This window comes from Streptomyces sp. NPDC005706 (assembly GCF_040631045.1).
Taxonomy (GTDB): Bacteria; Actinomycetota; Actinomycetes; order Streptomycetales; family Streptomycetaceae; genus Streptomyces.
Map to the genome: position 1 here is coordinate 1 of NZ_JBEXYS010000014.1, position 55,322 is coordinate 55,322.

A 55,322-nucleotide genomic window follows, 5' to 3' on the forward strand; every position below is an offset into this window, starting at 1 on the left:
GCCACTCAAACGGGCCGAGCACCGCAACTGGCTACCACCCGCACCGGACGCGGTGACCATCACGCGGCAAGGCACAAGCTAAGTCACCGGCATTGGGACTAGGCCGCCTCTTTCGGATCGTCGACCGGCATACTGGGCGCCATCTCAGATACGGCCGGAAGCGGATAGCGTGAAATCCGACATATTTCGCATCAGTGCAAGCCTTGCGGCCGTCACCGTGACGGCACTGCCTCGTCCTCTTGCGGGGCAGGCGAGCCCGTCGCCACTCCGGGGCCGTAACGCATTCCGAATTGGTCGGCCGATGGAACGGGGAGGGGAAATGCGGATCGCCGGTAGTTCGGCTACGTGACGATTACACTTTTTCCAGCAAAGACTTTCCGGTCGAGTGGGACGGCCCCGTGCCGGACGCGCAGGTGAAGCGCCGTTCATCCGGCGGTAGGTGGCATGGGGTAAACAAAGACCCTGGCCTGTCACCCTATCTGGTACTCAGTTTCAAGAATCACGATGACGCCCAGATTCTGCGGTTCTTTTTGGAGCATGGAGAGCTGCAGATGGATGGGACGGTTTACGCGAACGGAGGGGACCCCTATCCCTATCCATGTCACTACAAACGCACTTCTTTCGACCCCGAGGCCTAGGGGCACTTAGAGCGCCCGGCAGTAGGCGTGCTGGGCGGTCTTAATCGAGTGCGAGAGTCCCGGTCCGGGTGATACAAGGTCTGCGTGCCTGAGAATCTCTACTTCCCCACCCTGCTGCGGATGATTGACGAGCGGTCCGCCGCGTTCCGCGCCACCGTCGCCGCGGCCCCCAGCCTCGACGCCGATGTCCCGTCCTGCCCGGGCTGGACGCTGTACGACCTGGCGAACCACCTCAGTGAGGGGGACCGCTTCTGGGCCTGCATCGTGCTGAACACCGCGCCGGGCGACGAGCGGCCGAGCAAGGACGGGCTGGCGGCGCCCAGGGAGCGCGAGGCCCTCATAACCTGGCTGGCAGACTCGACGGAGCAGCTGCTTACTGCTCTGCGCGAGGCCGGCCCGGACCGGGGCTGCTGGGCCTGGTGGGAGCCGCTGGCCTCGCCGCACACGGTGGCCGCCGTGGCCCGCCGCCGCGTCCCGGAGTCGCTGATCCACACCTACGACGCCCAGCTGGCCTCCGGTACCCCGCAGGAGCTGCCGACGACCGAGGCGGGCGACGCCATCGAGGAGTTCCTCGCCACCGTCTGCACCGGCACGGTCCCGTGGCCGGGCGAACCCGCCACCATGGACTACCACGCAGCCCAGGCCGGCTCCTGGCGCCAGACGGTGGACGCCGCCGGTTCCCGCTTCACCCGCCTCACCGCGGCGGAGGCCGCTGAGAGCAAGCCCACCGCCGCCATCTACGGCACGGCGAGCGAGATGGCCCTGCTCATGTACATGCGTATCCCGGCTGGCTCGCTGCGGATGGAGGGCGACGCCGACCTGCTCCAGCAGCTGCAGGACTGGGGCTGAGACCGACCGGCAAATGGATCACTTGAGGCGTCGGGTGGTGGGGCGGCCGTCCCAGCGGTAGCGCGGGGTCGCGCGGCGGATGATCATACGCAGCGTGACGATCGCTGCGGACAGGTAGAGGTAGAAGTCCACGACGCGGCTGCGTTTCTCGGTACAGCGCCGCAACTTCCGAAGCCGTTCATCCATGCGTGGCTCCGCTCCACCACCCACCTCTTGTCGGCCTGGATCAGGGCGGGGACGCCTTTGCGGGAGATCTCGCCAGTGAAGCCCAACTCCCCACGCGCAGAACGGGCCTTGTCGCTGTCGTAGCCGCGGTCCAGGTTCACGTTGACCCGGTCGGGCAGCTCGCCGACCTGTTCCTTGGCGACCTTCAGGCGGATGGGCGAGAGAGGGAGACGGTGAACGAGCCGTAGCAGGCAGCCGCCAAGGCACTCACCGGGAGCGGGGTCGAGGCTTCGCGTCTGCCGTCGGCCGAAGGCGGTGAACTCAGCCATCGGCGGCCGGCCTGTCGCCCTGGTCGTCGAAGACCGTGTTGCGTGGCCTGCTACCTGTCTCCCTCGGAGGACCAGTCCAGGCTCAATTGTCGTCACCCAGAGCGTCGGCGCCGCCTAGGGTGACTGGGATGAGCGACGATCCCGTGATACTCCGTCCAGTAGCCGAGGACGATCTTCCGGTGCTTGAGAGGTTCCTGACCGATCCCGAGGCCACCGGGCCGTTCCAGTGGCTGGGTTGGTCAGATCCGGGGCGCTGGCGGCGACGCTGGGCTCAGGACGGCCTACTGGGCGATGAGGGCGGCCAGTTGATGGTGGTAACCGGCGCGGACCGGATCGGCTTCGTGGCGTGGCGGAAGGTCGTGACATCACGGACCTCTTACTGCTGGAGCATCGGAGCCCAGTTGCTGCCGCAAGGCCGGGGCCGCGGCGTCGGTACCCGAGCCCAGCGGCTGCTGGCACGTTACCTCTTCGCGCACACACCGGTCGTCAGGCTCGAGGCGGACACCGAGACGGACAACATCGCCGAACAGCGCGCACTCGAGAAGTCAGGGTTCACCCGCGAAGGCGTGCTGCGCAGCACTGTGTTCAGGGACGGGCAGTGGCGGGACACCGTGCGCTACAGCATGCTCCGCGGAGATATCGCCGCTTAATAGCGGCTAACAAAATGGGCGTCGGGGCCTGCGGTTACAGGTAACTCGTCTCGCCGTCGGCGACGAACCGTGTTGAGGAACGCTTCATGGACGTCGGCCCTGCGTTCCCAGCGGATGTGCAGACGTCGGAAGCCGTGCAGCCACGCGAAACTCCTTTCCGCGACCCAGCGGTAGGTGCCCAGTCCGGTGCCGTGCAGGGTGCCGCGGCGGGCGATGGCCGACACGATCCACGGCGACGTCCCCACACCGGATCGAACGCTCAACTCCCGCCCTGAACACAGTAACCAGGAGCGATCCACCTCATTGTGTTAGCCGTTGTCATCGATGACGGTGGAGCCGACCGCAACGACCCGGTCGAGATCGCCGTCGGTGTCGGCCTGGACGAGCAGAGCGACCACTGATCGGATGATCTGAAGGAGGCGGCCTACTAGACCCGCCCCACCGGTGCCGGCCAGCCGCGGCCGAAGGCGGCCTCCACGAAGCACTGGTCGTACGCCGCCTCCGCGCCCTGACGCAGGGCGTCCCGCAGGGCTTCCGGGGCCGGTGGAACACGCCGGGACCATCCGTCGCGCAGCAGTGCCACGGCGAACCCGGTGAGGAAGGCGTCTCCGCAGCCCATCGTGTCGGAAACGGACCCGGGATCCGCGGCGCGGGCCGGCGCGACGGCCGTGGTCCGGCCGTCGTACACGATCGCCCCGTGCAGGCCGCGGGTGGCCAGCGCCATCCCGGCCCCCCGCCGCACCGCCTCGGAGAGCAGCGCACGGGTGGCGGTCTCGTCCAGGTCCGAGCACGACAGCAGCGCCAGATCCACGTGCGGGCACACGAGATCGAGATAGGCGGGTGTGCGGAACTCCTCCTCGTCGGAGAAGTCGAAGCTGATCAGCGGGCCGGCCCCGGCGAGCGAAGGGAGTTCGGCCTCGGTGCCGGAGTAGACGCTGGAGTGCACCAGGCTGAAGGACGCGGCGTAGGCGAGCAGGGCGGGGGTCAGGGGAAGCGGTTCCGCCACAGCGCCGCCGCCGGGTTCATAGCCGAGGAAGACCCGGTCGCCGTCCTTCACCCGCAGGGTGGACACCGAGGTCTCGCCGTGGCGTACGACGCTGTGGTCCGCGGTGACGCCTTGCGCCGCCACGGCCGCGCGCAGCCGGGTGCCGAGGTCGTCGTCGCCGAACACCCCCAGGTAGGCGGCGTCCAGGCCGAGCCGTTGGGCGTACACGGCGACGTTGACACAGTTGCCGCCGGGGTAGTCGGTGCCGCGGTCCACGAAGCGGTCGACGGTGTTGTCGCCGAAGCCGAGGACGTTCATCAGGGTCTCCCGAGGCGCGGGCGCGTGCGTGGTGCACGGCGCCCGCCATGGGCGCGCCGGTGCCGGGGCACCGGCGCGCGGGGCGGACGGACGAGGGTGAACTCGGAGGGCTCAGTAGTCCATGACGCGGTAGTAGCGGCGCAGGTCGAGCGAGTGGTCGCGCACCCGCTCGAGGTGCTTGCTGACCCGGTCCATCACGGTGTCGAGCACCAGCGGGGCGAGCAGTCCGCGGAACTCCGGGCTGATGCCCTCCAGCGGGTAGTCCCGGGTGTCGAAGACGGTGACGTCCTTGGAGACGCGCTTGGCGAAGGACTCGGCCCGGTCGGTCAGCGCCCGGGTCTCGTCCTCACCCTGGAACACGATGACGCTGGTGTTCTCCTCCAGGAGTTCCAGCGAGCCGTGGAAGAACTCCGCGCTGTGCACCCGGGTGGTGCGCAGCCACTGCATCTCCTCGAGGATGCACATGGAGTACAGGTAGGTGAATCCCCACAGGTTCCCGCCGCCGATGAGGAAGTGGTAGTCGGTGTCCTTGTGGGCCTCGGCGAAGTCCGAGGCCACCGGCTCGGCCTGCCGGGCGACGTCCACCAGGATGCGGGGCAGGCCCGCGAGTTCGTCGGCGAGGCGCTCGTAGCCCTCGAACTCGCCCCGGCGGGAGAGCAGTCGGCCCATGAACAGCAGCAGTTGGACGTCGAACGGCCAGGCCTTGGGCTCGGAGATCAGTGCGGTGTCGACGTTCTGGGCGACGGGGGAGTCGGGGTAGCCGGTGAAGCCGATCGTGTGGGCGCCCCGGGACTTGCAGTGGTCGATGGCACGGAGGCTGTCGTCGGTGGTGCCGGACACGGAGGTGAAGACGGCGATGGTGCGCTCGCCGAGGCGGGCGTCGCCGGAGACGACGAGTTCGGCGGCGACGGCGGCCCGGACGGGCAGCAGCGAGTCGCGCCGGGCGAGGTGCTCGTAGGGCCACATCTGCGCGTACGTGCCGCCGGCGCCCACGAGGAGGACGTTGTCGTAGCCCTCGTCGGTCAGACGGTCGACGACCTTCTCGATCTGGGGGCGCAGCGCCAGCAGGCTCTCCGTCTGGGAGACGAACTCGGCTTCGTTGAACTTGAGCACGGTGATGACTTCCTCAAGGGTTGTTCCGCACCGGCCGGCGTGTGCCGGTGAGCCGGTGTTTGGAGGGGCGCGTGGACCGGATCCGGTCAGGTCGCGCGACGCCGGGAGAACAGCACGTTCGCCCCGGCGATGATCAGGCCGCCGGCGAAGATCAGCGTTCCCATGACGTTGACCTGCGGGGGCACGCCGGTACGGCTGGCGCTGTAGACCCACAGCGGGAACGTGACCGTACGGCCGGCGTTGAAGCTGGTGATGACGTAGTCGTCGACGGACAGGGCGAAGCAGAGCAGGGCGCCGGAGGCCACACCGGGCAGCAGCATCGGCAGGGTGACCAGCCGGAACGCCGTCCACGGGCCCGCGCCCAGGTCTCGGGCGGCCTCCTCCAGCGTCGGGTCGTGTCCCGCCATGCGGGCCCGAACGGTGATGGCGACGTAGGGGATGCAGAAGGCCACGTGCGCGATGACGACCGTCCAGTAGCCGCGGGGCACGCCCAGCACGATGAACAGCGACAGCAGCGCGGCGCCGAGGGCGATCTCGGGGGCCGCGATGGCGGCGAACATCAGCAGGTCCACCGAGCCCCGGCCGCGGAAGCGGTGGCGGCCGAGCGCCAGCCCGATCGGGGTGCCCAGGAGGGTGGCGACCACGGCGACGACCAGGGCGATGGTGAGGCTGTTGACCAGCGCGGAGGTCAGGTTGGGGATGGCGAACAGGTGCCGGTACCAGTTGAGGGTGAAGCCCTGCCAGGTGAAGTTCACCTTGCTGCCGGTGTCGTTGAACCCGAACAGGATCATGACGGCGATGGGCAGCAGCAGCCAGGCCAGCACCAGCCCGGTGTACAGGGTCAGGGTGGGGCGGCGCCGTGGGCGCCCGGTGCGCCGGGTGCGCGGTGCGGCGGGCGCGTCGGCCGCGGGGGCGGCGGTCGTGGTGGTCATCGCGCGGCCGCCTCCAGGACCTCGTCGGTGCCCAGGGCCCGGGCGTAGGTGAACACGGCCAGCAGCAGCGCGCCCATGAGGACGAAGGACAGGGCGGAGGCGCCGGGGTAGTCGAGGTTGGTGAAGTACTCGGTCTGGATGATGTTGCCGATCATCGTCGTCGAGGGGCCGCCGAGGATGCCGGCGTTGACGTAGTCGGCGCAGGCGGGCACGAACGTCAGCAGTACGCCGGCGAAGACGCCGGGCAGCGACAGCGGCAGCACCACACGCAGGAACGTCTGCGCCCGGGATGCGTAGAGGTCGGTGGACGCCTCGATCACCTTGGGGTCCACCCGTTCCAGGGCCACGTACACGGGCAGCACCATGAACGGCAGGAAGTTGTAGGTCAGGCCGCCGATCACCGCGTAGGGCGTGGCCAGCAGGTGGAAGTCGGCCGGGAGCAGACCGATGTCCTTCAGCGGTCCGAGCAGGACGCCGTGGTCGGCGAGCACCACGTTCCAGGACTGGGTGCGGATGACGAAGGACACGAAGAACGGCAGCAGGAGCAGGAAGAGGAACACCGACTTGTGCCGGCCGGCCCGGAAGGCGATCCAGTAGGCCACCGGGTAGCCGACGACGGCGCAGGCCGCGGTCGCCACGGCGCCGTAGACCAGGGACCGGACCAGTTGCACGTGGTAGGTGCGGACCACGTCGGCGTAGGTGCCGAAGTGGAACGTCTGGCGGAAGCCGTCGATGAAGTTGCCGGTCTGCAGCGACAGCGACACCATCACGATCACGGGGGTGACGAAGAAGGCGGCCAGCCACAGCCAGCCCGGCAGGATCATCAGATAGGGGGCCGGCGCCGCCCCGGGGCGGCGGCGCCGCCGGGTCAGGCCTGGTAGATCGGTTCGAACAGCGCGTTCCACTGCTTCTCCTCCTCTTCGTCGAGCACCCGCAGACGGCGCAGCTTCGACTGGTCGGCCTTGGTCGGGAAGACCAGGGGGCTGGTGCTCAGGGCGTCCAGCACGGTGTGCCGCTTGCCGGAGGCGGCGGCCGCGTCGCGTGCGACGACCCGCTGTGCGGCGGGGACGGGGCAGACGAACTGCACGGTCTCGCTGATCTTCGCGGCGACCTCGGGCCGGTAGGCGTAGTCCATGTAGGTCAGCGCGTCGACGGGGTGGGCGGCCGTCGACGGGATGCAGAGGTTGTCGGTCCACAGCAGACCGCCCTCGTCGGGGATGACGAACTCCAGTCGCGAGCCGCTCTGGTTGGCCTGGAAGACATCGCCCGAGTACACGAGGGAGGCCGCCAGGTCGCCGCGCTGGAGGGAGGACTGGTAGGTCGAGGTGGAGTAGGAGCGGACCATGCCGGCGTCGCGCTGCCTCCGCAGCCAGGCCGCCGCCTTGTGCCAGTCGGCGTGGGTGGAGGTCTCCGGGTCCACTCCGACGGCCAACAGCGCGATGTTGCCCATCTGCACCGCGTCGTTCCACATGCCGACCCTGCCGCGCAGTTTGGGGTCGAGCAGGTCCTGCCAGCTGGTGATCTTCCGGCCGACCCGGGCCGGGTCGTAGCCGATGCCGGTCATGCCGGACTGCCAGGGGACGGTGTAGACGTTGCCGTGGTCGAAGGAGGTGTTCTTGAACGCGGCTCCGCCGTACCGCGCGAAGTTGGGCAGGCGGCTGTGGTCGAGCGGGGCGAGGTAGCCGAGTTCGATGTACTTGCCGAGGTAGCTGTCGCCGCCGACGACCATCAGGTCGTAGCCGATGCCCTGCCCGGAGGCGAACTCGGGCTGGATCCTGCCGAACCAGGAGGCGCTGTCGTCGATCAGTTCGTCGTAGGCGACCTCGATGCCGCTCTCGTGGGTGAAGGCGTCGAGGGTGGGGTGCTTGCCCTGGTCGGCGGGGTCGACGTCGATGTACTGCGTGTAGTTGACGAAGTTCAGCTTTCCGGACCGCTTCTTCCCGGTCCAGAAGTCGGTGACGGCGGCGGCGATCTCGGCCTTGCCGGTGGGGACGTGCACGCGCGCCCCGGGGACGCTGCACGCGGCGAGCGGCGCCAGCGCGGCGGCGCCGGCCGCGGCGCGCAGCAGGCCGCGCCGCGTGCAGCCGCGTGGGCTCAGTCCGCGCGGCCGGGGCGCGAAGGGTGTGGAGTGCTCGGGCATGGTGGTCCGCCTGTCGTCAGCGCGAGGTGAGGGAAACCGGGTCCGCGGCGGTCGCCGCGGCGGCGGGGGCGGTGGAGAGCAGGTAGGAGTGGTCGGTGGCCCAGGAGAGCCAGACGGTGTCGCCGCGGGACGGGGACGCGCAGGCGGTGCCGTCGTTGGGCTGGAAGACCGTCATCTCCGCACCGGTACCGGTGTCCACCGTGTAACTGGTGGAGGTGCCGAGGTAGACCACCTCCCGTACGGTGCCCCGGACCCGGGTGGCGGAGTCGGCCGGCTCGGTGGTCAGCGTGATCTTCTCCGGCCGCACGGTGAGTTCGACGGCCTCGCCGGCGGCGTGGGAGCCGCGCAGCGGGACCGTGACGCGCTGGCCGTCGCCGAGGTCGAGCACCCCGGTCCCCGCCGCCACGGAGGCCAGGCGGCCGCCGATGAGGTTGGAGGTGCCGATGAACCCGGCGACGAACGCGGTGGCGGGCCGTTCGTACACCTCCTGCGGCGCGCCGACCTGCTCGACCAGGCCCTGGTTCATCACCGCGATCCGGTCCGACATGGTCAGGGCCTCGGCCTGGTCGTGCGTGACGTAGATGAAGGTGATGCCCACCTCGCGCTGGATGCGCTTGAGTTCCAGCTGCATCGTCTGGCGGAGCTTGAGGTCGAGGGCGCCTAGAGGTTCGTCGAGGAGCAGCGCGCGGGGGCGGTTGACCAGGGCGCGGGCGAGGGCGACGCGTTGCTGCTGGCCGCCGGAGAGCTGACGGGGGCGGCGGTCGGCCTTGTCGGCGAGTTCGACGGTGCGCAGCATCTTCTCGACCCGGTCGCGGATCTCGTCCTTGGGTACGCCCTTGCGGCGCAGTCCGAACGCCACGTTGTCGGCGACGCTCAGGTGCGGGAAGAGGGCGTAGGACTGGAACACCATGTTGATGTCACGCCGGTTGGCGGGCACACCGACCATGTCGCGGCCGTGCAGCAGGATCTGCCCGGAGGTCGGTTCCTCGAAGCCCGCGATCATCCGCAGGGTGGTGGTCTTGCCGCAGCCGGAGGGGCCGAGGAGCGAGAAGAACTCGCCCTCGCCGATGGCGAGGCTGACGCCGCGCACGACCGCGGCGTCCCGGGCGCCGGCGCCGCCGAAGTCCTTGATCACGTCGACGAGGGTGATGGCAGGGCCAGCGGCCTTCGGCGGCGAGAGGGTGTCGGTTGCCATCCGTGATACCTCCGGTGTTCGGGGCGTGGGACCGGGGCGGGCCCGGGCAGGGGAGTGCCGTGGCCGGCCGGGGAAAAGGCAGGCGGGGTGGGCGTCGGTGAGAATTGATAACGTTACCAACGGCCCGACCTTACCCACGGACAGCCGTCGTCCGTCAATGGTTGAATGGCCTCGAATTTCATCGGCCGGTTCCTCGGCCTACGCCGAGCCGTCACCCACGAGAGACCACCCATGCCCAACACCCCACGGCCGCCACGTCGCGTCACCATCCCCGACGTCGCCCGGCACGCCGGCGTGGGACAGGCCACGGCCGCCCGGGTCCTGGGCGGATACGGCTCGTCCAGCGCGGCCACCCGGGAACGGGTGCTGGCCGCCGCCGCCGAACTGGGCTACAGCACCAACGCGGTGGCCCGGAGCATGATCAGCGGACGCACCCACACTCTGGGCGTGGTCGTCGCCGACGTGGAGAACGCCTACTTCGCCCGCGCGGTGCGCGGCGTCACGGACGTCGCGGCCAAGGCCGGACTGCAGGTCGTCCTCGCCAACAGCGACGAGAAGGGCGAGACGGAGAAGTCCGCGGTGCAGATGTTCATCGAGCGGCGGGTGGACGGCCTGGTCGTGGCACCTGCCGCGGCCGGCCACGAACACCTCGACAAGGCCGTCGCGGCGGGCATCCCCGTGGTCCTCCTGGACCGCGCGCTCGGTGGCGCCACGCTGGACACGGTCGTGGTCGACAACCGCGGTGCCGCCAAGGCGGCGGTGTCCAGGTTCACCGAAGCCGGACACACCCGCATCGCCGTGGTCACCTCCGCCTCACCCGACGAGAACGCCACACGGCTCGCACCCGGCGCGGACATCTGGACCACGACCGAGCGGCTCACCGGATACCGGCAGGCCCTGCGCGCCGCCGGCATCCCGCGCGGGGCGGAGCTGATCCGGCACACCGGATACGACCGGACCTGGGCGCGGTCGGCGGTACTGGAGCTGATGAGCTCGCCCGACCGGCCCACCGCGCTGTTCACCACCGACAACGTGGCCACGCTCGGCACCCTCGACGCGCTGTTCGACCTGGAGGCGCACATTCCCGCCGACGTCTCGGTCATCGGCTTCGACGACGCCGAGTGGGCCACCCTCGTCCGGCCGAGGCTGAGCGTGGTCAGCCAGCCGGTGCAGGAACTGGGCGGGCTCGCGGCCGACATCCTGGTCCGCCGGATCAACGGCTCCACGGCCCGGCCCCGCAGGCACACCCTGTGCGCCACCTATATTGCGCGCGAGTCCACCGGTCCCGTGCCCGCGCGGGTCCGGCGGCTGGGGCCGGCGGGGGAGTGACGGGCCCGCCGGCCCCGCCCCGACGCGACCGGACCCGCGGTGCCGCCACGCCATGAGCCGCGGCAGGGCGACGGTGGTCGTCCACAGGCCTTCCGGAAGCTGATCAGCAGGGCGTCCTCTCCTTGCCGCGCACAAGATCTTCACGCCACGTCAGGAGAATGCCGTCGGCCGGTCCGGTCACCGTGGGGCGGCCGCCCGGACGAGGGCCGTTGCCGCTGTCTCGACGTCGCCCGGGCTGGTCCAGCGGCCGAGGGACAGCCGCACCGCGCCGAGCGCGCGGGCCGGGGCGAGGCCCATGGCGGTCAGCACGGGGGAGGGGGTGCGGGTGCCGCTGTGGCAGGCGGAGCCGGTGGAGGCCGCGATCCGGTCGGCGGCCGCGAGGAGTTCGTGGCCGAGGACGCCGTCGACGCTCACGTTGAGGGTGTTCGGCAGACGCTGCTCCTCGGGACCGTTGAGGTGCACGCGGCCGGGCAGCCCGTCGGCCAGCCGCCGGTGGAGGTCGTCGCGCAGGGCGGTGATACGGGCAGGGGCTCCGTCGGTGAGTTCGGCGGCCGCGAGCCGGGCGGCGGTGCCGAGCGCGACGGCCAGGGCGACGTTCTCGGTGCCGGCGCGCAGGCCGTGCTCCTGGCCGCCGCCGTAGACGACCGGCTCCAGCCGCACCCCGTCGCGCACGTACAGCGCGGCCACGCCCTTCGGCGCGTACATCTTGTGCCCCACGACCGTGAGCAGGTCGACCCCGGCGGCCCGCACGTCCAGGGGGATCTTCCCCGCGGCCTGGGCCGCGTCGCAGTGGAAGAGCGCTCCGGACCGGTGGGTGAGGCCGGCGAGCTCGGCGACGGGCTGCAGGGCGCCCGTCTCGTTGTTGGCGGCCATCACCGACACGAGCACCGTGTCCGCGGTGAGGGCCGCGGACAGGTCGCCCGGCTCGACGAGCCCGTCCCGGCCGACGGGCAGGACCGTCACCCGCGCCCCGTGCAGCCGCGCCAGCGCGTGGGCGGTCTCCAGCACCGCCGGGTGCTCCGTGGCCTGGGTGATCACGTGGGGGTGCGGACGGCCGGAGGCAAGGGCCGCCCCGCGCAGCGCGAGGAGGTCAGCCTCGGAGCCGGAAGCGGTGAACACGATCTCGCCGGGCCCGGCGCCGATCAGGGCGGCCACCTCGGCGCGGGCCTCGGCCAGTGCCCGGCGGGGTGTGTCGGCGTAGGGGTGGCCGCTGGAGGGGTTGCCGAAGAAGTCGGTGAGGTACGGGGCCATCGCCCGCGCGACACGCGGGTCGACCGGGGTGGTCGCGTTGTGGTCGAGGTAGACGGGGCCGCCGGCCAGTCCCGGATGCGGCGCGAGGCCGCCGGGGCCGGTCATGCCGGATCCGAGGCGTCGACGGGCAGCTCCGACAGGCGCCACTCCAGCATGCCGTCGTCGAGACGGATCGCCCGGCGTCCGCGGCCGGTCAGCAGCCGCACCGCGTCGTAGGCCAGGACGCAGTACTCGCCTCGGCAGTACACGACGATCTCCATGTCCTCGGGCAGTTCGCCGATCCGCTCGGCCAGTTCCTGGACGGGGATGGAGACTGCGCCGGGAATGTGCCCGGCCCGGTACTCCTCGACCGGCCGCACGTCGAGCACGACGACATCCCCGGCGTCGATCCGGGCCCGGAGTTGCTCACGGCTGAGCTCGATGGCGGCGTCCTCGCCGAGATAGGCGTCACGGGCGGCGGGCACCGCTGCCTGGTGGGCCTCGGCGACCTTGCGCAGCAGCGCGAAGAGCTGCGCCACGTCCGCACCGGCGAGCCGGTAGTGGATGCGTACGCCCTCACGGCGGGTGGCCACGAAACCCGCCTGCTTCAGGGTCTGCAGATGCGCCGACGCGGTGGTCAGGTTCAGCCCGGCCGCCTTCGCGAGCGCGTCGACGGTGCGCTCGCCCTGGGCCAGCAGATCCAGCAGCTCCAGACGCTTTCCGCTGGCCAGCGCCTTGCCGCTGGTCGCGAACGCGTCGTACAGCCGCGCCTTCGTCCCGCTGGTCGTCGCGCTCGTCGTCGTGTGCTCCGGCAACGCATCCTCCATAAATCCATGGATTATTGTAAGTCCGCGTGGGGGAGATGACCATGCGCCCCCGCTCCCAAGATCCCGGAGGACACCGTGGGCTTCGCCGACGACCCCCTGATGCCGCTCGTCTTCGACGAGGGGCTCGTGGACAGCGCCCACGGCCCGGCCGCCGCAGCCACCGACGTTCCGGTGGAGCATTCCGTCCATGGCACGGAGGGTTCCCGCTCATGAGCGCCGTGCCCAGCACCACACCGACCGACTCCTCCGGACGGCCCGTACGCCTCGGCCTGCGGGAGAACTGGCCGCAGTTCACCCTGCTCGTCATCGTGAACGTCTGCGTCGGCGGCCTGGTCGGCCTGGAACGCACCACCGTCCCGCTCATCGGCGCCGACACCTTCCACCTGACCAGTGACCTGGCCGTCTTCTCCTTCATCATCGCCTTCGGCCTGACCAAGGCGGTCACGAACCTGGCGGCCGGCGCGCTCACGGCCCGCTTCCGCCGCAAGCAGCTCCTGACGGCCGGCTGGCTGATCGGTGTCCCCGTGCCGTTCGCCCTCGCCTGGGCACCCTCCTGGGGCTGGATCGTCGCCGCCAACGTGCTGCTCGGCCTGAACCAGGGCCTGGCCTGGTCCATGACCGTCAACATGAAGATCGACCTCGTGGGCCCCGCCCGGCGCGGACTGGCCACCGGTCTGAACGAGGCCGCCGGCTACACCGCCGTCGGCGTCACCGCCCTGCTCACCGGCTACCTCGCCACCAGCTACGGCCTGCGTCCCGTCCCCGAACTCATCGGTGTCGTCTTCGTCGCCGCGGGCCTCGCCCTCACCCTGGTCGTACGCGACACCGCCGCCCACGTGGTGCTGGAGCTCGCCCAGCACGCGGCGCCCCTGCCCACCGGCGAGGACACCGGCCTGAAGGCCACCTTCGCCCGCACCTCCTGGCGCGACCGCTCCCTGCGCGGCGCCAGCCAGGCAGGCCTGGTCAACAACCTGAACGACGGCCTCACCTGGGGCGTCTTCCCCCTGCTCTTCACCGACCACGGCATCGGCCTCGCCGCCGTCGGCCTCATCAAGGGCCTCTACCCGATCCTGTGGGGCCTCGGCCAGATTCTCACCGGCCACCTCGCCGACCGCGTCGGCCGCAAACCCCTGATCGTCACCGGCATGCTCGTGCAGGCCGCCGGCTTCGTCCTGGCCCTCGTACTCCTGGACCGGCCGCTGCTCGCCGGCATCGCGTCCGCCATCGCACTGGGCCTGGGCACCGCCATGGTCTACCCCACCCTCATCGCCTCCATCTCCGATCACGCCCACCCCGCGTGGCGCGCCAACGCCCTCGGCACCTACCGCTTCTGGCGGGACGCCGGCTATGCCGCCGGGGCGCTGGTCGCCGGCATCCTGGCCGACGCCGTCGGCCTCGAGGCCACCGTCATCGCGGCCGCCGCCCTCACCGCCGTCTCCGGGCTCCTCGCGGCCCGGTGGATCACCGAGCGCCGCACCGGCACCCGCTGACCCCATTGGCCGCCGTGGGCCGGGGCGACGCCGTCACGATCCCGCTGTTCAGCGGCACCGCTGCTCGGCTCGCAGTTCGAAGTCGCAGTAGCGGTTGTCGTAGCAGGCCGCAGGGCGTATCGAACCCGGCCGGGTCTGGCGACCGCACCGTCGGCCTCGACGCCGTCCCCGACGGCCACCGGGTCATGGACAGGCGCGAGGCGCTGAAGGTGTTGGTGCGGCCGTGAACCGGCGGTCCCGGGTCAGGGGAGCGGCCGTCGCGCCGCGCTGCGGTAGACGGAGATGCCCAAAGCGAGCAGCCAGTAGCTGAGGATCGCGCCCATCAGGGCGGTGGTGCCCCAGCCGTTCGCCGCGTAGAAGTGCGCCGGGGTGTTGCCGAAGAAGAGGGACGGCACGAAGGCCAGGTTGAGCCCCGCGAGTACGAAAGCGGAACGGCCGGTCCACCGAGGGAGCAGGTCCGTACGGGAGATTCCGTAACCCACGGCGGTCAGGAAGAGCGCGAGCATGAGGCGCCCGATCGACCCGTAGAGGATGTAGGTGCCTTCGACCGCGATGGTCGGGTCGATCGGGTGGTCGGTGGCGATGACCGCGCCGGCTTCCAGCCCGCTGGAGACCAAGGTGATCGTCGAATAGACCAGTCCGGCGGCGAAGACCATCGTGCCGACCCATTCGTAGGCGGGGTTCGCCCTCTTGACGAGCTCACGGAACGCGGTGACGAACACGGTCAGAAACGCCAGCGCAAGGATGCCGATCAGCAGCCTGGCCAGGACGTTCGAGTCCGGTGGCGGGCCGGAGTAGACGAAGTACAGGGGTACTTCGACGATGAGAGCGGCCGCGGTGGCGATGCCCGCGAGGCCCGTCAGGCGCCTGGCGTCGGTTTCGTTCATGGATGTCCCCCTGGGCCCGTGTGGCAAGGCCTGTGTCGGTCGGTTGCCGGTGACATGAATGCTGCCGTCCTCGCCGCTCCTCGTCGCTGGGCGTGGACCCCGGATCAGGGGTGGGCCTACCGACACCTCGGCTGCGCGAAGGGCTCGCCCCTACGTGGCCGAGTGCTGAGGCGACCCGGCCGGCCACCGGCGGCATCGCGATGGAGTGACCGCGTGGACCGGGGCGAACAACTCCCGCACGTTTCGATGTTCGGGCCGGCGGCCGCCGCGTACGCCGAGCACCGTCCGGACTGCGCGCGGGACGCGTTCCATTGGGCGTTCGATCCCGCGCTCAACCCCGCGCGTGCCCGGCCCACGTGTGCTCGACCTCGGCGCCGGAACGGGAAAGCCGACCGGCGCACTGGTCGAGCCGGGCGCGGAAGTCACGGCCGTTGAGCGCGCCGCGGCGACGCTGACCGGACACCGCTCTCCTGGAGCGCTACCGCTCCGCCCTCGGCGATCGCCACCCCGCCATCGCGCTGCCATGGGCCGTGCCCGCGGGACGCCCGCGGACGGTACATCGAGGTGCACCGCCAGGAACCAGCTCGCGGCGTGCTGGCGCGTGGCGCGTCCGAGCCTCTCAGGCGTCTCCCTGGGCCCTCCCCGGATGACGGCAAGTCAGGCCGGAACCGTGCAGCCACTCCGGACCCCTGCCTCAGCGGTGTGTGCGGTGTCACGTACCCAAGGGGCCGCCCAAGTTGTCTGCATCACAGCGCAAATGTCCCTTTAGCGTCCATTCTCGAAGCGGCTACCGACCTCCGAAGTGGAGCCGGCCGGCATCGCCTTGGGTGTGAAGTCCCGAAGTGGCGCCTGGCACACCACTCGCGACGTTCCTCCTAGTTCCCCCGGAAAGGTGCCCACCATGGCCGCTTACCTCTGTCCTCCTGCCGTGATACACGGCGAGCACGCAGTGAAGACCAGCCAGATCGTGGCGGAGGTGCGCGACCGGCACCCGCACGCGGCGTGGGCGCCGCGCGTCGACGGCATCGCCGCCAGTACGGGCATCGAGACCCGCGGATGGATGCTTCCGCTGGAGACCGCCGTGGCGCCGGGCGACGGCGGGGGCCTGCGGGCGTTCGGCGTCGGGCGGGCCCAAGAGGCGCTAGCACGCGACGGGTTCACCGAGCAGGACGTGGACCGCGTGATCGCCGCCCTCGAGGCGGTACCCGCGCCGCAGACCGTCCAGGAGCGCACCGCGCCGGCCTGGGAGGCCGTGCAGGCCTACGGCGAGCGCGCGGCGCGCGGTGCCCTGCAGATCGCCGGGCTGGACGCCGCCGACGTCGACTGCCTGATCACCAGTCACTCCACCACTCCGGCGCTGCCGGGCCTCGACATCGCGCTGGCCAACAAGCTCGCGCTCCGCCCTGACGCGATGCTGCTCCCGGCCACGCAGTGGGCCTGCGTCGCGGGGACCCGTTCTCTGGCGCTGGCGGCGGAACTCGTCGCCGCGGACCCCGACCGGGTGGTCCTGGTCGTGATCTCGGAGGCGCTGAGCACGACCTACCAGCCCGCGGACGACACCCTCGAGTCCCTGATCGTCCGGCTGCTCTTCGCGGACACCGCGGTCGCCGCGGTGGTCACGGGCCGTCCGCGGCGCGAGTCGGTGCTGCGGCTCGACGGCGCCTGGCACCACACCCTGCCCGGCACCCAGGACCTGCACCGCCTTGAGACGCGGGCGGACGGCACCCACTTCGTGATGGACCGGCGTGGGCCGCGCGCCGTGCAGGAGACGGTCACCGCGATGTGGGAGTGGCTGCGTACCCGGTACCAGGACGACCCCGACTCGTGGCACCCGGACATGCTGCTCGCGCACCCCGGCGGGACCCGGGTGCTGGAGTACATGGAGCAGACGATGCCCGAAGCCTGGCCGTCGGGGCTCCTGGACCACAGCCGGGACAGTTACGCCAGCGGCAACCGAGGAGGTGCCGCCGTGTTCGACATCCTGCGACGGGCGTACGACGCGGGGCAGAAGGCGGGCGACCGCGCCGTCCTGTACGCGGCGGCACCCGGGCTCACCGCCACCGCCCTGGACGGGGAGTGGCTGTAGCCGGAGCCCCGCATGGGGTGCGGGCGGATGTGCCGGGCGGCCGGCCGGGACCCGCTCGTCATCCGTTCGCCGTACAAAGTGTCCAGATAGCGGGCAATCCGGCAGGGCTCTTGGTATCGCGTTAACACAGGAGTAACACTGGGAGAGTCGGCCGACCTGGCACGTTCAGCCGGGGCGGCCGCAGTCCCGCGCGCGGCAACGGCGCCGAGCGCCCCTCACCGGTCACCCGCCGGTGTCAGCCGTGCCTGGAAGGGACCCTGTGACCTCACGACCCGACCCCAAGACCTCGCTCGACCTGCTCCGTGCCGAGATCGAGCGCCGCAACCCGGCGGAACCCGAGTTCCACCAGGCCGCGCGCGAGGTGCTGGAGACCCTCGCCCCGGTGCTCACGGCGCGCCCCGAGTACGCCGAGCCTGGGCTCGTCGCGCGGCTGGTCGAGCCGGAGCGGCAGATCATGTTCCGGGTGCCGTGGCAGGACGACCACGGCCGGGTCCACGTCAACCGCGGCTTCAGGATCGAATACAACAGCGCCCTCGGCCCCTACAAGGGCGGCCTGCGCTTCCACCCGTCGGTGAACCTCGGGATCATCAAGTTCCTCGGCTTCGAGCAGATCTTCAAGAACGCGCTGACCGGGCTCGGCATCGGCGGCGGCAAGGGCGGCAGCGACTTCGACCCGCAGGGCCGCAGCGACGCGGAGGTCATGCGCTTCTGCCAGTCCTTCATGAGCGAGCTGTACCGGCACATCGGTGAGTACACCGACATCCCGGCGGGCGACATCGGCGTCGGCGCCCGTGAGATCGGCTACCTCTTCGGCCAGTACCGGCGGATCACCAACCGCTGGGAGGGCGGCGTGCTGACCGGCAAGAGCGCCGGCTGGGGCGGCTCGCTGATCCGTCCGGAGGCGACCGGCTACGGCAACGTGCTGTTCGCTGAGGCCATGCTGCGCGCCCGCGGTGAGGACCTGGAAGGGCAGACGGCGGTCGTCTCCGGCTCGGGCAACGTCGCGATCTACACCATCCAGAAGTTGGCCGCCCTCGGCGCCAACGCGGTGACCTGCTCCGACTCGAGCGGCTACGTCGTCGACGAGAAGGGCATCGACCTGGCGCTGCTGCGTCAGATCAAGGAGGTCGAGCGCGGCCGGGTGAGCACGTACGCCGAGCGCCGGGGCGCCTCCGCGCGGTTCGTGCCCGGCGGGCGGGTCTGGGAGGTCCCGGCGGACGTCGCCCTGCCGTCGGCGACCCAGAACGAACTGAACGCCGTGGACGCCGACGCCCTGATCCGCAACGGTGTGAAGGCGGTCTCCGAGGGCGCGAACATGCCGACGACACCGGAGGCAGTACAGCTGTTCCAGCGGGCCGGTGTCGCCTTCGGCCCCGGCAAGGCGGCCAACGCCGGCGGGGTCGCGGTCAGCGCGCTGGAGATGACGCAGAACGCGTCGCGCACGTCGTGGAAGGCCGACCAGGTCGAGGACGAGCTGGCCCGCATCATGACCGACATCCACACCACCTGCGCCGAGACCGCCGAGCGCTACGGCGCCCCCGGTGACTACGTGACCGGCGCGAACATCGCCGGCTTCGAGCGGGTGGCGGACGCGATGCTCGCGCAGGGCGTCATCTGATCGTCACGGCGTCACGGTCACGGCGTCCCCGGTCCGGGGACGCCGGCCGGACCGCCGAGGCGGGCGGAGGGGCCGGGTGCGCGCGGCACGCGCGCGTCACCTCGCGACCTCCGCCCAGATCACCTTCCCGGTGTCCGTCCACCGCACCCCCCACCGGCTGGTGAGCCCGTGCACCACGTGCAGGCCGCGACCGCCGTCGTCGAGGAGGCCGCCCCGGCTCAGCCGCGGCCTGCCGTTGCCGGTGTCGCCCACCTCGCACAGCAGACCGTGACCGGACCTGATCAGCCGCACCGTGACAGGGCCGGTGGCGAAGCGCACCGCGTTCGTCACCAGCTCGCTGACCAGCAGCAGCACATTGTCCCGGGTGTCGTCCCGGGTGCGCCACTGGCGCAGCAGCGCGGAGACCCGCTCGCGGGCGCGGGCGGGCGCGTCGTAGCGGGCGGGCAGCCGCCAGGTCGCGGTGTCCTCCTTGCGGTAGCCGATCGTGCGCGCGAGCAGCAGGGTCACGTCGTCGCGCTGACGCGCGGGCGCCAGAGTGGAGACGACGCGCCGCGCGGCCTGCTGCAGGGTGTCCCAGGGGTGCACCGCGGACACGACGTCCGCCAGCCTGTCGATGCCCTCGTCGATCGACACGGCCGGATCCTCCACCAGGCCGTCGGTGTAGAGGGCGAGCAGGGAGCCCGGGGGCGCGCCGAACGTGTGCACGTGGAACGGCTCCCGCAGCGCGAACTCGGCGCCCAGCCCGGGGTGCGGGCGGACCGCGAGCGGGGCCGCGTGCCCGTCCGGCGACACCAGGATCGGGGGAAGGTGACCGGCGCTGGACAACGCCACCTGGTGGCTGACCGGGTCGTAGAGGGCGACGCAGCAGGTCGAACCGAGGGCGCTGTATCCGGCCGCCAGCCCGGCCTCCGAGTCGTCCAGCAGCGTCACGGTCTCGTCCAGGTGCTCCAGTACCTCGTCCGGCGCCAGCCCCGCCGAGAGCAGGGCTCGGGCCTCCATGCTCAGCTGACCCATGGTCGCCGCGGCTCCGAGGCCGTGCCCGACGACGTCACCGACCACCAGCGCGGTACGGCCGTCCGGCAGCGGAAAGCTGTTCACCCAGTCGCCGCCGACGCCCGCGCTGTCGGGGGTGGCGGGCTGGTAGACGCTGGCGATCTCGATGGTGTCGCCGCCGGTCCGGGGGAGCAGCCGGCGCTGCAACGCGAGCACCTGTGTGTGCTCGCGCTGGTGCTGACGGGCCAGGTCGACGTGATGGGCGGTCCTGGCCACCAGTTCCTGCAGGTCGAACAGCTCGCTGTCGCGGAACGGGCAGTCCGCCCGCCGCCAGACCTCCGCCACGCCCAGCACGACGGGCGGCGCGCCGTCCAGGACCAGCGGTATGCACGCCACCCCCGCCGACCGGTCGCCGGGCACCAGGGCACGCATCACCCGCGGAGTACCGAGCACCCGTTCGACCGCCTCCCGGTCGGGTATGACGATGGCCTGCGGGGCGTCGTCCCGCCGTACCGCCTGCGCCAGCAGACGACTGGCGTCGCTGGGAAGATCGTTGCCCGGAGTCACGTACCCCTCGGGCCAGACCCGGTCCGGCACCAGGGCTGCCCGCCGCAGCCGGATGCGTCCCCGCGCCTGCTCGCTGACCCCCTCGCCCGTCCACACGGCGAAGTCGAGGTCGACGGCGGCCACGTCTCCCCAGGCCAGCAGGGACTCCGCCAGCGACTGCGCGGTCTCGCCGATGTCCAGCGAGGTGCCGATCGCGGTCTCGGCGGCGTACAGGTGCAGCCTGGTGGCCATGGCGATCACGGAGACGGTCAGGCCCTCCTGCGGCACCGCGGCGGGCAGAATGCTCAGTGAGACCACGAGCTCCGAACCGTCGCCGCGCCGCAGCCGCTGGATCCGGGCTACGTGCGCCTCACCGGTTTCCAGTACCTGCCGCAACCGCCGCGTGACCGTCGGTACGTCCCCGGCGGGCAGAAGATCGACGAAGGGGCTCCCGGTCAGGGCGTCCAGACCCGCGAAGACGGGGGCGTCCAGATTGCAGCGGGTGATCCTCAGCTCCCTGTCCAGGTTGACCGCGCCGAGAATCTGATCCTGGGGGCCGTTCCCCCCGTCCTCGGGCACGCGTCGGCCGACGGCGCGGTCATCCGGCGCGTCGGCAGGACCGGCCGGCGCCGCACGTCCGCCGCGCGGGATGTAGCGCTCGAGAGCGCTGCTGACCAGTTCGAACGGCGAAGAGGACGAAGGGGACGGTGTGGAGTCCATGCGGCTCTCTCAGCAATCCCCGGCGCGGCGCCGGGGCCGTACGCGGACCCGTGCGACGGGGCCCCGAGATCCCTGATCGCACTCTTCATTGAATAACACCGGGAGTCGCTTCGCCCACATCGGATCGTTCTGTGCCGGTGATGGGGTGTGTGGCGAGGGTGGGGCTGGGTAATCGAACCCACCGGAACCACTGATTCCGCTTTAGGGATCCACCGCTAGAGGACGCTGGAGGACAGACCGTGAGCAAGCTGATACGGCGTTGTGCCGTCACGGGCGTTTCCGCTGTAGCCGCTGTGGGCGCACTCGTCGCCGTGGGCGGTCCCGCGAGCGCGACCACGACCGCACAGGCATCGCCTGTTTCCGCCCAGACGGTGGCAGCCGGCCATCACCCGTCACGGCCGTCCGCCGGACACCGGCAGATCGATCCCTGGGTCGCCGGCCAGCTGGCACAGTTCTACCCCGATGCCGCCCGGCGGCTCGCGGTCTACGACCCCTGGGTCAAGGACCAGATCGCGCAGTTCACCGCCGACAAGAAGTGACCGGGCGGCCGTCGAAGCCGGGCACTCAGACACCTGGGTCGGCTTCGACCGGGCCGGGCCGAAGGCCGCGCGCCGCTTCCAGTTGCGCGGCGAAGGCCAGCCCGAGGAAAAGGGCGATCGAGGTCAGGTAGGCCCACAACAGCAAGGACATGAAGGCGCTCAGCGGGCCGTAGACGGTGTCGAAGGAGCCGCTGACCTCCAGGTAGAGGCTCAGCAGCCAGGTCAGCGTCATCCACAGCACCAGGTAGACGGCCGCGCCGAAGGCCAGCCAGGTGTACCCGGGCTGCTTGCGGCGCGGTGAGCGGCGGAAGACGGTGCTCGCGGAGATGAGCGCGAGCAGCAGCCCGAAGGGGCGGCGCAGGACGTCCCAGGCCGCCAGGGTGCCGCTGTCGAGGCGGTAGACGGTCACCGCCGCCGAGGCGAGGTCGTCCCCGGCGACCATCACGACGAACCCGAGGCCGAGCGGGAGTCCCGCGCCGACGGACATCAGCAGGCCGCGCAGGTACTTGAGGTGGAACGGGCGGTCGCGTTCGTTGCCGTAGATCCGGTTGGCGCCGCGCTCGATCTGGCACATGGCGGTCGTGACGTTCACCAGGGAGAAGGCGGCACAGAGCCAGAGGGCGACGGCGGCGCCGTCACCCGCGGTGCTCCGGCCGCGGGCGAGGGCGTCGTCGACGACGCCGGAACTGGGGCCGCGGGTGATCCGGTGGATGGTCAGTTCTGCCAGCCGGCCCACGTTCTCGGTGTGCACGACGGTCGAGAGCCCGACGAAGGCGATGGTCAGGGGCACGAGGGCCAGCACCGTCTGCAGGGCGAGCGCCCGGGAGTGGCTGAAGCCGTCGGCGTACCGGAAGCGGACGAACGCGTCCCGCAGGAGCGCCCAGCCGCCGTAGCGGCGCAGCGCCGCCCATGCCTCGTCACCGGACAGTTCCTCCCCGCTCATGTCCCGTGTCTCGGGAACCTTCGTGGCAGTGCCCATCGCCCCCCCAATGCTCGTCGGCCGCCGACGGCGGCTCTGTCCGTCTACCCGGAAGCGTGGCCGCCCCAGCGCGCGATTCCGGGGCGGCCCCGCGCCCTCGACCGCCGAGCCCGTCACGGAAGGCCGGCGACACGACGCCCACGCCACGGGGTACGCTCCTGCGCCGGGCTGATCCGTTGATCAGCCACGTGGGAGGGGGGACGCATGACATCGCCACGATCGATCCCGAACGTGACCGATGAACGCCTGTGCTGGCTCATCGTTCGTGAGGAATTGCGCAGAAGGTCCGGCAGACTACGGTTCTTCGGATGGTTCACCCTGCTTCTCAGCGGCCGAACCGACCGCGCCACCTTCGGAGGCGATCTCCGGCGCGAGCGTATGTCGGCCGAGCTGACCGATTACGCGGTGGCCGTGGACGAATCGGCGCAGACGCTCTCCGCTGACGAGCGCGAGCATCTGCGGGCCGTCGGCGAGGTGCCCGACTGGTTCCTGGCCGACGTCGAACGGCGGTACCAGGAGTGCCGTAAGCGCCGTTGACGGCGGCTCTGTGACGGGCAAGTGCCGCTGACGGCGGCCCTGTGACGGGCCCGTTCCGAGGTACGGCGGCGGCCACTGGACCTGACACGGATCCATCCGGGACCCGGGCGGCCGCCGCCCAACTACCTTGTCCCGCATGACAGTCACCGGAATCGACATCACAGAGGATCTGATCCGGGACCTGCTGCGCGAGCAGCACCCCGACCTGGCGGACCGCCCCCTGAAGCTGGGAGCGCTCGGCTGGGACAACCAGGTGTGGCGGCTCGGTGACGACCTCGCCGTCCGGATGCCCTGGATGACGGAGTCCGCGGACGCGCTGCTGCGCAAGGAACATGCCTGGCTGTCCCTCCTCGCCCCGCACCTCCCGCTCCCGATTCCCGTTCCGCAGCGTCTCGGTGAGCCCTCCGAACGCTTCCCGCGGCCCTGGCTCGTCACCACCTGGGTACCGGGCGAGCCCGCCGACCGCGCCCCCGCGACGCGCCCCGCCGAGGCGGCCGTCACCCTGGCGCGCTTCCTGACCGCCCTCCACAGCCCCGCCCCCGACGGAGCGCCGGCGGGCCGGAACCGCGGCGGCCCGCTGGCCGAAACCGCCCAGCGGTTCACCGAAGCGCTCACCTCGGCCACCGAACTGGGGCTGATCGGCGACCCGGAAGCCGTCCGCGCGGTATGGGAAGACGCGGCCGCCGCGCCCGACTGGGCAGGCCCGCGTCTGTGGCTCCACGGCGACCTGCACCCGGCCAACGTCCTCACCGCGAACGGCACCTTCTCCGGCGTCATCGACTTCGGCGACCTCTTCGCCGGCGACCCGGCCTGCGACCTGGCCGCCGCCTGGATCCTGCTGCCGGACGGCGCCGCCGACCTCTTCCACGAGACCTACCGGCCGGGCCCGGACACCGCCACCCTGCGCCGCGCCCGCGGCTGGGCGGTGCTGCGCGCCCTCGCGGGCATCCACATCGGGGACGCCGGTGTCCACGGCCGCCCCGGTGGCAAGCCGACCTGGGGCCCGCCCGCCCACGCCGCCCTCGTACGTCTCACCGCGGGGGTGCGCCGGTGATCAGGCGACCCGGCAGTACCGCACCGGTTCCTGCCCAAGTCTGGTCGCATGTAGGCCGGTTCGTACCCCCGATCTTGTCCATGCTTTGACAACTCGTTCCCTGGACGTTAAACCGGCCGACCCCGTCCAAGCTGTGTGCCGTCCGTAAGGTCCCTGAGCGTTGCGGAAGAAGGGACTCATGGACGCACTCCTCGCAGTCCGGGCGCGCGGGATCACCAAATGTTTCGGCGACGTGGTCGCGCTCGACGGCGTCGACCTGGATGTGACGCAGGGTCAGATACACGGCCTGGTCGGACCGAACGGCGCCGGCAAGACGACTCTGCTGGGTCTTCTGCTGGGGCTGGCCGCCGCAGACAGCGGTCGCCTCGAGATTCTGGGCACGCCGGCCGGGCGGGCGCTCACCGCCCCCGACGGAGTCGCCGGCTTCGTGGACGGGCCCGGCCTCTACCCCTCGCTCACCGCCCGGCAGAACCTGGCCGCGCTGGCCGCCCTCCGCGGAATCGGGGCGCGGACGACGGGGATCGACGACGCGCTCGACCAGGTCGGTCTCACCGATGTCGCCGACGACCGGGTGCGCGGGTTCTCCCTCGGCATGCGCCAGCGGCTCGGACTTGCCGCCGCCCTGCTCACACAGCCCCGGCTGCTCGTGCTCGACGAACCCGCCAACGGCCTCGACCCGGCAGGCAAGAGGCATGTGCACGGTGTCCTCACCCGGCTCGCGGCGGACGGAACCAGCGTCGTGCTCTCGAGCCACCGCATGGACGACCTCGAAGCGCTGTGCTCCGAGGTGACCATCATCGCCACCGGCCGGGTCGTCTTCTCCGGCCCGCTGGACAAGCTGGCCGCCGAGAAACGCGAACTCGACTACCGGCTGGTGACCTCCGACCCCGAGGCCGCCCGCCGCCTGGCCGCCGACACGCGGGGGATCCACATCGCCGACGAGGCCACCACGCGCTACGGCGCCGAAGTCCTCGTCGTACGCGCGCAGGTGCCCGCCCTCGACGAACTGGTGACGGGGCTCGTACGGGCAGGCATCGCGCCTCGCGAACTCACTCCCGTGGTGGCGCCGCTCGAAGCCGCCTTCCTCGCCCTGACCGAGCAGCACCCGGAGGAGCGGGCCCGATGACCGCGACACTCGTACCTGGCAACGATGTCCGGCCCAGCCCAGTTCCGCTGTCGCGCGGCTACCGGTTCGAGCTGGTCAAGCTGGTCTCGCAATGGCGGATGCGCCTGCTGGTCCTCGCCTGCTGGATCACGCCGGCGCTCTTCGTGATCGCGGTGAGCCGGCAGAGCACGCTTCCCGTCGACACCCTCTTCGGCCGCTGGATGCACGCCACGGGCTGGGCCGGGCCGCTGGTGGTGCTCGGCTTCGCCGGTACCTGGGCGCTGCCGCTGCTGACCTCGCTGGTGGCCGGTGACGTGTTCGCCGCCGAGGACCGCCTGGGCACCTGGCGCCACCTGCTCGTGGCGGTCCGGTCCCCGCGGCGGATCTTCGCGGCGAAGGCACTGGCCGCCCTCACCGTCATCCTGCTGCTGGTGGCGGGGCTGGCCTGTTCCAGCGCGGCCGGCGGAGCCGTGGCCGTCGGCAACCAGCCGCTGGTCGGCCTCGACGGCCATCTGCTGACACCGGCGGACGCCGCGGGCCGGGTCGCGCTCGCCTGGATCTGCGTGCTCGCCCCGACGCTCGCCCTCGCCGCCATCGGGCTGCTCGGCTCCGTCACGCTGGGACGGTCTCCGATGGGACTGCTGCTGCCCGCGCTGTTCGCGCTCGCCATGCAGCTCGCCCAGATGCTGCCGCTGCCCGTCGCCGTGCGCCTCGCCCTGCCCGGTTACGCCTTCATCGCCTGGAACGGCCTGTTCACCAGCCCCGCAGAGCTTCAGCCGCTGCTGATCGGGATCGCGGTCAGTCTCGCCTGGGCCGTGGTCGCGACGACGCTGGCCTGCCTGCTCTTCGTACGCCGCGACTTCACCAACGCCGCCTACGACGGCTCGGGATGCCGTGCCGTGACCGCCGGGGTGCTGCCGCTGGCCGGGCTGGCCGCAGCGACGGTGCTGGTCGTCGCCACGACGACCTCGGCCACCGGCTCCGGGATCCAGCAGGACAAGGTGCAGCGCTCCCTCGCCACGGAGTTCGCCCACCTCTACCGCCTGCAGACCGGGCAACTGCACCGCCCCGACGTCACCGAGGCGCGGCTGAGGACGGCCGCCACATGTGACAAGGGCAGCGTCAGGGTCGCCGCCGAGGGGCCGGGCAACGACTGGCGCTGCGTCGTCTCGTGGCATCTGCCCGGCGTCGAGGCCACCGGCTCGGCCGTCTACCAGCTCGACGTCACCGCGGACGGGCGGTTCGTCGCCGACGGCGACGGACCGAAGGAAGTGAACGGCTACTTCCTGGTGCGCACCCCGACCGGGGACGCACCGAACCCGCTCTGGCAGTTCGACGGCAGCGTCGACCTGCTGTCCACCTCGAAGGGATGAACCCATGCAGGTAAGACGCCACCGCAGGCGTGTCCACAAGAACGGTGTCGCTCTCCTCGGCAGACGTGTCGGCCGCCGGACCCTGCTGACCGCCGGCATCACCGCTGTCGCCGTCACCGCCGCGGGCACCGCTTTCGCCCAGACGCACCAGTTCGGCACCGACCAGGTCGGCCAGGTCACCGACCGCGGCCAGGTCGTCTCCAGCGACCAGTACATCGCGCCGTACGGCGAACGCCTCGTCATCGACAACGGCAAGATCATGTCGTCCTCGGTGAGCCCCGACGGCACCCACCTCGCCGCCTCCGTCACCGACGGCGGTGCGGCACTGTCCGTCGTGGACCTGAAGAAGTGGACGGTGCAGCAACTCGTCGGCACCGCCGCCTCGTCCAGCCCGCGCCTCGGCAGCAACGAGGTGGGCCAGGAAGGCCCCACCTACTCGCCCGACGGCTCACAGCTGTGGCTCGGCCAGACCGACGGCTACACCAGGTTCACCGTGAACCCGGACGGCAGCGTCGCCGACCCGACGGCCGTGAAGATACCGGCGGACGGGACCAAGCACGCGCTGGTGGGGGAGGCGGTGTTCTCGCCCGACGGCTCCACCGTGTACTCCGCCGTCAACGGCCAGAACCGGGTGGTCGCCCTCGACGCGGCGACCGGGGCCGTCCGCCGGAGCTGGGCCGTCGGCAACGCCCCGCGTGACCTGGCCCGGGTCGGCGACAAACTCTACGTCAGCAACGAGGGCGGTCGCCCGGCCGAACCCGGAGACGCCACGCTCAACTCCTACGGCACCCAGGTGCCGGCCGACCCCAGGACGGGTGCCACCACCACCGGCACGGTCGGCGTCATCGACCTGACGCACCCGGACGCCGCCCCGACCAGCATCGACGTCGGCCTGCACCCGACCGCCCTGTACGCCAGGCGCGGGGCGCTGTTCGTCACCAACACCGCCAGCAACGACGTGTCGGTCATCGACACCCGCCGCGACAAGGTCGTACAGACCATCGCGACCCAGCCCTGGCCCGAGGCCTCGGTCGGCTACGAGCCCGACGCGGTGACGCTCACCGACGACGGGCATCTGCTGGTGACGCTCGGCCGCGCCAACGCGGTCGCCGTCTACCGGTACACCACCCCCCAGGAGCCGGTCAGTTACGTCGGCCTGCTCCCGACGGACTACTTCCCCGCGGAGATCGCCACCGTCGGCGACCAGGTGCTGGTCTCCAACACGCGCGGTGTCGACGCCCGCCGCCCCACCAGCGCCGCCGGGCACGCCACCCACGACACGACGTCGAGCCTGACGCGGTTCGAACTGCCGGACGACAGCGTCATCAGGTCCCGGACATCCAAGGTCTTCCAGCAGAACGGCTGGAGCCGGGGCTCGGTGCAGCTCGCCAAGGGCATGGGGCACGCGAAGCCGGTGCCGGTCCCGCAGCGGCTCGGCGACCCGTCGACGATCAAGCACGTGTTCCTGATAGTCAAGGAGAACCGGACCTACGACCAGCTCTTCGGCGATGTCCCGCAGGGCAACGGCGACCCGTCGCTGGCACAGTTCGGCGAGAACGTGACCCCGAACCAGCACGCGATGGCCGAGCAGTTCGGGCTGTACGACAACACGTACGACATCGGCACGAACTCCGCCGAGGGCCACAACTGGCTGATGCAGGCCGACAATCCGGAGTACACGGAGTCCTCGGCCGGTGAGTACAAGCGCAGTTACGACACCGAGGACGACGCTCTCGGCCACCAGCGCACCGGGTTCATCTGGTCCGGCGCCCAGGCGGCGGGCAAGAGCGTGCGAAACTTCGGCGAGTTCCAGCAGTTCCTGTCGAAGCCCGCGGACGCGAGCTGGCAGAACCTTTACTGCGACGCCAAGAACATGGACTCGACCGGGCAGGACACCGCGTACACCCTGAACTCGTCCTCGCCGATCCCGTCGCTCAACGACGTGTCCGTGCACGGCTTCGCGAAGTTCGACACCAGCGTCCCGGACATCTACCGGCACCAGATCTGGAAGCGTGACTTCGAGAAGAACGGGCCGGCGAACCTCAACATGTTCTGGCTCTCCAGCGACCACACCGGCGGCCCGGCGAACGCGGCCGCCCAGGTCGCCGACAACGACCTCGCCACCGGCCGGATCGTCGACGAGATCTCGCACAGCAAGTACTGGAAGGACTCGGCGATCTTCGTCGTCGAGGACGACTCCCAGGCCGGCCTCGACCACGTCGACGGCCACCGCGCGCCGATCCAGATCATCAGCCCCTGGGCACGGCACGGCACCGTCGACAGCCGCTACTACTCCCAGATCACGGTGATCCGGACCATCGAGCAGATCCTCGGGATCCACCCGATGAACCAGAAGGACAGCGCTGCCACCCCGATGCGGGGGGCCTTCACCAAGAAGGCGGACCTCACACCGTTCACCGCGCTGCCCAACCGGACCTCCCTGACCGGTGGCCTGAAGACCCCGCCCGCCTGCGGCGTGGACACACCGGCACCGCAGGACCCCGCCGCGGCACCCGCGCCGTCGGCGAAGGTCCCCGCGGACAAGCAGTCACTCGCCGCGAAGTGGGACCGCTGGAAGTCCAGGCAGCGCCTGACCGGACCCAACGCGGTGCCCGACTACGCGAATCCCGCCCAGATGAACCACTTCACCTGGTACGAGACGCACAACTGGAAGAAGCCGTACCCCGGCGAGACCAGGCTCTTCGAGCCTGACGGCGTACCGGGCGCCTACCTGCCGTCGTCGGAGTCCGACGGCTGACAAGCACCCGCGGCACGAAGGGGCCCCCGTTCGGCATACCACCGGGCGGGGGCCCTGCCGTGGCGGCGGCGCGGTTGCGGGGTGGTCCGCGAGGTGGAGGGGCGAGTCGCTCCAGCGGGGGAGCGGGGGCGCGCCTGAGGGGCGATGCGAAGTGGTCCGCGGGCACCGGACGATGGGGGTGCAGCGGAGGGAGACGTTCGTGGAGCGTGGGGACAGGATCGGGCGTGCGGCGGGGTACGCGGCGGCAGCAGCTCTCGTGCCGTACCTGGTGATCAAAGTGTCGTGGGTGGTCGGTTCGTCACTCGGACTGCTGCCGGTGGGGCGGGGCTTCAGCCTGGGCGGGTGGCTGGCGCTCAACACCGTCACGATCGGTATGGCCGCCGCCGGGATCACCCTGGGGCTGGCGCTGGTGCGGCCCTGGGGGACGCGGATCCCCGGCCGGCTGGTGGGCTTCATCGGCTGGGTGGGCTCGGGGTTCCTGGTGTCGATCCTGCCATTCGTGGTCATCAGCTCGCTCGTGAACTCCGATGCGCATACGGGGAGTTCGGGAGGCTCGGCGAGCTCCGGAGGTGACGGGGCGATGCCGGGCTGGGAAGCGATGCTGCTGCAGTGCAGCTTCGTGGGCACCGGGATCGCGCTGGCCATCGCGCTTCCCGCCTACCTTCGACGGCGCTGGCCCCACGCACTGCGCAGGCCCGAGCGCCCCCCGACTTCCCCAGGGCCGCTGTGGCCCGCCGTCACCGGCGCCGTGACCGGCCTGGTGTGGCTCTACTGGGCGGCCGGCGGCCCCCTGGGCATCGCGCACCGCGATGAGCGGCCGGCCGACTGGCATGTGCTGGTCGGGGTCAGCGCGTGCTGGGCTCTCGCCGCTGCCGCCGTACCGGCCCTCGTCCGGCGCCGCCCGGCCCGGCTGCCGTATCCGCTCCTGCTCGCCCTCGCGTGGCTGGGGTCGGGTTCGATGTTCGCGTGGAGCGGCTGGCGGCTGCCGGCCACCGTCTACGTGGCGCTGGCGCGTCCGAGCGACGTCAGCTACCCGGAGAACGTCGCCCTCGCCGTGACGCTGCACCTCATGGCCGTGCTGACGGGGGCGGGGATCATGCGGACACTCGTACGCGACCGCAGCGGCCTGAGCGTGCCCGACGCCGCCGAGGATCCCGCCGAGCGGGTGGACGGCCGCCGGTGAGCCCGGCGAATACGACTCAGGGCTTGTTCAGGGGCAGAACGAAGGCCGCGTCCGCCGGGCAGTGCCCCGAGTGCGTGGGGGCAGGTACCTCAGATGCGTGCCGTACGGCGGAGAGGGCAGGATTCGAACCTGCGTGGGCCCGCAAGGGGCCCGACCGTGAGGCGAGCTCGCTGGTCCCCGATCAACCACTCCGGGCACCTCTCCCTGTTCCCGGCCCCGGTCTGTCCCGCTGCCGTTCACGTGAAAAGAGTGGCAGCAGCCCCTGACACCAACCTGACGCGTCCCTGACGGTGCCCTCCGGCGAACCTGAGCGTCCACCAGCGGCACACGGGCACCCCCACCTTGACCACTGGCACCGGCCCTGTCCGGTCGATTAGGTTATGACCGATGACCACCGGGACGGCCTCGCGCCACACACAGTCTGGTGACCCGGTGCCCCACTGAGCGCCGTAGGGGCCGGAACCGGTCCGCTGTTGGACCGCGGGCCCGGCGCTGCTGCGCGGGCCCCGCCTCCTGTCGTGTTGATCAACGCTCGACGTGTCAACCACGACAGGAGAAGACATGCCCGACAAGATGATGCACATCCCCACCGCGGACGGCCAGGCCGACGCCTTCGCCGCCTTCCCCGACGACGGCGTACGGCACCCAGGGGTGCTGATGTACGCGGACGGTTTCGGTATCCGGCCCGCGCTGCGGGAGCTGGCCCGCGAACTGGCCGGGCACGGGTACTACGTGCTCGTTCCCAACCTCTTCTACCGGCACGGCCCGGCACCGGTGATCGAACTGCCCGAGTACATCGGGGAGGATGCCCGGCCCGCGGTCTTCGCCCAGTTGATGCCGCTGATCGAGGCGCACACCGCCGAACGTGTACTGAGCGATGCCGACGCCTACTTGGAGTTCCTCACCACCCGGCCCGAGGTCGCCGCCGGCCCGGTGGCGGTGACCGGCTACTGCATCGGCGGTCTCCTGGCGATGCGTACCGCCGCCGCCCACCCCGGCCGGGTCGCGGCCGTCGCCGGCTTCCACGGCCCCGTGGGCGCCGACGGGCCCGAGGCGCTGCACCGCCTGCTGTCCACGCTCACCGCCGAGGTACACCTCGGCCACGCGGCAACCGACATGACTCCCGAGGCTCTCGTCGAACTCGACCAGGCCCTGGACGCCGCGGGCGTCGACCACACCTCCGAGATCTATCCCGGCACCGCCCACGGCTTCACCATGTCCGACACCGACGCGTTCGACCCCGCGGGGCTGCGGCGCCACTGGGACCGCCTGCTGCCCCTCCTCGACCGCACGCTGGCCGGCCGCTGAGGCTCCGGCACGGAACCGGGACCCGCGACTTCGGCTCGGCATCTGCCGAACCGAGTTCGGGTCACATCCCCGACGCCGACCGCCGGGTGCGCAGCTTCTCGAAGAGACGCTGGGCCTGGGCTCGGCGGCGGGGATCGGCCGCGGTGCGGCGAGCTTGTTCGATCGTGCGCCGGCCCTGCGGGCTTTGCGCGAACTGCTTGAGCCGCTGGAGAACGCCTGGCATGTCGCTCCTCTCGCCATGGGCGCCCGGCTCCGGCCGGGCCCCGTGGAGTCCGACTACCCGGTCAACGGCCATCCAGCCTCGGTGAGCCGAGAGAGACGGCCGCGTCCGACTGCCGGCCCCCGACGACGCCGCCTAGTCCCTGGGCGGCTTGACGGTGATGTCGAGGTAGAAGGTGTCGATGCTGCGCACCGCCGCTTCGAACTCCTCGAGGTTGACCGGCTTGGTCACGTAGGCGTTGGCGTGGTGGTGGTAGGCGCCGGTGACGTCGTCGGGAGCGGCGGACGTGGTCAGCACGACCACCGGAATGGTCCGCAGGTCCGCGTCCTCCTTCACCACGGCGAGGAACTCGCGGCCGTTCATCCGCGGCATGTTGAGGTCCAGGACGATGAGGTCCGGGCGCTCGTTGTCCGGGTCGCGCAGGTATTCCAGGGCCGCCATGCCGTCGGAGACCTGGGTGAGGTTGCGGGTACCGCGCTCGGCCAGGGCGTCCTGGATGAGCATGGCATCGGCGACGTCGTCTTCGACCAGCAGGACGTCGTACGGGCGGGTAGCGGCGGCGGCCATGTGTCACAAGCTCCGGGATTCGGGGGAGGGAGGGGTGGGTGTGCTGTTGGTGATGAGACCGGGCCAGCGACGACGGGCACCCTGCCGGCTCATGCTCAAGGCCTGGCCGATCTCGGGGTAGCCCGCCCCGCTCGCTGCCGCCGCGTGCGCCGCCTGGTCCTCCAGACGTCTGACGGCGAGCCTGACGTCGCGCAGCACACGCAAGCGCGCGAGAGCATGCCGACGGGCGTCACCGGCCGTGTCCACGAGGTCGGCGGGCGGGTGAGGGGCGTCCCGCGCGAGTCGCCGGGTGAGCTCGTCCACCACCTGGGTCACCAGTGCGGCCGTCTCCCCGGACCAAGGCGGAGTGGGTGCGGGACCAGGCATGACGCCACTGTACGGTGATGTTCCCGACAGGGACAACATGCGTTGTCGAGCCGTGGGTACAGTGTGGTTGCCACATGGCAACAGCGGCCCACTCGTCGAGGAAAAGATGCAGACCGCCATAGATACCGAGCCGTCCGACAGAGGCGTTCTCTCCAGCTGGACGACGCGGCGCTGGCTGCGTACCGGAGTCGCCACCACCCTGGCGGTCCTGGCGGTCCTGGGCTCACTGGGAGGCTGGGCGATGTGGCGTACTTCGCAGATCACCTCCGAGCTGGTCGACCGGCGCTCGCCCGCCCTGATCGAGGCCATGCGGGTGGAGCAGGCCCTGGTCAACCAGGAGACCGGGATCCGCGGATACGGCCTCTCCGGCCGCTCCGACTTCCTCCAGCCCTACGCCCACGGCGTGACCGACGAGAAGACCGCCCTGAACCTGCTGCGACCCCTGGTCAAGGACGAGCGGGCCGCCGCCGACCTGGCCGAGGTCGAGCGGCTCGCCGGCACCTGGCAACGGCGCATCGCCCGCCCCATTTCGAGAGCCCCGGCCGGCGAGGCCGTGAGACTCGCCACGGAGCGGGCCGCGGAGGGCAAGTCCGACTTCGACGCGCTGCGGCGTGCCATGGCGCGTCAGCAGGACCATCTGCAGAGCGAGCGGGCGGCGGCCACGCGGACGCTGAGGCGGGCGGAGACGCTGCGGAACTGGATGTTCGCCGTCATCGCCGTCGTCATCATCCTGGTGGCGGCCCTGATCTTCGAGGGGCTGCGTCGCGGCGTGACCGCTCCGCTCACCCGGCTCGGCTCGGCGGCCCGTGAGGTGGCGCAGGGTCGTTTCGACCGCTCCCTCGCCGGAACCGGACCCGCCGACCTGCGGCAACTGGCCTCCGACGTGGAGGCGATGCGGCAACGGCTGGTGAAGGAACTGGAGTTCAGCGAGCAGGCGCGCAGGCTTCTGGACGAGCAGGCCGAGGACCTGAAGCGTTCCAACACCGAACTGGAGCAGTTCGCGTACGTGGCCTCGCACGACCTTCAGGAGCCACTGCGCAAGGTGTCCAGTTTCACGCAGCTCCTGCAGCGTCGTTACGGCGGCCAGTTGGACGCGAAGGCCGACCAGTACATCGCCTTCGCCGTCGACGGCGCCAACCGCATGCAGACGCTCATCAACGACCTCCTGGCCTTCTCCCGGGTCGGGCGGGTGCACAACGATCACCAGACGGTCGATCTGGAAGCGGTGATGAGCAAGGTCCTGGACGACCTCAGTGTGACCATCGAGGAGACAGGCGCCGAGATCACCCACGACCCGCTTCCCACCGTCGTCGGGGACACCACCCAGCTGGGCATGCTCTGGCAGAACCTGCTCTCGAACGCCGTCAAGTTCCGCAGCCCCGACCGGCCGCCCCGCGTCCGGGTCCGAGCGGTGTGCGACGCGGGGGAGTGGACGTTCTCGGTGACCGACAACGGGATCGGCATCGCACCCGAGTTCCACGAGAAGGTCTTCGTCCTCTTCCAGCGCCTGCACACCAAGGACGCCTATCCGGGCACCGGCATCGGCCTGGCGATGTGCAAGAAGGTCGTGGAGTTCCACGGCGGCACCATCGGCATCGACGCCGAGCACACCCTGGGCACCCGCGTCGTCTTCACCCTGCCCGCCACCGGATCCTCGTCCGCGGCCCCGCAGAGGGGGGCCCAGCAGTGACCGACCCCGCCGCGACCCGCGACGCGCGGTACGCCATCCTGCTCGTGGAGGACGACGACGGAGACGCCCTTCTCGTCGAGGAGCTCCTCCACGACACCGACCTGCCGCACACCCTGACGCGCTGCCGCACGGCCGCCGAAGCCCGCGCGGCACTGGCCTCCGACGCCGTGGACTGTGTCCTCCTGGATCTGCACCTGCCCGACGCGTCCGGACTGGAGTCGGTCCGGGCGATCCAGTCGAACACCCACGCCGCGATCATCGTCCTGACGGGGCTGGACGAGCCCCGCGCGGGTGTCGACGCCCTCGCGGCCGGCGCCCAGGACTACCTGATCAAGGGCAAGGTCGAACCCGACCTGATGCAGCGCGCCCTGCGCTACGCCGTCCAGCGAAAGCAGGCCGAGCGCGCCAATGCCGCTCTGCAGATCGGGCGCCTGCGCGCGGAGGAGAACGCACGCCTCGAACGTGGTCTGCTCCCCGAGCCCCTCCTGTCCTCCGCCACCGTCACCGCGTCCAGCCGTTACTACCCCGGCCGCGCCCAGGCACTGCTGGGGGGAGACTTCCTCGACGTCGTCCAGACCGACGACGGTCACATCCACGCCGTCATCGGGGACGTCAGCGGCCATGGTCCCGACGCGGCGGCACTGGGCGTCTGCCTGCGTATCGCCTGGCGGGCCCTGATCCTGGGCGGACACCGCGACCAGCATCTGCTCCATCTGCTGGAGCAGATCCACATCGCCGAACGGGCCGGCAGCGACCTCTTCACCACCTGCACCCTCATCACCCTGAACCCGGAGGCTGGCACGGTCACCCTCCATCTGGCCGGCCACCATGAACCCCTTCTCGTCACCGCCGACGGCGCACGGGTGGTGACCGCGGCCCACGGGGTCGCTCTGGGGATCGTTCCCGGGCTGGGCAAGTGGCCTTCCACCACCATCGCCCTGCCCGCCCGCGGCGCGCTCGTCGCCTACACGGACGGCCTGATCGAAGGCTTCGCCGCCGACGACTCCACCCGGCTCGGCGTCGAGGGCCTGCTGGACATCATCGGCACCATCGACACGCCGGACCCCGGCTCCCACCTGGACCAGCTCATCGCCCGCAGCCGCACACTCAACGCCGACCGGCACACCGACGACCTCGCCGTACTGCGCCTGGACTGGAACAACACGCACACCGGACGCACACCGAGTGCGTGGCGCACGGTGCCGTAGCTCCCGGAACCGGCAGAGCGGGGCGAGACGCCCAGTCAGGCCGTGAGGGCTTCGCGGAGGCTGGCGCAGCAGGGCACGAGGGTGTCGATGCCGACGATCTGCAAGGTGCGCAGCACGTACGCCGAGGCATTCGCCAGGCGCAGCCAGCCGTCCGCCGCGGTGAGGTCGCGGTGGGCGGCGAGCAGGACGTTGATGCCGCTGGAGTCGATGAAGGTCACCCGCTCCATGTCGACGATCACGCGGGGCCGCTCGCCGAGACCACCGGGATCCAGGGCCTGGACGAGGCGTCCGGCGCTGCCGTGGTCGATCTCGCCGGCCGCGGTCACCACGGTGATGCCGTCGAGAGTGGTGGACACCACCTCCAGCAGCTCGGGCTCGTGCGTGTGCTCGGCGTCGGTCTCCGTCACGGCGTTCCTCAGCATCCTCGAGATCAGACAGGGGCCAGGCATGGTTCTCCGGAAGAGTGCCCGGCAGTCGCCCTGGCATTTCCCCCTGAGTACCGACCGCCGGTGGAGGAGGCGACGCCCGCGTGGGAACGATCCTGACATATGCCCGCGTAGCGCCCGGTGTGATGTCCGGGCTTCCCCGGGTACCTGACCTGAAGTAGTGCGTAGCAGCAGCGAGCGGACGGAACGGACCTTGTCTGGTGAGGACAGCATGACGCTCCACGACGACGGCCGTCCACATGCCGCGGCAGCCCTGGACGGACAGAGTTCCTGCATCGCCGAGGCCCGCCGCTTGGCGACCGGCTTCCTGTCCCGGATGCGTACCGAATACCGGACCCCTGTCTCCCAGCGGGCCGTGGAGCTGACACAGCTGGTGGTGAGCGAGCTGGTCACCAATGCCCGTAAGTACGCCTCCGGGCCGATCCTGCTGGATCTGCGGATCGCCGACGATCTGGTGGAGGTCCAGGTGTGGGACTCCGATCCCGCGCTGCCGGCCGTAAGGGCCGCCGACGCGAGCCGGGTCGGGCAGCACGGCCTGGAGATCGTTGAAGCCGTCTGTCAGAGCGTCGAAGCCGTGCGGGAAACGGTGGGGAAACGCATGACCGCTCGGCTCGCTCTCGCGGACCCCTCCGGCAACGACTCCGCTCGCCTCTGGTAGGTGAGCGATCACCGCGAAGCCGCCCCTGACCCCCGTGCCCGACCCTTGAGGGGCCGGCGGTCGGACGGCCGGGGCGGCAGTTCGGTGCGAGCCGGCGGTCAACGGCCACTGTGCTCTTCGCGTGCCTGCTTGAAGGCATCGGAAATGGTCTCCGCGGCACCGGAGAGGGCCCCCTTGGCCGCCCCCTGGGCGCCGGACTCCGTCATCTTTCCCTTGAGCTCGGTGAGGCCGGCCGGCTTGCGCGGCCCGGATTCCAGATCGAGCCGGTTGCACGCCTCGGCGAAGCGAAGGTAGGTGTCGACACTCGCGACGACGATCCGAATATCGATCTTGAGTATCTCGATACCGACAAGAGAGACCCGCACGAACGCGTCGATCACCAGACCGCGGTCGAGAATGAGTTCCAGAACGTCGTACAGGCCACTGGAACCGCCTCCGCCGCCGCCCTGCTGTGTCGCCACGGTCATCGCGACCAACCCCTCATCGTCCGGTTTCGGCATGGTCTTGTCCGCAGAGCCCGACAACGGCGCGATGGCCTCGCCGGTCCACGCCGCGACCCGAGCTTCAAGGTGCGGATGCCCCCACCACCTGGGCTAAAACACCAGTGCGAGTCGGGCCGAGCGGTCCGTCCCCACACGGATCCCCACCGGCCTCACGCCACAGACCCCCGCGAGGTGCACTGCGTGCGCCGCCTGCCGCAAATCGCTTGTGGACCGATATGGAAATCCGTCGTCGAAGGAATCGACGACGTGGCCAAAATGATCCGGGACCGGGCCAGTGCGGTTGTCCCGTATTCCATTCGACCGGTTCAGGAAGTGCATCGGAGCTCGGTGATTCACCGGGCTCGTGAATCACTCCGACAAGCTGGTCTCGGCGATTGGGGTCCGGATTTCAGAGCCCGCGACGAGGGGACCCGGCACGCCCGCCGCGACCGGGGGTTAACCCCCGGTCGCCCGGGGGGAATGCCTCGCACGCGGGGGGTGGCTGGCAGGCTTTTCCAGGTCGCGGGCCGACAAGAAGACTTCCGGACATGACGACTTCCCCCGATGTCTCCTTGACGCCTCAGCCCGCACCTGCCGACACGGAAAGGGCCGGGGCCGGCGGCGGCAGTGACTTCGCACGGCTCTCCCAACGGATGGCCGAGGCCGGCCTGATGCGTCGGCGCCCCGGCTACTACGCGGCACGCATCGGCCTGGTGGTCGTGCTGTACACGGCGGGCTGGGGGTCTTTCTTCGCTCTGGGCGACACCTGGGGCCAACTGGCCGTCGCGGCCTTCCTGGCCTTCGTGTTCGGGCAGGTGGCCCTGCTCGCGCACGACCTGGCCCACCGGCAGGTCTTCCGGCGACGCCGGCCCAGCGAGATCATGGGCAGGCTGTTCGGGAACCTGGGCGTGGGCATGAGCTACGGCTGGTGGATGAACAAGCACACGCGCCACCACGCCAACCCCAATCACGAGGACCTCGACCCCGACGTCGCCCCCGACATCCTGGTGTGGTCCACCGAACAGGCACGCGCCAGCCGTGGTGTGGCGCGCCTGATCGGTGGCCACCAGGCCCTGCTTTTCTTCCCGTTGCTGACCCTCGAAGGCTTCAACCTGCACGTCTCGAGCCTGCGGGCGCTGCGTTCGCCGTACATGAGGAAGCGAAACCTGGAAGGCGCCCTGCTCCTGCTGCACATCGCGGGCGTGCTGTCCGCCCTGTTCCTGGTCCTTCCGCCGGGCAAGGCGGTGGCGTTCCTGGCGCTCAACCAGTGCCTGTTCGGCGTGTATCTCGGCTGCACCTTCGCCCCGAACCACAAAGGGATGCCCACCTTCACCGGTGACGAGCGGCCCGACTTCCTGCGGCGCCAGGTCATCACCTCCCGCAATGTGCGTGGCGGCCGGCTGACGGACATGATGCTCGGCGGCCTCAACTACCAGATCGAGCACCACCTGTTCCCGAGCATGCCCACGCCCCATCTGCGCCGCGCCCAAGTTGTCGTTCGGCAGTACTGCGCCGAGATCGGCGTGCCCTACCACGAGACCGGACTGATCCGCTCCTACCGCGAGGCCCTGACCCATCTGCACCGGGTGGGAGAGCCGATCAGGCGGCAGCGAAGCGCACGGTGACCGTCGACGGCCCTGGGGCCCCGGGTTCGGCGGGGACAGCCACTACTTCCAGTTCCAGCCGTAGGACGTGACGGGAAAGGGCCGGTCAGGATGTGGCGGGAAAGGGCCGGTCAGGATGTGGCGGGAAAGGGCCGGTCAGGAGAGGATCTCGACGTACCCGTCGGTGCCGTGTACCCGGATCCGCTGGCCGTCGCGGATCAGGCGGGTGGCGCGCTGCACACCGACCACGGCGGGCAGGCCGTACTCCCGGGCGATCACGGCGCCATGGGTCATCAGACCGCCGACTTCCGTCACCAGTCCCGCGATTCCGACGAACAGGGGCGACCAACTCGGGTCCGTGTAGGCCGTGACCAGGATGTCACCCGCCTCGAGGTCGGCCTCGGCGATGTCCAGGACGACCCGGGCCCTCCCCTCCACGGCCCCGGCCGACACCGGCAGACCGATCAGGGCGCCGGCCGGCGCGTCGTCGCGCCGGTACGCCCCGGTGACGGACTCGCCGTCCGATGTCAGCACCCGGGGAGGCGTCAGCGTCTGGTAAGACCGGAAGGCTTCCTTGCGCTGCTGGATGAGCCGGGGATCCACCTGCTTCGAACGCACGACGTCATGGAACTCCTGGAACGTGAGGTGGAAGACGTCCTCCTTCTCGGCGACCACACCGTCCCGCACGAGGCGCTCGGCCTCCTCCAGCAGAGCCCGCTTGTAGACGAAGTAGCGGCTGACGATCCCGTACTTGGGATACTCCCGGTAGCCGATGAAGGTCCGGACCCGGTCGATCATCCGCTTGGTCTCGTCGGCCTTCCGCTCCCCGTCCGGCAGGGCCCGCAGGCGTGACAGCACGTCCTGTTCCTTCTTCCACGCCTCCAGGCGCCCTTGCTCGAAACGCCGTTCCGCGGCACCCGGCCCGAAGTTCCTGACGTTGTCGAGGATCACGGGTACGAGCGTGGTGGGGCGCTCACGCCAACGCGGCCTCGTGATGTCGATCTCGCCGACGCAGCGCATGCCGTACAGGTCGAGGTAGCCGTCGATGGCGTCGCGTGCTTCGGTCCCGCCCGGCAGCTTCACCAGCTCGTCCAGGAAGCCCTCGTCCTCGACGCCCCGCAGGAAGGCGACCACCTCCGCGTGCGGACGGATGACGTCCGCGACGTCGAGCAGCGCGAGACCCATCTCCGAAGTGACGTTGCCGGGAGCGGACAGCGTGAGCGTGTCGGCCGCGTTCTTCTCGCCGAGCCACTCGTGCAGCTTGTCGTTGAGCCACCACGTGGCCTCCATCCCCGCCATGATCACCTGGATGTTCAGCGGATCACCGAGAACCCGTTTGTGCTCCTCGAAGGCCTCCAGCAGGAAGTCGAACAGCGCCGGCCCGCTCTTCGTCCGGATGCCGCGCTCCAGGGCGGCGACCGACCTCCGGCTGCGCTCGATCAGCTCGGTGACGACAGCGGGGTCGGTCTCGACAGGGGAGGAGGCGCTGCTGCCGGCCGGCGGCCCGCCGGGGCCCGCGTCCGGGAGCGACGGGACGAAGCCGTCGCGGTCCAGCACGGTCTCCAGCGCGTCCCCGATCAGGGGATCGGACCGTCCCACGAGGTCCAGGAGTCCGGCACGGCTGGCGGGCGCGGCCAAGCGCCCGGTGACGTCGACGAACAGCCTCCCGCCGGCGGCGTGCATCGGCACCATGGCCGTCAGCTGCCACATGGAGAGCCCCAGGGGCTTCATGGCGTCGGTCATCATCTGCTGATGACCGACGGAGACGTACACGTGGTTCTCCTGGTCACCTGACTCGGGGACGGGGAACAGCGTCGTGATCGGCCGGCTCTGAACGATCTGGAAGTCGTCGTCGACCAGGCACCATTCGATGTCCTGCGGGCTGCCGAACTCCGCCTCGATCCGCCGCCCGAGCCGCACGAGCCGCACCACCTGTGCGTGCGTCAGCGCCGGCTGCTCCTGCCGCCGTGTGTCGATCGCGACTTCGCGCGTCCCGCCGCCCGGCAGGGCGTGAACGGCGCGCTGCTTGGCGGCGATCGCCTCGGCGACGACTTCGCCGTCCCGCACCTTGAAGACGTCCGGGTTCACCAGGCCGGACACCAGTGCCTCGCCGAGGCCGAAACCGGCGTCCACGGTGGCGACCTTCCGGTTGCCCGTCACGGGGTCGGCCGTGAACAGGATGCCGGCAGCCTGAGGGAAGACCATCTGCTGCACGACCACGGCCATGTGCACCGTGCGGTGGTCGATGCCGTTGTGCCGGCGGTAGACGACGGCACGCTCGGTGAACAGCGAGGCCCAGCACCGGCTGATGTGCCGGAGGACCGCCGTCGGCCCCACCACGTTCAGATACGTGTCCTGCTGGCCGGCGAAGGAAGCCGTCGGCAAGTCCTCCGCCGTCGCGCTGGACCGGACGGCGTAGGCGGCCCGCTCGCCGTTCCGTACGAGCGCGCGCGTGATCTGTGCCGCGAGATCGGCGGGGACGGCGATGTCCTCGATGGTCCGTCGGATCTCCGCGCTGAGCGTTCGGACCGCCTCCCGATCGTCCAGCGGCAGGCGTGACAGCTCCTCGAGCCGATCGTCGATCGACGGCGCTTCCGCCATGATCCGCCGGAAGGCGTCCGTCGTCACACAGAAGCCGCCCGGCACGCGGAGGCCCGCGACACGCGACAGCCGGCCCAGATTCGCGCCCTTGCCGCCGACCGCGCCGACACGCCTCTCGTCGACCTCTCGAAGATCCAGCACGTACTGCTCGGTCATGACCTCTCCCACAGCTGCTCCGACGTCACCTCGCCCCCATACGTCGGCCACGACACACATGTCGCGCCTCGTTTCCGCAGGTTGTGGGCTCGGCCGACGATTCTGCGCCAGGACCGGGGCCTTGCCGCAAGCCCCCCGGTGCGCTATAAGTTGAGAGTGGCGAGGAGAGGATCTCCTCGCTTCTTTCTTTCACCACCCGCACTCGCCGGTCAGGTTCGGCGTCCGACCCGGTGCCGGAAGCGGCAGCCGGCAGGCAACCCCGGCCACCATGGTGCGCTGCCAGTACTCACGCCGGCGCCGGCATCCCACGCTCGCACCGCGCGGGTCTCACATGCCGGTGGTGGCCTGGCCGAGCGCGGCGAGTGCGGTGGCGGCCTCTGCCTGTCGCGGGCTTCTCAGCTCGGCGAGAGCGTCACGGGCGGCGAGCAGCGTCTCCCTGGCCTCCGGGTGGCCCATGGCGGCGAGCACCTGGCCCAGGTCGAGCCGCGCCTGTTCGGCCCAGGACGGCATCTGCGCGGTCTCGAAGAAGGTGAGGGCCTGCCGGAGCGGCGGCTCGGCCTGGTGCCGGCCGGTATCGCGGCGTCGGCGATCCCCGACGCGCTCAGCAGCCGGGCCAGAGCGTCACGGGCAGTGGCCGGCTCGGCGTCCATGCCGTGCAGGTCCAGGGCGAACTGCCCGTCCGGGAAGTGCGGGGCGAGACGGTGCGCGGCGTGCACCGCGAACGCGGTCTTGCCCAGACCGGGCTGTCCGGTGACCACGGCGACCGCCGGCCGGCTCGGACCGGCGTCCCGCACCAGGTCCAGCAGCCGGTCGAGTGCCGCGTCGCGGGCGGTGAAGTCCTGGATGTCACGCGGCAGGGCCAAGGTGACGGGCGCGGCGGGCCCCGCGGTCGTCCGAGGGCGCGGACGCCCCAGAGCGGCGGACTCCTCCAGCCCCGCCGCCTCGTCCGGCGTCCAGCCCCAGCGCTTCGGCCAGCGCCTTCACCGTACGGCGCTGCGGCCCTCGGGTACGCCCGCGTTCCATGTCGGCCAGCGCCCTGACGCTGACCCCGGCCGCATCCGACAGCGCCTCCTGGCTCAGTCCCGCACGAGCCCGCAGCACGCGCAGCCGCTGCCCGAAGTCCTCCGTGGAAGGTGTGCCACCGCGCACCGTCGACGTCCCCGATCATCCGGCTCGTCCGAGCGCGAGCCCCCCGGCAGAAGTATGGCGGACGGTACTTCCGCAGGCGGAACCGCCTGGGCACCCAGGGCCGTTGGTGATCGACTGAGAACAGGCGCCGGACGCCTTCCTCCCCGGGACCGACGTAGTCCCGGCGGCCGATCCCAACGGGCGGAGCCGCCGGAACACGGACCCCCGGGCAAGGGCAACTGAGAACCGCACCACGACACCAGGACGGCCTCGGCCGACGGCGAAGAGCCGCGGCCCCGCACCACTCACGGGGAACCTTCATGAACACTCCGCTTCACCACACCACGCTGCTCGCCGTCGCGGGCACGGCCCTCGCGCTGTCCCTCACCGCCTGCCAGAGCGACTCGACCAGCGAGTCGGCCCCCACGGCGACCGCTTCGGCCACCGCGAAGGCGACGGGCGAGGGCCAGGCCGGCGCGTCCGGCACGAAGGGCTCGAACGGCCCGGCGCGCTCGACGGCATCGAAGACCCCGACGGACCGCACCGGCAGCGGCGGCTCCGCGGGCTCGACCGGTGAGCAGGCGACCGCCACCACCCGGGTCTGCGCCGCGCGGGACGTCGCTGTCACCGCCGCCACACAGGGTGGTGCCCCCTACATCCACCTCGTCCTCACGGCGAGGAACACCTCCGGTCACTCCTGCCGGCTGGCGGGTGCGCCGCACATCCAGTTCCTGGAGAGCCACAAGCAGGACGTCCCGGTCGTCGCCAGGAGCAAGCCGGCCGCGCCGGTCGTGCTCACGGCGGGAGCCCCCGCATACGCCCTCGTGAAGCTGTCGGACGGCGGGGTCGACGAGGACAATGAGCCCGTGTCGGCGTTCTCCGTCGTGCTGGAGGGCGACTCCGAGGTCATCGCCGTCACCGCGCCCGGCAGCGGCGGCATCGCCGCCGACCCCGCGAAGGCCCTCACCGGCTACTGGACCCCCGAACTGCGCAACGGCGCGGACGACTTCTGACGAACGCCGCTTGTGACACACGCTGCGGGGCACGACACCGGCCCTGAGCACCCCGGCGCCGCGGACACCACGGCCCAGGCTCAGACCCGGGCCTGGGCCGAAGTGACCGTGGCTGCCGGGCCGCTGTCCACCTGGCCGCCGTCTCCACCCGGACGCGAGGCGGACTCCCGGGCGGTGCGGTGGAAGGCGGCCCGGTAGGCGCTCGGGCGGTGGCCGGTGTGGCGGGCGAAGAGGGCCCCGAAGGTGCCGGCGTCCTGGTAGCCGACGGCCGCGGCGACGGCCGCGACGGTGCGGTCGGTCGTCTCCAGCAGGTGGCGGGCGCGGCGGACCCGTGAGGCCTGCAGATGGGCCAGCGGGCTGCGGCCGGTCTCCTCGGCGAAGCGGCGCAGCAGCGTGCGGGTGCTGACCTGGAAGGCGTCCGCGAGCGTGGCGAGGTCGTACCGCTCGGCGAGGTTCTGGTCGAGCCGCCTCATGATCCGCTGGGAGAACTCCTGGCCGGGCTGGGGGAGGAGCCGTGGGTCGACGTAGGGAGCCTGAGAGGTTCGCGCATCGTCGACGAGGGCCAACCGTGCGGTGCTGCGCGCCACTTGGGCGCCGTTGTGCCGGCGGATCAAGTCCAGCGCGAAGTCGTACATGGCGCTGAAGGCGGCCGTTGTCGTCACCCCCCTGTCGGTGACGACCAGGTGCTGGGGCTGTACGTCGGCGTCCGGGCAGCGGTCGGCCAGTTCGGCGGCGTACAGCCAGGAGGTGGTGGCCCGGCGCCCGCCGAGGAGCCCGGCCCTGGCGAGCAGGAACGAGCCGACGCAGAGGGAGACGACGGCGGTGCCGGCGGCGGCCTGCGCGCGGATCGCCGCGATCTCGGGGGCGAACCGGGAGAGGCAGGCGTCGAGATCCGTGTCCGGCCGTAGTTCGAAGCCGGGGACCACGAGGACGTCGACCTCGCGCAGGGGACGCACGTCCAGGGTCGCGCCGCCCGAGGCGGTGACCCGGCGGCGGGGCGAGACGATCGACACCCGGTAGCCGGGGCCGTCCGGTCCGGCGACGTGCCCGGCCATCGTCAACAGGTCGGGAACGCCGAACACTTCGGACGCGAAGCAGCCCGGGTACGCCAGGACTCCGACGCGCAGCGCACCCGGTGGCGCGCCCGGACCCTCGTCCTTCCGTGCCTTCCGTGCCGCCGCCTCAGCCATCGCTTCCGATCCCCCTGGTACTTCCGGCCGCGGCGCGCCGCCCGCGTACCGCCCGCCCTTCCACTGCGCTTGGCGAGATTACCCCTGGCCTTGGCGATCCCGCCTCTCAACCGGTGGCCGGCCATGGGACGAGGCTGGTCCCATGAGCGACGACGACCCGATCACGGACTTCGACCGCCGGAGCGTGGACGTGGAGGGGGTGGAGAAGACGGTGTACGTGACCGGGGCCGGGCCCGCGGTCGTGGTGCTGCCCGAGATGCCGGGCAGCAGCCCCGACGTCCTGCGGCTCGCGCGCTGGGTGCGGGACGCGGGCTTCACCGTCCACGTGCCCTCCCTGTTCGGCACCGACGGCGCCTTCCCCACGGCCGAACGCGGCCGGGACGTGGTCCGCCGCGCCTGCGTCAGCGCGGAGTTCCGCGCCTTCGCCGGCGGCGGCACCAGCCCGGTGACGGTCTGGCTGCGCGGCCTGGCGCGCCGGGCCCACGCCGAGTGCGGTGGGCCGGGGGTGGGTGCGATCGGCCTGTGCTTCACCGGCAACTTCGCCCTCACCATGGCACTGGAGCCGGCCGTGATCGCCCCGGTGGTCAACCATCCGTCGTTGCCGCTCGACGACCCCGGCGGGCTCGAACTCGACGAGGCGGACGCGCGCGCGGTGAGCGACCGGCTCGGGCGCGACGGACTCACCGTCCTCGCCTACCGCTTCGAGGGCGACCGCTGGTGCACGGGGCAGCGCTTCGCCGCCTACCGGAAGCTGCTCGGCGAAGCCTTCGACGGGCGCGTCCTCCCGGACAGCGCCGCGAACCCTGCCCCACCGCCCTTCTTCGCCGACGTGGTCGGCACCCCGCACAGCGTCGTCACCGCCCATCTCGTCGACGAGGCCGGCCACCCCACGGTCCGGGCCCGCGACGAGATCCTCGCCTTCCTCACCGACCGCCTGCAAAGCAATACGTGACGACCCCCGTGGCCGGCGGGTGCCATTCATCGCTCCGATAGCATGTTCGAGCTTGTGATGGCTACCGTCATGGCTTTCCGTCCAATTAATCCATATCGAACAAATCGGCTGAACGATTGATATCCAAAACGGCGCGGGTGTTTTCAACAGTGAACGGCAGAGCCGCGTTGGCCGCGTGCCGTCAACGGCGAGTCATGGTGTGGGCCGCGGCATGCGTGGCGGCTCTGGGAATCCTCATCACGCTGGAGATCTCCGCACGCCGCTACGGTCAACCGGGGCCGATCACGGACCAGCTGAACGGGCTGATTCTCGCCCCGAAACCGGGACCGCTGTACGGCGGTATGGCGTTGATGATGGTCGTGCTCACCTGGCGGCAACGGTTCATCGCCGCCGGTGCCGCCATCGGCATCGACGCCGTCTTCGTGCTGGTGCGCTGGGCGGTCGGCGCCAGGACGGCCGACGGTCACTTCTTCGGCAACGGCGCGTTGTGGGTGATGCTGGGCTGTGCGGTCATCGCCGTCACGCGCCGCACCGGCCCCGAACGCGTCCTGCTTCTGAAGGGCGTCGGCCTGGGCCTGCTGCTGGTGGCCGGCCGCAAGACCGGCGACACCTGGCTGCTCATCACCGCGAAGACCCGGCCGGCGGTGCTCGACCAGTACGTGGCGACCGCCGATCACGCCCTGGGCAACCCGTCGTGGCTGATGGGCCGGATCGTCGACGCCACCGACCCGATCGGCCCCCATGTCCTGCACTTGGTCTACGCGCAGCTCGCGGTTGCCGCGGTCGTCGTAGCGCTGTACCAGCTGCGCGATGTGGCGGCCGAGCGCCGTTTCCCACGCCACCACCTGGTGCGTACCTTCCTGGTGATCGGCCTCCTCGGGCCGGCCGTCTACATGATCTTCCCGGTCGTCGGGCCCGTCTTCGCCTACGGGCCGGGCGCCTCCGGCACCGGTGGCGTGGAGTGGGCGGCGGCCGATCTGTGGCCGGGCACACCGCCGACGATCAACGCCCCGCACCCGATGCCGTACGACGGGATCACCCCCCGCAACTGCATGCCCAGCCTGCACACCGCGTGGGCCACCGCGATATTCGTTCATTCCCGCAGGGCCCCACGGATTCTGCGATTCGCGGGCACGTTCTGGCTGATCGCCACGCTGAGCGCAACGCTGGGATTCGGCTACCACTACGGCGTGGACCTTGTCGCCGGCGTGGTCTTCGCGCTCACGATCGAGGCAGCACTGCGCGCACTCGACCGCGGCTGGGACCGCCGAGGAATCCAGCTGGTCGGCTACGGCGCCACGGTCTTCGCCGCGCTCCTGGTGTCGTACCGCTACCTGCCGATGGAGATGGCCGGACATCCGTGGGTCTTCGGGCCACTCCTCATCCTGGCGATGACCTCAGTCATCTACGGCTACGTACGGACCACCGAACTGTGGGAACCGAAGGCCGCACCGACACGGCAGCCGGAACCGCGACTCGAACCGGTTTGATTCGAGTCCCATCAGGCGAACGTTCCCGTTCGACGGCCCTGCCCGGGCAGCGCGCCGGCGTCCTCACAACCGCCGCGCTCCCGGGCAGGGCCACTTTTGTGATCAAAGACCGCAGGTCCGGGAAGGCGGGTGGATCAGCGCAGTCCGGCGAAGAGGTCGTTCTCGGGCACGTCCGCGCCGGTGGTGTCCTGGACGCGTACGAAGGTCTCGACGCCCATCAGTTCGGTGAACCTCTCCTGGCCCATCCTGAGGAAGAAGATGTTCTCGCCCTGGCTGGCGTGGGCGGCCAGGGCGTCGAACTTCTGACCGCCGAAGGCGGTGGTGTCCACCCAGGTGGTGATCTCCTCGTCGGGGAGCCCGATCTCGGCCATCGCGGCGGCCTCGGCGGGATCCGGCTCCTGCCAGTCCGCACCGAACTCGCGCATGACCTCCCCGAACCGCCGCATCATCGAACGGGGTGCCGTCGTCCAGTACACCTTCGGTGTCAGCCCGGTCATCGTCAGCGCCGCCATCGTGATGCGGTTCGCCTGGATGTGGTCGGGGTGGCCGTAGAAGCCGTTCTCGTCGTAGGTGACGACCACATCGGGCCGGTAGCGGCGCATGAGTTCCGCGAGTCGGGCAGCGCCCTCCTCCACGGGGGTCTGCCAGAAGGAGCCGGGGGCGTCGTTCGTCGGCCAGCCCATCATCCCGGAGTCGGCGTAGTCCAGCGTCTCCAGGTGACCGACCTTCAGAATGCCGCAGCTCGACTCCAGTTCCTGACGCCTCATCAGGGCCACGGCTGCCGGATCGTGCCCGGGATCGCCCGGCTTGACACCCCCCGGCCCGTCACCGCAACCCCCGTCGGTACACGTCACGAGGACCGTGCGAACACCCTCCGCCGCGTACCGTGCGAGAACGCCTCCCGTTCCAGTGGCCTCGTCGTCGGGGTGGGCGTGCACCGCCATGAGGGTCAAGGGCCGGTCATTCATGAACATTCCTCCTGTGTGATAACGCCTCGGTCCGATTCTGCGGCAGCCCAGGGAAGGCGCGGGCATCGGCTGACCGGGCGTACTGCGGACCCGGGGGACCGGATCGCGCCGAGCGGACGATCTCCCCGCCCCTCCATGCCCCGCCCGCGCGCGCCGGTCCCTCGGCTGGTGCAACAGTGCTGCCCCGATCAGCTGTTCCCGCCTCGGACGACACGCCACCCCACGGTCAGGACTTCTGGTGCGGTTCTTCGCCCACACGATCCACCACGGCGCGCTCGAGCACCGCGGTGGTCCGCAGCACGCTGCCGGCCTTGCCGATCGCCGTGTCCTCCTGCGTGACGTCGCGGAAGCCGAGGAAGGCGTACGTGGACTTGTCGAAGATCCACTCCTGGCGGTCCTCGGCCTGACCTTCCAGGGTGATGGCGACACCGGGCCTGCCCGCGGCGTCGACCGCGTCGGGGACGACCGTGGTGCCCGGTATCCGGGCGGCGACACGGTAGGGGAACGCCGTGGTCCGCGGGTCCACCGACTCCTGGAGCATGCCGCCGAGATACTCGAAGACCCACGGCATGCTCACCGAGGGGCGCCTGTTCCCCTTGGTGTTCTCAGCGTTGTCCATCTGCCGGTGTGGCGCCGGCGGTGAGGGCCGCGCGGAAGGAACGCACGAGTCTCATGTCAGTCCCGGTGTCTGGAGGGGGTGGTCAATGTCCGTGCGTGGTACGGGTGTTGCCGGCTACTGGGATAGCGTCCGCCGTGACGGCGGGTCAATGGTCTGGACCAAAAAGGGACTAGACCAATTCTCGCACGCGCGGAACTCTCCCCCTGCGCAGAGCCCATGGCGGCGGACTGGACCACGCTCGAACGTTCAACCAGGTCACGTCATCGTCGGCCCGACGGTCCGACGGCCGACGGGAAACTGCCGCCCTCGATCGGCCGGCACCGGCCTGCGGCCACAGACTTCCCGGCCGCGGCGACCCCGGCGGAAGACGCACGGTTCACCGGTCGCCGGTAGCCTGACCGCCGTGATGGTCGGCAGCGGGGAAACACGATTGGTCGTCCTGCGCGGCAACAGTGCCTCGGGCAAGTCGTCCGTCGCGGGAGGTATCCGCGAGAGTTCGGCCGTGGTCTGGCCCTGGTCGGCCAGGACAACCTCCGCCGTGTCGTGCTCCGCGAGTGGGACCGGCCCGGAGCGGCGAACATCGGCCTGATCGACCTGACGGCCCGCGACGCACTCGACGCCGGGTATCACGTCGTACTCGAAGGCATCCTCTACGCCGACCACTACGGCGACATGCTCACCCGGCTGCGCTCCGACCACCGTGGTCCGACCCACAATTACTACCTGGACGTGCCGTTGGAGGAGACCCTCGCCCGGCACGCCACCAAGCCGATCGCCGACGACGTCGACGACGCGAGGCTGCGTGACTGGTACCGGCCGAGTGATCTGCTGCCCGGCGGGTCCGAGACGGTCATCGGTGCCGGCAGCGCCCTGGACGAGACCGTCGACCGCATCATGCTCGACACCGGCCTGGCCCACCTGCCCGCCCTGGACCGCTGACCGGGGTGCTCGCCGGTCCACTGCCGGGGACGGAGCACGCCGGCCGCATGCGAGCGATGGGGGAGGAGTGCCTGTGTGCGCGGGGAGATGCCGAGGCGTGCGTGGAAGCTGTGGCCCTGTGTGGTGAGACGGTCTCCGTCGGAGGCCCCGTGTTCGACCGGCCGTGACCCGAGACCTTCCAGGGCGCAGAGGTGGGGGCGGTCCCGAATGCCGGGACCGCCCCCACGTGAAGTTGCCGATCGCCCGTCAGTGCCGGGCCGTGTCCTTGACCGCCTCCTTGGCCTGGCGGGCGTTGCCCGCGGCCTCGGCTGCGTGGCCCTTGGCGATCAGCTTCTCGTTGCCGGTGGCTCGTCCGACTGCCTGGGCGGCCTTGCCGACTGCCTGCTCTGCCTTGGCCCGGGCCTTCTCACTGGCGGCCATGCCGTTCACTCTCCTTTGGCTGCTGCGTGAGTCCTCGCTGTGCGGATGACCTCGCTCGGCGCCGGCAAACCTACGGCCAGAGATTCGCACTCAGTATTCGCCGCGGCGAGGCCGCGGTGCATCAGATGTCGCGCAGGGGGAATCGTGCGTGGCGTGCGCGTGCCCTTCGCTCCTTGGAAATAACTCATAATTTGCGTGCTTGTAGGGGCGAAGTAAGGGCATCCGGTGGCCAGGAGGTTGATAACAATGGTTCCCCTGCTTCTGGTTCTTCTGCTGGCTCTGATCCTCTTCGGTGCGGGCTTCGCCCTGAAGGCACTGTGGTGGATCGCGGTGATCGTGCTGGTCGTGTGGCTGCTGGGCTTCGTCGTCCGGTCCGCGGACGGCACGGGCCGCAAGGGCCGCTGGTACCGCTGGTAGGCGCGGTTCCTCTGTGAGGAGCGCCGCCGGCGGCGGAGATTGACGTGGGGCCCGGCCGGGAACGGCCGGGCCCCACGTCGTGCATGAGGGCACATCCCGCTCGGGTGGCGGGGATGGGTCGGGCGTATCGGGCGCATCGAGGGGTATGTGTGCCATGCACCGGCCCCGTGGAAGCCGCAGTGGAACCCTGCGCCTCCTGCCTCTGCGGGGCCGGTGCCCTGCTGCTCCTCTTTGCTCGTACGGAGCGGTCCGGTCGCACGAGCGCCGCGGAAGGGGCGCATGGCCGGCGGACGCCATCGCCCGCCCGCCTCGGGCCCGGCATCAGCCGACGTGCTTGGTCCGGCTCACCCACTGCGGCAGCGTGAGCCGTCCGACGGTGGGAGCCGGCTTGCGACGAGCGGGCCGCAGGTGACCGTGCCCCGGCCGGCCGTCGGCGTATCCGTGTTCGTCGCGGTGGTTTCCACTGGTCAGGGAATGCCGCAGGAGAGACAGCTGCGGTGCCACGGCAGCGAGGCAGTCGTTCTCCTGACGGTCCGCCACCGCTGTCCGGTCGCCATCGCCGATCCTGCTGAGAGCTTCAATCATGGTGAGACCTCCGTTCGCCCTCTCACCTTCGCTCAGCGACGGCCCCTCGCGCGTCGTCCCACCGCAGCGATTCCTGGCTACCACGACTGCGGTACCCGGGACGCCCGTCTACAGCCGGGACAGGCATGCCGGTACACGCAGCGGAGCGAGCACGCGCTGGTCAGGGCACCGCGGTGGCCAGGCCGCACTGGTAGGCGATGACCACGAGCTGGGCCCGGTCGCGGGCCGCGAGCTTGGTCATGGCCCGGTTGACGTGGGTCTTCGCGGTCAGCGGGCTGACGAACAACCGCTCGGCGATCTCGTCGTTCGACAACCCCAGGGCCACCAGAGCCAGGACATCGCGCTCCCGTGGCGTCAGGCACTCCAGGCGCTCGTGCACCTCTCCCGTGCAAGGGTCCGGCTGGGCGAGGAAACGCCTGATCAGCGCACCTGTGGCCGCGGGTGACAGCAGCGCGTCGCCGGCGGCGACCGTGCGGACGGCCTCGACCAGTTCCTCGGGACGCGCGCCCTTGCCCAGGAAGCCACTCGCGCCCGCGCGCAGTGCTTCGGCCACGTGCTCGTCGTCCTCGAAGGTGGTCAGGACGAGCACCTTCACCGCTGCGAGATCCTCGGACTCGCTGATCAGCCGGGTGGCGTCGAGGCCGTCCATCTCCGGCATGCGGATGTCCATCAGGACCACGTCAGGGTGCCGGGTCCGCGCCAGTTCCACCGCCTCGTGACCGTTGGACGCCTCGCCCACCGTCTCCATGTCACCGGTGGACTCGAACAGCATCTTGAAGGTGCCCCGCAGCAGGGCCTGGTCATCGGCAAGCAGTACGCGAATCGTCATGCCCGTCTCTCCTCGGTGTCTCGCCGACCAGCCGACCGGGGCGCAGCGGAAGGTCGGCCGTCACGTTGAAGCCGCCCTCCGGGCGCGGCCCGGCGCGCAGCCGGCCGCCGACCGTGGCCACCCGCTCCCGCATCCCGATCAGCCCGTGCCCGGTACCGGCGGGCGCGGGCTGGTGCCGCGCGGTTCCCCCGTCGTCCTCCACGGTGATCGTCAGCCGCTCGGGGTGGTGGTGCAGGATCAGCCGGGCGTGGTCCGCGCCGGCGTGCTTGCGTACGTTGGTCAGGGCTTCCTGGACGATCCGGTAAGCGGTGAGGTCGACCGCCGGTGCCAGCGGGACGGCGGTGCCGTGGCGGGTGAGTCCCACGGCCAGCCCCGCACGGGCGAAGGACGCCAGGAGCACCGGTATGTCGGCCAGCCCCGGCGCAGGGGTGCGCGGTGCGACCGGGTCGCCCGACTGCCTCAGCAGTCCCACGGTCACCCTCAGCTCGTCGAGGGCCGACCGGCTGGTGTCCCGGATGTCCTCCAACGCGGTCAGTATCTGTTCCGGCCGGCGCTTCGCGAGATGGGCGGCCACGCCCGCCTGGGCGTTGATCAGCGCGATGTGGTGCGCGACGATGTCGTGCAACTCGCGTGCGATGCGCACCCGTTCGGCCGCCACCCGCTGCTGCGCCTCCTGTTCACGGGTGCGTTCCGCATGCACCGCCCGTTCCTCCACGGCCGCCACATAGGCGCGGCGGGAGCGCAGACCGTCGCCGACAGCGGCCGGCAGCGCCGTCCAGGCCAGCAGTGCCACGTTGTCGGGGTTCAGCCATGAGCGGGGGGCGCACAGAATGGCGGCGCCCACCAGAGTGGCGGCCGAGGCGGACGCGGCCATCCAGGTGGTACGCCGGTCGGTCAGCAGGGCCACGGTGTAGACGGACAGCAGAACCGGGCTGAGGACCAGCGGGCTCTCCCGGAATCCGAGGACCAGGAAGCCCACCCCGCAGCCGAGTGCGACGGCCAGTACGCCGATCGGGTGGCGGCGCCGCCGGACGAGTGCGGAGCAGCCGACTCCCGCCAGCACCACGCCGGTCCAGCGCAACGAGAACCGGTGCTCGTGCGGTTCGATCGAGGCGGCCACCACGGACAGCAGGAACAGGACGGCCAGGCCCAGCGCCTCCACCACGCCTCTCCGGGCCGGCGTTTGCCGACTTTCGTTGCTGATCACCACCATGCCCCCACCGTAGGGTCGGCAGCGGGATCGGGCATCGCGTGGCGGCCCCGGCAACGATGTGTCCGGCGCGGCGGCGTGCGTCCGACGAGAGTGTACGTTCGTACATTCGAGAAGGTATGCTGCCGCGCATGCCGACGGACTACTTCGCGCAGGACCCGCGCACGAACCTGGAGCGCATGGAAGCGGGCGATCTCTACATCGCCGACGATCCCGAGATCGCTCAGCGCCAGCAGCGCGCCGTGCGCCTGGCCACCCGTTACCAAGCGGCCTACGCGGAGGACGCCGACGCCGCGCAGACGCTGCTGCGGGAACTGCTCGGAGCCCTGGGCGAGCAGGCCCATCTGCGTCCGCCGCTCCACGTCGACTACGGCAGCAACATCACCGTCGGGGCGCGCACCTTCGTCAACTACAACCTCACGGCGCTGGACGTCGCGGCCATCACGATCGGCGGCGACTGCCAGATCGGGCCCAACGTCCAGTTGCTGACTCCGACCCATCCGCTGGAGCCGAAGCCGCGGCGCGACAAGCTCGAAGCCGCCCGGCCGATCACCATCGGCGACAACGTGTGGATCGGTGGCGGCGCCATCGTCCTGCCCGGAGTCACCATCGGGGAGAACTCCGTCATCGGTGCCGGTGCCGTCGTCACCAAGGACGTGCCCGCGAACGTCGTCGCCGTCGGCAATCCCGCCCGCGTCGTGCGGAGTCTGTGAGCCTGCCGTCATGGCCACCGGACACACCGACCCCCAGCGCCGCGCACGCATCCTCGACGCCACCCTCGACCTCATCGCCGAGGAAGGCATCGTCCGCGTCTCCCACCGGAAGATCGCGGCACGTGCCGGCGTCCCCCTGGGATCGATGACCTACCACTTCAGCGGCATGGACGAGGTGCTGCGAGAAGCCTTCAGACGCTTCACCGACCACATCGTCATGGTGTTCGACGACCACCTGGCCGCTCCGGCCGATCCGGGCCGGGCCCGGGAGGCGGTGGCCGACCTCGTGCACGTGCTGTCCGAGGGGGACAGGCGCGACCTGGTGCTCACCCAGGAGCTGTACACGCTCGCGGCTCGCCGGCCCGACTACCGGGATCTCACGCATGAGTGGATGCGCCGCAGCCGTGTCCATCTGGAGAAGCACTTCGACGCCGACACCGCTCGGCAGCTCGACGCGCTCATCGAGGGGCTGACGCTGCACCGAGCGCTCTCGCGTCAACCCCACGACCGCGCCCTGACGCTCGAGGCGATCAACCGCATCACCGCGGCCGGGGAGCGTTCCCCTTGACCGCCCGTGCAGCACGCACCTGACCGGTGCTGCACGGGCTCCCCGGCCGTCCGCCGGAAGGCGTGCGGACGTGTCGTCGCGGCGCCGATTCACCGGATCCGTGACTTCGCGGGAGCCCCAAGAGAAACAACAGGAATTCTCGATTCACCGTTGATGTTCAAACGCGCGGTCTTGATGGCTGAAAAATTCGCGACTCTCTTGATGGTTGTCATGACCAGTACTACGCTCTGGACATGTCGGACACTGTTCTCCCAACTCCGTTGTTCGAAGCCCTTCCTGGTGTCTTTCTGAAGTGTGAGTTCCTGCATCCGGGGCGCAGTCACAAGGCGAGAGTGGCCCGGGCGCTGATCGACGACGCCGAACGGCGTGGGCTCGTCGAACCAGGCGGATCCACGGCATTGATCGAG

At 70.8% G+C, this 55,322-nt stretch carries 52 protein-coding genes and 4 pseudogenes (1 of these 56 running past the window's edge); 27 read left to right on the top strand and 29 right to left on the bottom strand.

The annotated features are described in order from the left end of the window. Window positions 1-722 precede the first annotated feature (722 nt). Window positions 723-1,487 carry a maleylpyruvate isomerase family mycothiol-dependent enzyme gene (locus ABZ478_RS22190; RefSeq protein WP_359552064.1) on the top strand — a complete coding sequence of 255 codons (765 nt, stop codon included), beginning with the start codon at window positions 723-725 and terminating at the stop codon, window positions 1,485-1,487. 18 nt (window positions 1,488-1,505) lie between these two features. Here ABZ478_RS22190 and ABZ478_RS22195 read toward each other — a convergent pair. Beyond that, window positions 1,506-1,861, bottom strand: a pseudogene (locus ABZ478_RS22195) (IS5/IS1182 family transposase); the annotation flags it as partial. Window positions 1,862-2,109: 248 nt separating this feature from the next. Between ABZ478_RS22195 and ABZ478_RS22200 the strand changes: the two are divergent. Further along, on the top strand, window positions 2,110-2,631 hold the full coding sequence (locus ABZ478_RS22200; protein ID WP_359552066.1) for a GNAT family protein: 522 nt from the start codon (window positions 2,110-2,112) through the stop codon (window positions 2,629-2,631). Here ABZ478_RS22200 and ABZ478_RS22205 read toward each other — a convergent pair. From ABZ478_RS22205 to ABZ478_RS22235, 7 genes and pseudogenes are all read right to left on the bottom strand, one after another. Next, window positions 2,628-2,846: pseudogene (locus tag ABZ478_RS22205) on the bottom strand (transposase); the annotation flags it as partial. The gene ABZ478_RS22200 and the pseudogene ABZ478_RS22205 sit on opposite strands and share 4 nt — an antisense overlap. A gap of 212 nt (window positions 2,847-3,058) precedes the next feature. Continuing rightward, window positions 3,059-3,934, bottom strand: coding sequence for a PfkB family carbohydrate kinase (locus ABZ478_RS22210; protein ID WP_359552068.1), 876 nt, complete (start codon window positions 3,932-3,934; stop codon window positions 3,059-3,061). Between the two features lie 111 nt (window positions 3,935-4,045). Continuing rightward, window positions 4,046-5,047 (bottom strand): SIS domain-containing protein, encoded by a 1,002-nt coding sequence (locus ABZ478_RS22215; protein ID WP_359552070.1) that lies wholly within the window; start codon window positions 5,045-5,047, stop codon window positions 4,046-4,048. A gap of 86 nt (window positions 5,048-5,133) precedes the next feature. Continuing rightward, entirely contained in the window at window positions 5,134-5,979 is an 846-nt protein-coding gene (locus ABZ478_RS22220) for an ABC transporter permease (RefSeq protein WP_359552071.1), read from the bottom strand. Next, window positions 5,976-6,884: an ABC transporter permease gene (locus ABZ478_RS22225; protein ID WP_359552073.1), complete on the bottom strand. Its 909-nt coding sequence runs from the start codon at window positions 6,882-6,884 to the stop codon at window positions 5,976-5,978. Before ABZ478_RS22225 ends, ABZ478_RS22220 begins: the two co-directional genes overlap by 4 nt. Continuing rightward, window positions 6,848-8,119, bottom strand: a complete 1,272-nt coding sequence (locus tag ABZ478_RS22230; RefSeq protein WP_359552075.1) for a spermidine/putrescine ABC transporter substrate-binding protein — start codon at window positions 8,117-8,119, stop codon at window positions 6,848-6,850. Before ABZ478_RS22230 ends, ABZ478_RS22225 begins: the two co-directional genes overlap by 37 nt. A gap of 16 nt (window positions 8,120-8,135) precedes the next feature. Beyond that, entirely contained in the window at window positions 8,136-9,314 is a 1,179-nt protein-coding gene (locus tag ABZ478_RS22235; protein WP_359552077.1) for an ABC transporter ATP-binding protein, read from the bottom strand. Window positions 9,315-9,545: 231 nt separating this feature from the next. Between ABZ478_RS22235 and ABZ478_RS22240 the strand changes: the two genes are divergently transcribed. Then, window positions 9,546-10,643: a LacI family DNA-binding transcriptional regulator gene (locus ABZ478_RS22240; RefSeq protein WP_359552079.1), complete on the top strand. Its 1,098-nt coding sequence runs from the start codon at window positions 9,546-9,548 to the stop codon at window positions 10,641-10,643. Window positions 10,644-10,820: 177 nt separating this feature from the next. Here ABZ478_RS22240 and ABZ478_RS22245 read toward each other — a convergent pair whose 3' ends face one another. Both ABZ478_RS22245 and ABZ478_RS22250 read right to left on the bottom strand, forming a co-directional pair. After that, window positions 10,821-11,999 carry a cysteine desulfurase family protein gene (locus tag ABZ478_RS22245; RefSeq protein WP_359552081.1) on the bottom strand — a complete coding sequence of 393 codons (1,179 nt, stop codon included), beginning with the start codon at window positions 11,997-11,999 and terminating at the stop codon, window positions 10,821-10,823. Then, complete coding sequence (locus tag ABZ478_RS22250) at window positions 11,996-12,700, bottom strand: metalloregulator ArsR/SmtB family transcription factor (RefSeq protein WP_359552083.1); 705 nt, start codon at window positions 12,698-12,700, stop codon at window positions 11,996-11,998. The genes ABZ478_RS22245 and ABZ478_RS22250 overlap by 4 nt, the downstream gene beginning before the upstream one ends. 75 nt (window positions 12,701-12,775) lie before the next feature. On the opposite strand from ABZ478_RS22250, the gene ABZ478_RS22255 reads away from it, so the two are divergent. Next, on the top strand, window positions 12,776-12,913 hold the full coding sequence (locus ABZ478_RS22255) for a hypothetical protein (protein ID WP_359552085.1): 138 nt from the start codon (window positions 12,776-12,778) through the stop codon (window positions 12,911-12,913). Further along, on the top strand, window positions 12,910-14,190 hold the full coding sequence (locus tag ABZ478_RS22260) for an MFS transporter (protein ID WP_359552087.1): 1,281 nt from the start codon (window positions 12,910-12,912) through the stop codon (window positions 14,188-14,190). The genes ABZ478_RS22255 and ABZ478_RS22260 overlap by 4 nt, the downstream gene beginning before the upstream one ends. A gap of 242 nt (window positions 14,191-14,432) precedes the next feature. Here ABZ478_RS22260 and ABZ478_RS22265 read toward each other — a convergent pair whose 3' ends face one another. After that, a complete protein-coding gene (locus tag ABZ478_RS22265) occupies window positions 14,433-15,077 on the bottom strand; it encodes a hypothetical protein (protein WP_359552088.1) in 645 nt (214 codons plus the stop codon). A 901-nt stretch (window positions 15,078-15,978) separates the two neighbouring features. On the opposite strand from ABZ478_RS22265, the gene ABZ478_RS22270 reads away from it, so the two are divergent. Next, window positions 15,979-17,163, top strand: coding sequence for a type III polyketide synthase (locus tag ABZ478_RS22270; RefSeq protein WP_359552090.1), 1,185 nt, complete (start codon window positions 15,979-15,981; stop codon window positions 17,161-17,163). Between the two features lie 259 nt (window positions 17,164-17,422). Then, the gene (gdhA, locus tag ABZ478_RS22275) at window positions 17,423-18,781 is read left to right on the top strand and encodes an NADP-specific glutamate dehydrogenase (RefSeq protein ID WP_359552092.1); all 1,359 of its coding nucleotides are present in this window, start codon (window positions 17,423-17,425) and stop codon (window positions 18,779-18,781) included. Window positions 18,782-18,877: 96 nt separating this feature from the next. Here the strand turns inward: gdhA and ABZ478_RS22280 are convergent, their stop codons facing one another. After that, complete coding sequence (locus tag ABZ478_RS22280) at window positions 18,878-21,040, bottom strand: SpoIIE family protein phosphatase (protein ID WP_359552094.1); 2,163 nt, start codon at window positions 21,038-21,040, stop codon at window positions 18,878-18,880. 239 nt (window positions 21,041-21,279) lie between these two features. Between ABZ478_RS22280 and ABZ478_RS22285 the strand changes: the two genes are divergently transcribed. Continuing rightward, window positions 21,280-21,579, top strand: a complete 300-nt coding sequence (locus ABZ478_RS22285; RefSeq protein WP_359552096.1) for a hypothetical protein — start codon at window positions 21,280-21,282, stop codon at window positions 21,577-21,579. A gap of 25 nt (window positions 21,580-21,604) precedes the next feature. On the opposite strand, the gene ABZ478_RS22290 is transcribed toward ABZ478_RS22285, so the two are convergent. Next, window positions 21,605-22,558, bottom strand: a complete 954-nt coding sequence (locus ABZ478_RS22290) for a YihY/virulence factor BrkB family protein (protein WP_359552098.1) — start codon at window positions 22,556-22,558, stop codon at window positions 21,605-21,607. Between the two features lie 231 nt (window positions 22,559-22,789). Here ABZ478_RS22290 and ABZ478_RS22295 point away from each other — a divergent pair, with 231 nt between their 5' ends. The 6 genes from ABZ478_RS22295 to ABZ478_RS22320 all read left to right on the top strand — a co-directional run bounded on the left by ABZ478_RS22295 (window position 22,790) and on the right by ABZ478_RS22320 (window position 30,568). Continuing rightward, on the top strand, window positions 22,790-23,095 hold the full coding sequence (locus tag ABZ478_RS22295; protein ID WP_359552100.1) for a hypothetical protein: 306 nt from the start codon (window positions 22,790-22,792) through the stop codon (window positions 23,093-23,095). Window positions 23,096-23,231: 136 nt separating this feature from the next. Further along, the gene (locus ABZ478_RS22300) at window positions 23,232-24,149 is read left to right on the top strand and encodes an aminoglycoside phosphotransferase family protein (protein WP_359552101.1); all 918 of its coding nucleotides are present in this window, start codon (window positions 23,232-23,234) and stop codon (window positions 24,147-24,149) included. A 178-nt stretch (window positions 24,150-24,327) separates the two neighbouring features. After that, window positions 24,328-25,275, top strand: a complete 948-nt coding sequence (locus ABZ478_RS22305; protein WP_359552103.1) for an ABC transporter ATP-binding protein — start codon at window positions 24,328-24,330, stop codon at window positions 25,273-25,275. Continuing rightward, on the top strand, window positions 25,272-26,627 hold the full coding sequence (locus ABZ478_RS22310) for an ABC transporter permease (protein WP_359552104.1): 1,356 nt from the start codon (window positions 25,272-25,274) through the stop codon (window positions 26,625-26,627). The genes ABZ478_RS22305 and ABZ478_RS22310 overlap by 4 nt, the downstream gene beginning before the upstream one ends. Window positions 26,628-26,631: 4 nt before the next feature. Further along, entirely contained in the window at window positions 26,632-29,385 is a 2,754-nt protein-coding gene (locus ABZ478_RS22315) for an alkaline phosphatase family protein (protein WP_359552106.1), read from the top strand. A 199-nt stretch (window positions 29,386-29,584) separates the two neighbouring features. Next, window positions 29,585-30,568 carry a hypothetical protein gene (locus ABZ478_RS22320; protein WP_359552108.1) on the top strand — a complete coding sequence of 328 codons (984 nt, stop codon included), beginning with the start codon at window positions 29,585-29,587 and terminating at the stop codon, window positions 30,566-30,568. A gap of 108 nt (window positions 30,569-30,676) precedes the next feature. Here ABZ478_RS22320 and ABZ478_RS22325 read toward each other — a convergent pair. Next, window positions 30,677-30,772 (bottom strand): annotated as a pseudogene (locus ABZ478_RS22325). A 357-nt stretch (window positions 30,773-31,129) separates the two neighbouring features. On the opposite strand from ABZ478_RS22325, the gene ABZ478_RS22330 reads away from it, so the two are divergent. Then, a complete protein-coding gene (locus ABZ478_RS22330) occupies window positions 31,130-31,876 on the top strand; it encodes a dienelactone hydrolase family protein (protein WP_359552110.1) in 747 nt (248 codons plus the stop codon). A gap of 61 nt (window positions 31,877-31,937) precedes the next feature. Here the strand turns inward: ABZ478_RS22330 and ABZ478_RS22335 are convergent, their stop codons facing one another. The 3 genes from ABZ478_RS22335 to ABZ478_RS22345 form a co-directional block, all read right to left on the bottom strand. Then, window positions 31,938-32,099, bottom strand: coding sequence for a hypothetical protein (locus ABZ478_RS22335; protein ID WP_359552112.1), 162 nt, complete (start codon window positions 32,097-32,099; stop codon window positions 31,938-31,940). A gap of 132 nt (window positions 32,100-32,231) precedes the next feature. After that, complete coding sequence (locus ABZ478_RS22340) at window positions 32,232-32,663, bottom strand: response regulator (protein WP_199213247.1); 432 nt, start codon at window positions 32,661-32,663, stop codon at window positions 32,232-32,234. Window positions 32,664-32,666: 3 nt separating this feature from the next. Further along, a complete protein-coding gene (locus ABZ478_RS22345; RefSeq protein ID WP_359552114.1) occupies window positions 32,667-33,029 on the bottom strand; it encodes a hypothetical protein in 363 nt (120 codons plus the stop codon). 106 nt (window positions 33,030-33,135) lie between these two features. Here ABZ478_RS22345 and ABZ478_RS22350 point away from each other — a divergent pair, with 106 nt between their 5' ends. Beyond that, the gene (locus tag ABZ478_RS22350) at window positions 33,136-34,719 is read left to right on the top strand and encodes an ATP-binding protein (protein ID WP_359552115.1); all 1,584 of its coding nucleotides are present in this window, start codon (window positions 33,136-33,138) and stop codon (window positions 34,717-34,719) included. Further along, window positions 34,716-35,927 carry a fused response regulator/phosphatase gene (locus tag ABZ478_RS22355; protein WP_359552117.1) on the top strand — a complete coding sequence of 404 codons (1,212 nt, stop codon included), beginning with the start codon at window positions 34,716-34,718 and terminating at the stop codon, window positions 35,925-35,927. Before ABZ478_RS22350 ends, ABZ478_RS22355 begins: the two co-directional genes overlap by 4 nt. Window positions 35,928-35,962: 35 nt before the next feature. Here the strand turns inward: ABZ478_RS22355 and ABZ478_RS22360 are convergent, their stop codons facing one another. Then, the gene (locus ABZ478_RS22360) at window positions 35,963-36,349 is read right to left on the bottom strand and encodes an STAS domain-containing protein (protein ID WP_359552119.1); all 387 of its coding nucleotides are present in this window, start codon (window positions 36,347-36,349) and stop codon (window positions 35,963-35,965) included. A 235-nt stretch (window positions 36,350-36,584) separates the two neighbouring features. Between ABZ478_RS22360 and ABZ478_RS22365 the strand changes: the two genes are divergently transcribed. Then, entirely contained in the window at window positions 36,585-37,031 is a 447-nt protein-coding gene (locus tag ABZ478_RS22365; RefSeq protein ID WP_359552121.1) for an ATP-binding protein, read from the top strand. Between the two features lie 98 nt (window positions 37,032-37,129). Here ABZ478_RS22365 and ABZ478_RS22370 read toward each other — a convergent pair whose 3' ends face one another. Continuing rightward, window positions 37,130-37,498, bottom strand: a complete 369-nt coding sequence (locus tag ABZ478_RS22370) for a gas vesicle structural protein GvpA (RefSeq protein WP_359552352.1) — start codon at window positions 37,496-37,498, stop codon at window positions 37,130-37,132. Between the two features lie 563 nt (window positions 37,499-38,061). On the opposite strand from ABZ478_RS22370, the gene ABZ478_RS22375 reads away from it, so the two are divergent. Further along, complete coding sequence (locus ABZ478_RS22375) at window positions 38,062-39,138, top strand: acyl-CoA desaturase (protein ID WP_359552122.1); 1,077 nt, start codon at window positions 38,062-38,064, stop codon at window positions 39,136-39,138. A 135-nt stretch (window positions 39,139-39,273) separates the two neighbouring features. Here ABZ478_RS22375 and rph read toward each other — a convergent pair whose 3' ends face one another. The 3 genes from rph to ABZ478_RS22390 all read right to left on the bottom strand — a co-directional run bounded on the left by rph (window position 39,274) and on the right by ABZ478_RS22390 (window position 43,023). Further along, window positions 39,274-41,874: a rifamycin-inactivating phosphotransferase gene (gene rph, locus ABZ478_RS22380; protein ID WP_359552124.1), complete on the bottom strand. Its 2,601-nt coding sequence runs from the start codon at window positions 41,872-41,874 to the stop codon at window positions 39,274-39,276. Between the two features lie 327 nt (window positions 41,875-42,201). After that, window positions 42,202-42,384 (bottom strand): hypothetical protein, encoded by a 183-nt coding sequence (locus tag ABZ478_RS22385; protein ID WP_359552126.1) that lies wholly within the window; start codon window positions 42,382-42,384, stop codon window positions 42,202-42,204. Window positions 42,385-42,720: 336 nt separating this feature from the next. Continuing rightward, on the bottom strand, window positions 42,721-43,023 hold the full coding sequence (locus ABZ478_RS22390; RefSeq protein WP_359552128.1) for a helix-turn-helix transcriptional regulator: 303 nt from the start codon (window positions 43,021-43,023) through the stop codon (window positions 42,721-42,723). A gap of 299 nt (window positions 43,024-43,322) precedes the next feature. Between ABZ478_RS22390 and ABZ478_RS22395 the strand changes: the two genes are divergently transcribed. Beyond that, window positions 43,323-44,015, top strand: a complete 693-nt coding sequence (locus ABZ478_RS22395; RefSeq protein ID WP_359552130.1) for a DUF4232 domain-containing protein — start codon at window positions 43,323-43,325, stop codon at window positions 44,013-44,015. Between the two features lie 80 nt (window positions 44,016-44,095). Here ABZ478_RS22395 and ABZ478_RS22400 read toward each other — a convergent pair whose 3' ends face one another. Next, on the bottom strand, window positions 44,096-45,205 hold the full coding sequence (locus ABZ478_RS22400; protein WP_359552132.1) for a helix-turn-helix domain-containing protein: 1,110 nt from the start codon (window positions 45,203-45,205) through the stop codon (window positions 44,096-44,098). 142 nt (window positions 45,206-45,347) lie between these two features. On the opposite strand from ABZ478_RS22400, the gene ABZ478_RS22405 reads away from it, so the two are divergent. Beyond that, entirely contained in the window at window positions 45,348-46,157 is an 810-nt protein-coding gene (locus ABZ478_RS22405) for a dienelactone hydrolase family protein (protein WP_359552133.1), read from the top strand. Between the two features lie 194 nt (window positions 46,158-46,351). Continuing rightward, a complete protein-coding gene (locus tag ABZ478_RS22410) occupies window positions 46,352-47,647 on the top strand; it encodes a phosphatase PAP2 family protein (RefSeq protein WP_359552135.1) in 1,296 nt (431 codons plus the stop codon). Between the two features lie 134 nt (window positions 47,648-47,781). Here ABZ478_RS22410 and ABZ478_RS22415 read toward each other — a convergent pair whose 3' ends face one another. Continuing rightward, entirely contained in the window at window positions 47,782-48,615 is an 834-nt protein-coding gene (locus tag ABZ478_RS22415; RefSeq protein ID WP_359552137.1) for a PIG-L family deacetylase, read from the bottom strand. Window positions 48,616-48,841: 226 nt separating this feature from the next. Next, a complete protein-coding gene (locus tag ABZ478_RS22420) occupies window positions 48,842-49,192 on the bottom strand; it encodes a hypothetical protein (protein WP_359552139.1) in 351 nt (116 codons plus the stop codon). Between the two features lie 448 nt (window positions 49,193-49,640). On the opposite strand from ABZ478_RS22420, the pseudogene ABZ478_RS22425 reads away from it, so the two are divergent. Next, window positions 49,641-50,173, top strand: a pseudogene (locus tag ABZ478_RS22425) (kinase). Window positions 50,174-50,419: 246 nt separating this feature from the next. Here the strand turns inward: ABZ478_RS22425 and ABZ478_RS22430 are convergent. Continuing rightward, window positions 50,420-50,593 carry a CsbD family protein gene (locus tag ABZ478_RS22430; RefSeq protein WP_359552141.1) on the bottom strand — a complete coding sequence of 58 codons (174 nt, stop codon included), beginning with the start codon at window positions 50,591-50,593 and terminating at the stop codon, window positions 50,420-50,422. Between the two features lie 246 nt (window positions 50,594-50,839). Here ABZ478_RS22430 and ABZ478_RS22435 point away from each other — a divergent pair, with 246 nt between their 5' ends. Further along, window positions 50,840-51,010 (top strand): hydrophobic protein, encoded by a 171-nt coding sequence (locus tag ABZ478_RS22435; RefSeq protein WP_070029835.1) that lies wholly within the window; start codon window positions 50,840-50,842, stop codon window positions 51,008-51,010. 321 nt (window positions 51,011-51,331) lie between these two features. On the opposite strand, the gene ABZ478_RS22440 is transcribed toward ABZ478_RS22435, so the two are convergent. The 3 genes from ABZ478_RS22440 to ABZ478_RS22450 all read right to left on the bottom strand — a co-directional run bounded on the left by ABZ478_RS22440 (window position 51,332) and on the right by ABZ478_RS22450 (window position 53,637). Next, entirely contained in the window at window positions 51,332-51,595 is a 264-nt protein-coding gene (locus tag ABZ478_RS22440; protein ID WP_359552143.1) for a hypothetical protein, read from the bottom strand. Window positions 51,596-51,755: 160 nt separating this feature from the next. Then, window positions 51,756-52,424, bottom strand: coding sequence for a response regulator transcription factor (locus tag ABZ478_RS22445; RefSeq protein ID WP_359552145.1), 669 nt, complete (start codon window positions 52,422-52,424; stop codon window positions 51,756-51,758). Further along, on the bottom strand, window positions 52,396-53,637 hold the full coding sequence (locus tag ABZ478_RS22450) for a sensor histidine kinase (protein ID WP_359552147.1): 1,242 nt from the start codon (window positions 53,635-53,637) through the stop codon (window positions 52,396-52,398). The genes ABZ478_RS22445 and ABZ478_RS22450 overlap by 29 nt, the downstream gene beginning before the upstream one ends. A 128-nt stretch (window positions 53,638-53,765) precedes the next feature. On the opposite strand from ABZ478_RS22450, the gene ABZ478_RS22455 reads away from it, so the two are divergent. The 3 genes from ABZ478_RS22455 to ABZ478_RS22465 all read left to right on the top strand — a co-directional run. Next, complete coding sequence (locus ABZ478_RS22455; protein ID WP_359552149.1) at window positions 53,766-54,347, top strand: sugar O-acetyltransferase; 582 nt, start codon at window positions 53,766-53,768, stop codon at window positions 54,345-54,347. Between the two features lie 10 nt (window positions 54,348-54,357). Further along, window positions 54,358-54,915: a TetR family transcriptional regulator gene (locus tag ABZ478_RS22460; protein ID WP_359552151.1), complete on the top strand. Its 558-nt coding sequence runs from the start codon at window positions 54,358-54,360 to the stop codon at window positions 54,913-54,915. Window positions 54,916-55,148: 233 nt separating this feature from the next. Further along, window positions 55,149-55,322, top strand: the 5' portion of a protein-coding gene (locus ABZ478_RS22465; RefSeq protein ID WP_359552153.1) for a pyridoxal-phosphate dependent enzyme. It continues 726 nt past the right edge of the window; 174 of the gene's 900 nt are visible here — the first part of the coding sequence; the start codon lies at window positions 55,149-55,151; the stop codon falls past the right edge of the window.

Bases quoted from the DNA above. Each gene is read 5' to 3' on its own strand.
- ABZ478_RS22200 (WP_359552066.1), top strand. From the start codon at position 2,110: ATGAGCGACGATCCCGTGATACTCCGTCCAGTAGCCGAGGACGATCTT.
- ABZ478_RS22210 (WP_359552068.1), bottom strand. From the start codon at position 3,934: ATGAACGTCCTCGGCTTCGGCGACAACACCGTCGACCGCTTCGTGGAC.
- ABZ478_RS22220 (WP_359552071.1), bottom strand. From the start codon at position 5,979: ATGACCACCACGACCGCCGCCCCCGCGGCCGACGCGCCCGCCGCACCG.
- ABZ478_RS22230 (WP_359552075.1), bottom strand. From the start codon at position 8,119: ATGCCCGAGCACTCCACACCCTTCGCGCCCCGGCCGCGCGGACTGAGC.
- ABZ478_RS22235 (WP_359552077.1), bottom strand. From the start codon at position 9,314: ATGGCAACCGACACCCTCTCGCCGCCGAAGGCCGCTGGCCCTGCCATC.
- ABZ478_RS22240 (WP_359552079.1), top strand. From the start codon at position 9,546: ATGCCCAACACCCCACGGCCGCCACGTCGCGTCACCATCCCCGACGTC.
- ABZ478_RS22245 (WP_359552081.1), bottom strand. From the start codon at position 11,999: ATGACCGGCCCCGGCGGCCTCGCGCCGCATCCGGGACTGGCCGGCGGC.
- ABZ478_RS22250 (WP_359552083.1), bottom strand. From the start codon at position 12,700: ATGGAGGATGCGTTGCCGGAGCACACGACGACGAGCGCGACGACCAGC.
- ABZ478_RS22260 (WP_359552087.1), top strand. From the start codon at position 12,910: ATGAGCGCCGTGCCCAGCACCACACCGACCGACTCCTCCGGACGGCCC.
- ABZ478_RS22265 (WP_359552088.1), bottom strand. From the start codon at position 15,077: ATGAACGAAACCGACGCCAGGCGCCTGACGGGCCTCGCGGGCATCGCC.
- ABZ478_RS22270 (WP_359552090.1), top strand. From the start codon at position 15,979: ATGGCCGCTTACCTCTGTCCTCCTGCCGTGATACACGGCGAGCACGCA.
- ABZ478_RS22280 (WP_359552094.1), bottom strand. From the start codon at position 21,040: ATGGACTCCACACCGTCCCCTTCGTCCTCTTCGCCGTTCGAACTGGTC.
- ABZ478_RS22290 (WP_359552098.1), bottom strand. From the start codon at position 22,558: ATGGGCACTGCCACGAAGGTTCCCGAGACACGGGACATGAGCGGGGAG.
- ABZ478_RS22300 (WP_359552101.1), top strand. From the start codon at position 23,232: ATGACAGTCACCGGAATCGACATCACAGAGGATCTGATCCGGGACCTG.
- ABZ478_RS22305 (WP_359552103.1), top strand. From the start codon at position 24,328: ATGGACGCACTCCTCGCAGTCCGGGCGCGCGGGATCACCAAATGTTTC.
- ABZ478_RS22310 (WP_359552104.1), top strand. From the start codon at position 25,272: ATGACCGCGACACTCGTACCTGGCAACGATGTCCGGCCCAGCCCAGTT.
- ABZ478_RS22315 (WP_359552106.1), top strand. From the start codon at position 26,632: ATGCAGGTAAGACGCCACCGCAGGCGTGTCCACAAGAACGGTGTCGCT.
- ABZ478_RS22330 (WP_359552110.1), top strand. From the start codon at position 31,130: ATGCCCGACAAGATGATGCACATCCCCACCGCGGACGGCCAGGCCGAC.
- ABZ478_RS22335 (WP_359552112.1), bottom strand. From the start codon at position 32,099: ATGCCAGGCGTTCTCCAGCGGCTCAAGCAGTTCGCGCAAAGCCCGCAG.
- ABZ478_RS22340 (WP_199213247.1), bottom strand. From the start codon at position 32,663: ATGGCCGCCGCCGCTACCCGCCCGTACGACGTCCTGCTGGTCGAAGAC.
- ABZ478_RS22345 (WP_359552114.1), bottom strand. From the start codon at position 33,029: ATGCCTGGTCCCGCACCCACTCCGCCTTGGTCCGGGGAGACGGCCGCA.
- ABZ478_RS22350 (WP_359552115.1), top strand. From the start codon at position 33,136: ATGCAGACCGCCATAGATACCGAGCCGTCCGACAGAGGCGTTCTCTCC.
- ABZ478_RS22360 (WP_359552119.1), bottom strand. From the start codon at position 36,349: ATGCTGAGGAACGCCGTGACGGAGACCGACGCCGAGCACACGCACGAG.
- ABZ478_RS22365 (WP_359552121.1), top strand. From the start codon at position 36,585: ATGACGCTCCACGACGACGGCCGTCCACATGCCGCGGCAGCCCTGGAC.
- ABZ478_RS22370 (WP_359552352.1), bottom strand. From the start codon at position 37,498: ATGACCGTGGCGACACAGCAGGGCGGCGGCGGAGGCGGTTCCAGTGGC.
- ABZ478_RS22375 (WP_359552122.1), top strand. From the start codon at position 38,062: ATGACGACTTCCCCCGATGTCTCCTTGACGCCTCAGCCCGCACCTGCC.
- rph (WP_359552124.1), bottom strand. From the start codon at position 41,874: ATGACCGAGCAGTACGTGCTGGATCTTCGAGAGGTCGACGAGAGGCGT.
- ABZ478_RS22385 (WP_359552126.1), bottom strand. From the start codon at position 42,384: ATGCCGTCCTGGGCCGAACAGGCGCGGCTCGACCTGGGCCAGGTGCTC.
- ABZ478_RS22395 (WP_359552130.1), top strand. From the start codon at position 43,323: ATGAACACTCCGCTTCACCACACCACGCTGCTCGCCGTCGCGGGCACG.
- ABZ478_RS22400 (WP_359552132.1), bottom strand. From the start codon at position 45,205: ATGGCTGAGGCGGCGGCACGGAAGGCACGGAAGGACGAGGGTCCGGGC.
- ABZ478_RS22405 (WP_359552133.1), top strand. From the start codon at position 45,348: ATGAGCGACGACGACCCGATCACGGACTTCGACCGCCGGAGCGTGGAC.
- ABZ478_RS22410 (WP_359552135.1), top strand. From the start codon at position 46,352: ATGGTGTGGGCCGCGGCATGCGTGGCGGCTCTGGGAATCCTCATCACG.
- ABZ478_RS22415 (WP_359552137.1), bottom strand. From the start codon at position 48,615: ATGAATGACCGGCCCTTGACCCTCATGGCGGTGCACGCCCACCCCGAC.
- ABZ478_RS22430 (WP_359552141.1), bottom strand. From the start codon at position 50,593: ATGGCCGCCAGTGAGAAGGCCCGGGCCAAGGCAGAGCAGGCAGTCGGC.
- ABZ478_RS22435 (WP_070029835.1), top strand. From the start codon at position 50,840: ATGGTTCCCCTGCTTCTGGTTCTTCTGCTGGCTCTGATCCTCTTCGGT.
- ABZ478_RS22440 (WP_359552143.1), bottom strand. From the start codon at position 51,595: ATGATTGAAGCTCTCAGCAGGATCGGCGATGGCGACCGGACAGCGGTG.
- ABZ478_RS22445 (WP_359552145.1), bottom strand. From the start codon at position 52,424: ATGACGATTCGCGTACTGCTTGCCGATGACCAGGCCCTGCTGCGGGGC.
- ABZ478_RS22450 (WP_359552147.1), bottom strand. From the start codon at position 53,637: ATGGTGGTGATCAGCAACGAAAGTCGGCAAACGCCGGCCCGGAGAGGC.
- ABZ478_RS22455 (WP_359552149.1), top strand. From the start codon at position 53,766: ATGCCGACGGACTACTTCGCGCAGGACCCGCGCACGAACCTGGAGCGC.
- ABZ478_RS22460 (WP_359552151.1), top strand. From the start codon at position 54,358: ATGGCCACCGGACACACCGACCCCCAGCGCCGCGCACGCATCCTCGAC.